Annotated in this window: 47 protein-coding genes and 3 other annotated features; of the genes, 8 read left to right on the forward strand and 39 right to left on the reverse strand. The window is 36.5% G+C overall.

The annotated features are described in order from the left end of the window. Nucleotides 1–961: 961 nt before the first annotated feature. From ACFSCX_RS24910 to ACFSCX_RS24995, 18 genes are all read right to left on the reverse strand, one after another. Nucleotides 962–1,243, reverse strand: coding sequence for a hypothetical protein (locus tag ACFSCX_RS24910; protein ID WP_377930964.1), 282 nt, complete (start codon nucleotides 1,241–1,243; stop codon nucleotides 962–964). A 232-nt stretch (nucleotides 1,244–1,475) separates the two neighbouring features. Beyond that, the gene (locus ACFSCX_RS24915; protein WP_377930965.1) at nucleotides 1,476–1,811 is read right to left on the reverse strand and encodes a CPCC family cysteine-rich protein; all 336 of its coding nucleotides are present in this window, start codon (nucleotides 1,809–1,811) and stop codon (nucleotides 1,476–1,478) included. 104 nt (nucleotides 1,812–1,915) lie between these two features. Then, a complete protein-coding gene (locus ACFSCX_RS24920; RefSeq protein WP_377930966.1) occupies nucleotides 1,916–2,263 on the reverse strand; it encodes a hypothetical protein in 348 nt (115 codons plus the stop codon). Between the two features lie 388 nt (nucleotides 2,264–2,651). After that, a complete protein-coding gene (locus ACFSCX_RS24925) occupies nucleotides 2,652–3,386 on the reverse strand; it encodes an ABC transporter permease (RefSeq protein WP_377930967.1) in 735 nt (244 codons plus the stop codon). Then, the gene (locus ACFSCX_RS24930) at nucleotides 3,367–4,110 is read right to left on the reverse strand and encodes an ABC transporter ATP-binding protein (RefSeq protein ID WP_377930968.1); all 744 of its coding nucleotides are present in this window, start codon (nucleotides 4,108–4,110) and stop codon (nucleotides 3,367–3,369) included. The genes ACFSCX_RS24925 and ACFSCX_RS24930 overlap by 20 nt, the downstream gene beginning before the upstream one ends. A 50-nt stretch (nucleotides 4,111–4,160) precedes the next feature. Further along, nucleotides 4,161–4,556, reverse strand: a complete 396-nt coding sequence (locus ACFSCX_RS24935; protein ID WP_377930969.1) for a hypothetical protein — start codon at nucleotides 4,554–4,556, stop codon at nucleotides 4,161–4,163. Between the two features lie 259 nt (nucleotides 4,557–4,815). Next, nucleotides 4,816–5,916, reverse strand: coding sequence for an ABC transporter permease (locus tag ACFSCX_RS24940; RefSeq protein ID WP_377930971.1), 1,101 nt, complete (start codon nucleotides 5,914–5,916; stop codon nucleotides 4,816–4,818). Continuing rightward, nucleotides 5,916–7,181 (reverse strand): ABC transporter permease, encoded by a 1,266-nt coding sequence (locus tag ACFSCX_RS24945; RefSeq protein WP_377930972.1) that lies wholly within the window; start codon nucleotides 7,179–7,181, stop codon nucleotides 5,916–5,918. Before ACFSCX_RS24945 ends, ACFSCX_RS24940 begins: the two co-directional genes overlap by 1 nt. 13 nt (nucleotides 7,182–7,194) lie before the next feature. After that, nucleotides 7,195–8,127 (reverse strand): ABC transporter ATP-binding protein, encoded by a 933-nt coding sequence (locus ACFSCX_RS24950; RefSeq protein WP_377930973.1) that lies wholly within the window; start codon nucleotides 8,125–8,127, stop codon nucleotides 7,195–7,197. Nucleotides 8,128–8,251: 124 nt separating this feature from the next. After that, nucleotides 8,252–8,884 carry a response regulator gene (locus tag ACFSCX_RS24955; protein WP_377930974.1) on the reverse strand — a complete coding sequence of 211 codons (633 nt, stop codon included), beginning with the start codon at nucleotides 8,882–8,884 and terminating at the stop codon, nucleotides 8,252–8,254. Between the two features lies 1 nt (nucleotide 8,885). Continuing rightward, complete coding sequence (locus tag ACFSCX_RS24960) at nucleotides 8,886–10,016, reverse strand: sensor histidine kinase (RefSeq protein WP_377930975.1); 1,131 nt, start codon at nucleotides 10,014–10,016, stop codon at nucleotides 8,886–8,888. A gap of 301 nt (nucleotides 10,017–10,317) precedes the next feature. Then, the gene (gene xylF / locus ACFSCX_RS24965) at nucleotides 10,318–11,397 is read right to left on the reverse strand and encodes a D-xylose ABC transporter substrate-binding protein (RefSeq protein WP_377930976.1); all 1,080 of its coding nucleotides are present in this window, start codon (nucleotides 11,395–11,397) and stop codon (nucleotides 10,318–10,320) included. 30 nt (nucleotides 11,398–11,427) lie between these two features. Then, nucleotides 11,428–12,954, reverse strand: coding sequence for a response regulator (locus ACFSCX_RS24970; protein ID WP_377930977.1), 1,527 nt, complete (start codon nucleotides 12,952–12,954; stop codon nucleotides 11,428–11,430). Then, nucleotides 12,951–14,393 (reverse strand): sensor histidine kinase, encoded by a 1,443-nt coding sequence (locus tag ACFSCX_RS24975; protein ID WP_377930978.1) that lies wholly within the window; start codon nucleotides 14,391–14,393, stop codon nucleotides 12,951–12,953. The genes ACFSCX_RS24970 and ACFSCX_RS24975 overlap by 4 nt, the downstream gene beginning before the upstream one ends. Further along, nucleotides 14,390–15,367 (reverse strand): substrate-binding domain-containing protein, encoded by a 978-nt coding sequence (locus tag ACFSCX_RS24980; protein WP_377930979.1) that lies wholly within the window; start codon nucleotides 15,365–15,367, stop codon nucleotides 14,390–14,392. The genes ACFSCX_RS24975 and ACFSCX_RS24980 overlap by 4 nt, the downstream gene beginning before the upstream one ends. A 190-nt stretch (nucleotides 15,368–15,557) precedes the next feature. After that, on the reverse strand, nucleotides 15,558–16,730 hold the full coding sequence (locus ACFSCX_RS24985) for a sugar ABC transporter permease (RefSeq protein ID WP_377930980.1): 1,173 nt from the start codon (nucleotides 16,728–16,730) through the stop codon (nucleotides 15,558–15,560). 12 nt (nucleotides 16,731–16,742) lie between these two features. Continuing rightward, the gene (locus ACFSCX_RS24990; RefSeq protein ID WP_377930981.1) at nucleotides 16,743–18,263 is read right to left on the reverse strand and encodes an ATP-binding cassette domain-containing protein; all 1,521 of its coding nucleotides are present in this window, start codon (nucleotides 18,261–18,263) and stop codon (nucleotides 16,743–16,745) included. A 176-nt stretch (nucleotides 18,264–18,439) separates the two neighbouring features. Then, on the reverse strand, nucleotides 18,440–19,540 hold the full coding sequence (locus ACFSCX_RS24995; protein ID WP_377930982.1) for a sugar ABC transporter substrate-binding protein: 1,101 nt from the start codon (nucleotides 19,538–19,540) through the stop codon (nucleotides 18,440–18,442). A 313-nt stretch (nucleotides 19,541–19,853) separates the two neighbouring features. On the opposite strand from ACFSCX_RS24995, the gene ACFSCX_RS25000 reads away from it, so the two are divergent. From ACFSCX_RS25000 to ACFSCX_RS25010, 3 genes are read left to right on the forward strand one after another with little or no spacing between them, the layout of a single operon-like run. Beyond that, on the forward strand, nucleotides 19,854–21,254 hold the full coding sequence (locus ACFSCX_RS25000; RefSeq protein WP_377930983.1) for an alpha/beta hydrolase: 1,401 nt from the start codon (nucleotides 19,854–19,856) through the stop codon (nucleotides 21,252–21,254). Nucleotides 21,255–21,274: 20 nt separating this feature from the next. After that, the gene (locus ACFSCX_RS25005; RefSeq protein ID WP_377930984.1) at nucleotides 21,275–21,949 is read left to right on the forward strand and encodes a response regulator transcription factor; all 675 of its coding nucleotides are present in this window, start codon (nucleotides 21,275–21,277) and stop codon (nucleotides 21,947–21,949) included. Continuing rightward, nucleotides 21,942–23,231 (forward strand): sensor histidine kinase, encoded by a 1,290-nt coding sequence (locus ACFSCX_RS25010; protein ID WP_377930985.1) that lies wholly within the window; start codon nucleotides 21,942–21,944, stop codon nucleotides 23,229–23,231. Before ACFSCX_RS25005 ends, ACFSCX_RS25010 begins: the two co-directional genes overlap by 8 nt. A 104-nt stretch (nucleotides 23,232–23,335) precedes the next feature. On the opposite strand, the gene ACFSCX_RS25015 is transcribed toward ACFSCX_RS25010, so the two are convergent. The 5 genes from ACFSCX_RS25015 to ACFSCX_RS25035 all read right to left on the reverse strand — a co-directional run bounded on the left by ACFSCX_RS25015 (nucleotide 23,336) and on the right by ACFSCX_RS25035 (nucleotide 26,722). Further along, entirely contained in the window at nucleotides 23,336–24,265 is a 930-nt protein-coding gene (locus ACFSCX_RS25015; protein WP_377930986.1) for a serine hydrolase, read from the reverse strand. Next, complete coding sequence (locus ACFSCX_RS25020) at nucleotides 24,226–24,447, reverse strand: hypothetical protein (protein WP_377930987.1); 222 nt, start codon at nucleotides 24,445–24,447, stop codon at nucleotides 24,226–24,228. The genes ACFSCX_RS25015 and ACFSCX_RS25020 overlap by 40 nt, the downstream gene beginning before the upstream one ends. A 113-nt stretch (nucleotides 24,448–24,560) precedes the next feature. Beyond that, nucleotides 24,561–25,079 (reverse strand): AAA family ATPase, encoded by a 519-nt coding sequence (locus tag ACFSCX_RS25025; RefSeq protein WP_377930988.1) that lies wholly within the window; start codon nucleotides 25,077–25,079, stop codon nucleotides 24,561–24,563. Between the two features lie 72 nt (nucleotides 25,080–25,151). Next, nucleotides 25,152–26,081 (reverse strand): MBL fold metallo-hydrolase, encoded by a 930-nt coding sequence (locus ACFSCX_RS25030; protein ID WP_377930989.1) that lies wholly within the window; start codon nucleotides 26,079–26,081, stop codon nucleotides 25,152–25,154. A gap of 71 nt (nucleotides 26,082–26,152) precedes the next feature. Beyond that, nucleotides 26,153–26,722, reverse strand: coding sequence for a non-canonical purine NTP pyrophosphatase (locus tag ACFSCX_RS25035; protein ID WP_377930990.1), 570 nt, complete (start codon nucleotides 26,720–26,722; stop codon nucleotides 26,153–26,155). 168 nt (nucleotides 26,723–26,890) lie between these two features. On the opposite strand from ACFSCX_RS25035, the gene mraY reads away from it, so the two are divergent. Beyond that, the gene (gene mraY / locus ACFSCX_RS25040; protein ID WP_377930991.1) at nucleotides 26,891–27,844 is read left to right on the forward strand and encodes a phospho-N-acetylmuramoyl-pentapeptide-transferase; all 954 of its coding nucleotides are present in this window, start codon (nucleotides 26,891–26,893) and stop codon (nucleotides 27,842–27,844) included. Nucleotides 27,845–27,917: 73 nt separating this feature from the next. Here mraY and ACFSCX_RS25045 read toward each other — a convergent pair whose 3' ends face one another. The 3 genes from ACFSCX_RS25045 to ACFSCX_RS25055 form a co-directional block, all read right to left on the reverse strand. Beyond that, nucleotides 27,918–29,825 carry an S-layer homology domain-containing protein gene (locus tag ACFSCX_RS25045; protein ID WP_377930992.1) on the reverse strand — a complete coding sequence of 636 codons (1,908 nt, stop codon included), beginning with the start codon at nucleotides 29,823–29,825 and terminating at the stop codon, nucleotides 27,918–27,920. Nucleotides 29,826–30,021: 196 nt separating this feature from the next. Continuing rightward, nucleotides 30,022–30,546, reverse strand: coding sequence for a GNAT family N-acetyltransferase (locus tag ACFSCX_RS25050; RefSeq protein ID WP_377930993.1), 525 nt, complete (start codon nucleotides 30,544–30,546; stop codon nucleotides 30,022–30,024). 398 nt (nucleotides 30,547–30,944) lie between these two features. After that, entirely contained in the window at nucleotides 30,945–31,349 is a 405-nt protein-coding gene (locus tag ACFSCX_RS25055; protein WP_377930994.1) for a VOC family protein, read from the reverse strand. A gap of 279 nt (nucleotides 31,350–31,628) precedes the next feature. On the opposite strand from ACFSCX_RS25055, the gene ACFSCX_RS25060 reads away from it, so the two are divergent. The 3 genes from ACFSCX_RS25060 to thrS all read left to right on the forward strand — a co-directional run bounded on the left by ACFSCX_RS25060 (nucleotide 31,629) and on the right by thrS (nucleotide 35,178). Beyond that, nucleotides 31,629–32,120, forward strand: coding sequence for an RNA polymerase sigma factor (locus ACFSCX_RS25060; RefSeq protein WP_377930995.1), 492 nt, complete (start codon nucleotides 31,629–31,631; stop codon nucleotides 32,118–32,120). Continuing rightward, nucleotides 32,113–33,126, forward strand: a complete 1,014-nt coding sequence (locus ACFSCX_RS25065; protein WP_377930996.1) for an anti sigma factor C-terminal domain-containing protein — start codon at nucleotides 32,113–32,115, stop codon at nucleotides 33,124–33,126. Before ACFSCX_RS25060 ends, ACFSCX_RS25065 begins: the two co-directional genes overlap by 8 nt. Before the next feature lie 78 nt (nucleotides 33,127–33,204). Further along, nucleotides 33,205–33,423, forward strand: a binding site (T-box leader). A 36-nt stretch (nucleotides 33,424–33,459) separates the two neighbouring features. Continuing rightward, nucleotides 33,460–33,676, forward strand: a binding site (T-box leader). A gap of 37 nt (nucleotides 33,677–33,713) precedes the next feature. Continuing rightward, nucleotides 33,714–33,932 (forward strand) — a binding site (T-box leader). A gap of 49 nt (nucleotides 33,933–33,981) precedes the next feature. Then, entirely contained in the window at nucleotides 33,982–35,178 is a 1,197-nt protein-coding gene (gene thrS, locus ACFSCX_RS25070) for a threonine--tRNA ligase (protein WP_377930997.1), read from the forward strand. A 108-nt stretch (nucleotides 35,179–35,286) separates the two neighbouring features. Here the strand turns inward: thrS and ACFSCX_RS25075 are convergent, their stop codons facing one another. From ACFSCX_RS25075 to ACFSCX_RS25130, 12 genes are all read right to left on the reverse strand, one after another. After that, the gene (locus ACFSCX_RS25075; protein ID WP_377930998.1) at nucleotides 35,287–35,604 is read right to left on the reverse strand and encodes an AzlD domain-containing protein; all 318 of its coding nucleotides are present in this window, start codon (nucleotides 35,602–35,604) and stop codon (nucleotides 35,287–35,289) included. A 5-nt stretch (nucleotides 35,605–35,609) separates the two neighbouring features. Further along, nucleotides 35,610–36,335 carry an AzlC family ABC transporter permease gene (locus tag ACFSCX_RS25080; RefSeq protein ID WP_377930999.1) on the reverse strand — a complete coding sequence of 242 codons (726 nt, stop codon included), beginning with the start codon at nucleotides 36,333–36,335 and terminating at the stop codon, nucleotides 35,610–35,612. A 359-nt stretch (nucleotides 36,336–36,694) separates the two neighbouring features. Then, nucleotides 36,695–37,510 carry a TrmB family transcriptional regulator gene (locus tag ACFSCX_RS25085; protein WP_377931000.1) on the reverse strand — a complete coding sequence of 272 codons (816 nt, stop codon included), beginning with the start codon at nucleotides 37,508–37,510 and terminating at the stop codon, nucleotides 36,695–36,697. Between the two features lie 125 nt (nucleotides 37,511–37,635). Continuing rightward, complete coding sequence (locus ACFSCX_RS25090; RefSeq protein ID WP_377931002.1) at nucleotides 37,636–38,409, reverse strand: GNAT family N-acetyltransferase; 774 nt, start codon at nucleotides 38,407–38,409, stop codon at nucleotides 37,636–37,638. Nucleotides 38,410–38,421: 12 nt separating this feature from the next. Further along, a complete protein-coding gene (locus ACFSCX_RS25095) occupies nucleotides 38,422–39,033 on the reverse strand; it encodes a LysE/ArgO family amino acid transporter (protein WP_377931003.1) in 612 nt (203 codons plus the stop codon). A 198-nt stretch (nucleotides 39,034–39,231) separates the two neighbouring features. Continuing rightward, a complete protein-coding gene (locus ACFSCX_RS25100) occupies nucleotides 39,232–39,822 on the reverse strand; it encodes a nucleotide triphosphate diphosphatase NUDT15 (protein ID WP_377931004.1) in 591 nt (196 codons plus the stop codon). 41 nt (nucleotides 39,823–39,863) lie between these two features. Next, nucleotides 39,864–40,073: a hypothetical protein gene (locus ACFSCX_RS25105; RefSeq protein WP_377931005.1), complete on the reverse strand. Its 210-nt coding sequence runs from the start codon at nucleotides 40,071–40,073 to the stop codon at nucleotides 39,864–39,866. Nucleotides 40,074–40,511: 438 nt separating this feature from the next. Beyond that, nucleotides 40,512–41,600: a Ger(x)C family spore germination protein gene (locus ACFSCX_RS25110; protein WP_377931006.1), complete on the reverse strand. Its 1,089-nt coding sequence runs from the start codon at nucleotides 41,598–41,600 to the stop codon at nucleotides 40,512–40,514. Then, on the reverse strand, nucleotides 41,582–42,694 hold the full coding sequence (locus tag ACFSCX_RS25115) for a GerAB/ArcD/ProY family transporter (protein ID WP_377931007.1): 1,113 nt from the start codon (nucleotides 42,692–42,694) through the stop codon (nucleotides 41,582–41,584). Before ACFSCX_RS25115 ends, ACFSCX_RS25110 begins: the two co-directional genes overlap by 19 nt. Beyond that, the gene (locus ACFSCX_RS25120) at nucleotides 42,684–44,006 is read right to left on the reverse strand and encodes a spore germination protein (protein WP_377931008.1); all 1,323 of its coding nucleotides are present in this window, start codon (nucleotides 44,004–44,006) and stop codon (nucleotides 42,684–42,686) included. The genes ACFSCX_RS25115 and ACFSCX_RS25120 overlap by 11 nt, the downstream gene beginning before the upstream one ends. Before the next feature lie 517 nt (nucleotides 44,007–44,523). Beyond that, on the reverse strand, nucleotides 44,524–44,814 hold the full coding sequence (locus ACFSCX_RS25125; RefSeq protein WP_377931009.1) for a DUF5316 domain-containing protein: 291 nt from the start codon (nucleotides 44,812–44,814) through the stop codon (nucleotides 44,524–44,526). A gap of 578 nt (nucleotides 44,815–45,392) precedes the next feature. Then, a complete protein-coding gene (locus tag ACFSCX_RS25130) occupies nucleotides 45,393–45,896 on the reverse strand; it encodes a phosphoribosylanthranilate isomerase (RefSeq protein ID WP_377931010.1) in 504 nt (167 codons plus the stop codon). Nucleotides 45,897–45,985: 89 nt separating this feature from the next. On the opposite strand from ACFSCX_RS25130, the gene ACFSCX_RS25135 reads away from it, so the two are divergent. Continuing rightward, nucleotides 45,986–46,090, forward strand: coding sequence for a hypothetical protein (locus ACFSCX_RS25135; RefSeq protein ID WP_377931011.1), 105 nt, complete (start codon nucleotides 45,986–45,988; stop codon nucleotides 46,088–46,090). A 244-nt stretch (nucleotides 46,091–46,334) separates the two neighbouring features. Here ACFSCX_RS25135 and ACFSCX_RS25140 read toward each other — a convergent pair whose 3' ends face one another. Then, a complete protein-coding gene (locus tag ACFSCX_RS25140) occupies nucleotides 46,335–46,724 on the reverse strand; it encodes a RidA family protein (protein ID WP_377931012.1) in 390 nt (129 codons plus the stop codon). Between the last annotated feature and the right edge of the window lie 171 nt (nucleotides 46,725–46,895).

Consider the following 46,895-nt stretch of genomic DNA (forward strand, 5'->3'; position numbering starts at 1 on the left):
TAGAAATTTTGACCATCAACACTTTGTCCGTATAGATTATCAAAGCAATGTTGCATATCATAATACTCACTGTGTCTCAGTTTCTTCCGTTTCAACAAGTCGGTTACTCCCTTAGGAGTTAAACCTCTTTTAGTCTCACAAGAACCTTATTAATCGATAAAGAACTGTCTTACATGGTTGAATGATTCTTAATTAGTCTAGTGGCTATCCCTTCGGGTTAATTAGACCTTTCATCGGTACTGTGCCACCACTTTCACTGATACAAAGGTAAGTTATACAAAAATTATTCTCATTCTCGTTTTCCTTACCAACGCTTCAAAGAGGGTAAGCCCTCCACGTTACCAGCTTACAACGTTGAATTATATCTATTATAGAAAGAACTTAGGTGCTTCCTGTAAGCCTGTTAGCATTCATACGCCTGTAACGTAACATGGATTTTCATATTAGTTAGTTTTACTCACCCACATCTAACCTCACAATTTGGTGATATACACATTTCTATGTATTGTCGGTTTAGACCCGTACATTCGGAAGTTTGTCAGCTTAGCCTCTTTTTATAGGCTTTATCGCATACTCACCATATTCAATCAACTCAAGCATCATGAATTACACCTCTCCTTCGAGTAGGCTTTCGTCAGCCGAACTGGTACGGTAATTTCTTACGCCTTTTCACCGAGCTTATAACATTATCATTCTTACCAACTTTAATGCTATTCGACTAAGAGAGAACCCTTCAAGGCGTTACCCTATCATTTGATTCTTCGATATAACCCTTCAGTTCCGAAAGGAACTGCCTAGTCTTTACTAAAGAAATGTTACCATCCTCCATTTAAACTAGGAACATTTCGCACAACTAAACGACCCAATAACAAAAAGGAATCAGACACAACTGATTCCTTTTTGTTATTCAACATTCGCACCCTTTAGCTCAATAACATCTTAAACAAAATCAGAACATTTTTTAGTTAAAAATCCCCCGAACAGGTACCCAAGGATATATACTTGCAACAAACTTTTTTTGAATAACAGCTGGATCGTTTTCAATGATTTCTTCAATGTCTTCTATCTTTTCTGTCTCAATGATTACTAAACCACCAGAATTATCTTGGAACGGCCCCCCTGCAACTAACTTCTCCCCCAAATATTCTACTAAATATTCTCTATGCGGTACTAGACCCTGCTCCCAAAATGGTTTCCCTTTAATCCAACCTTCACCACAAGTATAATGAACAACGAATTTCAAGTTATCGCTCCCTTTATTAAACTGATTTCATATCTTGTTTCTTCCTCAAAGTTATTTAACTCTTAAATATGTTCAACAAAAAAGCCTTACTTCCTTCTGAAAGTAATACTTGTCTAATTAAACTAACCTCCCCTTACTTTAAGTAAAGAAGCCAATCTCCTTCTTGAAGATTAGCACCCGTTTGTAATATAAGCTGTTGTACATTCGGCACCTGTTAGCACAATGACCAAAATCACTGTTTCCAGTAATATTCAAACTGTTCTTCTCCAATAAGATTGAAATAATCCAGTCCAGTTTTATGCTGTTTCGGTGGATTGATACATTCATTATATAGTAACGGTCTCCATTCACTATCCCTTTGAAAACCTTTAAAAACTTTAATCTCTTCTGGTATATTTTTCAATAACTTCCATTGTTCTTCACATAAACTTCCATTGTTTGGACCTAATTCTAATGCTGGATAGTCAAGTTGTGTAGGGTCGTCCTCCCAATCACAAATTTCGCATATATCGTATTCGAAAGGGTTATCCAACGTTTTAAATCCACAACAAGGACACGTATGCTTCATTTAATCACCCCTACATCTATTTTAGAAAAATTTTAGCATATTCTCCGTTAGTACGAGAAGAGACAGCTCTAGTTGAGCAATCGTACACGTTAGTTAAGTTCACTCTAATCTGTTGGATCTTCTATCTCAAAATGGGAATGCCAATTTTCATAGTAATCATTTTTAGCTTCTTTCCAGAATACAACGATTGGAAATCCAGTAAAATAATCTTCTTGAACTGCTTCCTCAATCATTTCTCTTGCAGATGTTTCTCCAAAATCTCTAACAAAAACCCTTTCGTCCAACGGAAATTCTCTGACTTTTAACTTTGCCATTTCCTCATTGATATAACCTACATTATCTCTTGTCCAATAAATAGCAATATCTTTACTATGTATTATCACGACTTGAGTAATCATACATTTAAAGTAATCACTTATTTCATAAGCTTTTACTTCCTGATACTTTTTCATCGTAATTCCACCACCAAAAGAAAACAGTTACCCTATTAGTACCCCAGCCTTGTTGAACTAAACGACCCTTTGTTTAAGAACAATCTTTCACAAGTTCTATAATTTTTTACATATATTCACATACCCTTTTATCTATATTAATTTCAACATATCCAATAGCACTGAAATAAACCTAGCTATTAGGTGTTGTCAATAGCCGTTGTCGGTATGAGAATTGAGGTGCAATTTTGTAAACTAATGCACATGTTAAAATCCAGTCATTGCTGTTTTTTAAGGGATAAGAAGAGACCAAATCATATGTGAATTGGTCTGCTAATTAAAATGCTATTTTGTATGTTTCTCCACAAAAACTGAACTACTTTTTCTAAAAAGTACGTCTTTATATTTTTTATGCCTCTTTCCTTCTATTTTTCAGCATGATTAAACAAAGACAAAGGAAAACAATGAAGATTAGATAATAGATACTCATCATTTCAATGGAAATCGCTTTCCATACAGATTGAAGAAGCTCATTCATATGATAAAAAGGATTAATGTACACTAAAAATTTTAAATATTCAGGGATGGCTTCTACAGAAAACATAAGCCCTGAACAGAACAACACATATTGAAACATAATAATGGTAAATGGTAATACCTGCTTAGAATTTTTAAATAAATTGTGAGTAGACAAGCTGAATAGTAATGTAACTCCGATTACTAGCAAAAATGTAAGAATAAACAGTGGTAAATTGTTTGTGATCGTTGCATCGAAAACGACAGATCCAATGATAAGAATTTCGAAAAAACCAATCATGGATAATATAACACCTCTAAAAACATATGCACCAACAATATGATAGGTAGTAATCGAAGACATAGTCAACCGTTTATGTATGCCCCGCTCCTTTTCGGTCACATACTGTAAGCCAATATTGAAAAATAACACTAAAAACGAAATCAATAAGGCATAAATCGGAATGTATTCTCCGAAGCCCTCCGAGCTGCCAATCTGACTTTCAAAGATACTCATAAAAACGAAAAAGAATACCCCAGGTAAAATTAAGATCGGAAACGCGAAAAAAGGCTCTCTAAAAAAAACAATGAAGTCATATTTAATTAATCTAGCCATGGACTTTATCATGTTTCACTCTCTCTCCTTTAACAATTTGAAAATATACTTCCTTGAAATATTGACTACCATACTTACTTTTCAAATTTGTCGGAGAATCAAATTCTTGAATACGCTGATCGCTAAGGATCATGACACGGTCACAATACATATCTATTTCTTCCAAGGAATGTGTGGATAATAGGATACTCGTACCTTGTTGTTTTGATAGTTTAATAACTTCCCATAAGTCATGTGTAGCTTGAGGATCCAGACCGGTTGTTGGTTCGTCTAAAAAAATTAAAGAAGGTTTATTTAAGAAAGAAATGGCTAACAGGGTTCTTTGCTTCCATCCCCCAGAAAGCTTTTCATATTTCTCGTTTAAGTGTGAATCTAGTGAAAATAACGAAACGATTTTTTGAACGTCTTCTTTACTAGCACCATAAAAGCCAGCAAATAAATCAAGCACTTCTCTTATCTTTAAATATGCGTACATTCCACCTTCTTGAAATACGACTCCAATTTTAGAACGCACTTTTTGGACCTCTAACTCATTCTTTAAGTTATGTCCTAAAACTTGTACGACTCCTTGATCATAGTTTCGTAAAGTCATTAATACTTCTAGCAGTGTCGTTTTCCCTGCTCCATTCGGTCCCACCATTGCCACAATCTCGTTCTCTTCAATTCTAAAACTTAGATTATCAAGTACCTTCTTTCCATTATAAGATTTACTTAATCCCTGAGTAATTGCTTTCATGTTCCACCTCATTTATTTTTGTTTGCATTCCACCATTTAATGAGTATTTATCAATCACCATGATAGAATTGATAGGAATTTGTGAATCTTCCCATAGATATTTCAATGTGTTTGCAAACACATGATGCAATATTTTTAGTACAATTCCAAAGCCTATGTGTATGATGACATACCTTCCCATTAAGTAGTCCAGCGTGATTATAATGAAATGTGTAATTAGCAACGACTAAAGGACCAATGACTAAAAATTTTAGTCTATTAAAACTATACATAATCGCTTTTAACTCATTTAGAGAAAAACCTCGTAAGGGCTCAATATTAATTTTCATAAAAACTTTCTCTTCTATGCTATCATAAAATAGTAACTTTTTTCCAATAGCACTATTCGATTTACAAATAAATAGTTTGTTCGTTTGATATATTTTGAAGTCATGAATGTTGGTCATATAAGAAGAATCCTATAAACCTAATGTGAATATGAGAAGCAAGATACTCAGAATTTGTATACCTAAGGCCATATATAATAAGCTAATTTTTAATAAGGACACACAGGCAACTATTATTGATTTCCTTCTTTCAATAAACCATATAATCATAATATTACCTCCTCAACCCATATTGAAAAAGCTCTCGACTTCTCATGCAAGAGTCGAAAGCTTTGCTTGTTTTCTAAGTCCGTAAAGTACTCTATTGAGATACTCTATTTTAGTTACTTCTACGCTCGATAAGGTTGATCCCTACTCCCATAGCCACTACTCCAATCAATAACATCATCAATAGCGACATCATGACATCTTGTAAACTAGCATTATAGGAGATAACAGACATAATCGCTTCCATGGCATGTGCCATTGGAAATAAATCTGCGATAAACAACAGCACAGGATTGGATATTGTCCCCGGCATCATATAGGCTCCGCTAATAAGCGGAATCAGTGGAATTACGGATGGGTATATGGCATAAAATTGCTCTGGTGTCCTCACGACACCGGTAATTAACATAGCTATGCTAATCATGCTAAAAATAAAGAAGGCAGCAATCATAATAATTATTCCTAGATTATCTCCTACCTCATAATTCATTACATACTTAAACACGATTAATACGACAACGACCTGAAACATTGTGATCAGAAAGCTATATAAAATGTATCCGCAATACATACTCGTTTTGCTCAAAGGTGATAAAATCATCCGATTCCTGACACCGGAAACCTTGTCATGTGTCACATTGTTTACTTTTAGACCGAGAATAAACATCGAAATCAAAAAAGTAAAAGCAAACAATAATTGAGTACTCATGTTATAGTTAGGATTCTCTTCACTATCAAGTCCTTGAACCTCAATCTGAAAAGGTGGATCGGCTAGATAGCTCTCTATTTGAGTCCGAACATTTCCATTTCCTTCTGACTGAGTAATCGCACTAATTTGTGCCTCTCGTTTAAATACTTTTTCAACATACTGCTGAACAAAATAGACCGTCGGAAGTTCACTGGCTGTGATTAATCTATAATCCATCTCCATTAACTTAACTGCTACATCAATCTTCCCACCCTTTACATGTTCACGGGCTTCATCGGGATCAACTACTTCAAATTGAAAGGAATCATCCTCATTCAACAACTCTTTCCACTTTTCCTCAATTTCAGATGCATTCTCTTCCTCACTAAATATCGCAATTGTTGTAGGTGAATGAACACCTCCCGCAAATAAGAGGGTAGCGAGAATACTTCCAGCAATAAATAATAGAATCATTAACGGATTTCGTCTATCTTTGGCAAATTGTGCCCATACTACTGAATACATTACGCTTCCCCCCTTTTTGGATACAAGGCTAACCCAATTACAGTACATAGTAAAAAGAACCCTATCAGAACTACGCTTGGAATGACGATGGAGGATAACTCCTCAAATTGGATCCAATTCGTTAACATCACTAAAGATAGACCGTTTGGAGTCCATTCCCCCATTTGTTGTAACCAATCAGGTAATATATAAATAGGAACAAAATTCCCACCGATTATACCAAACATTAAAATAACGAACATAAAAATTCCATTTGCAGCATCGATATTATTCATTCTAAGTAATATAGAAGTGAAAACTGCTGCTAAGCTGGAAATTGCCAACGAAAGAATAGTAACAATTCCAACGGTTCCAAGCCAAAAAATCATAGAACGGTCAGGAAATACATCTAGTAGAAAATGAGACAGAATAAATACAAACATAATTTGTAACCAAGCTAAGCAAAATGTTGAGACCATTTTACCTATTAGAAATAGGATTGGCTTACTATTCGTCAATAAGATTCGATTAAACACCTGTTGCCTTATTTCCACTCCAGTTTTAGATGCTACTGTCGCTGATAGGAATAAAGCAAAAAGTGCGCCCATTGCAATCGTAAAATATTGGGTTAATGTAAAACTTGCCCCTGTTCCGACTTTCTCAAATCCTCCCTCTGGCAAAGTCACTTCAGCCATCGTTGCACCTTCAATTTCCTGCATAGCAAAATGATAATTCATGTGATCAGTAAATCCATAAACGATGTTGTATAAAGCACTACTGTTATTTGTATCTTTTTCCCTTTTAAATTTTAATGATGTTGTTGGGGATGTTCCTACAAAAGCAGCATATAAACTATCAGTTGTAAATCCTTCAGGTATGACAAGGATGCCGTCAAGGTCACCCTTTTCAACTTTGATTATGGTCTCTGATTCCTCAAGTTTATGAACCGTCACCCAATTTTGTAATTCCTCACTGTCAAGATAATCAAATAATATTTGAACGGGATTTACATAACTTACTTGCGCCACTATCTCTAATGCTTCATCTTCTGGTAATAAGGCTTCCTTGACCAACTTTTCCTTCAATTGTGCCAATGCTTCTGCTTCGTTATCCTGATTCACGACCGCTAATTGTAAATCCATGGACAACTCGTCATCGTTATCAAATATTCCTGCAAAGGCAAAATTTAACACGAATACTAAAACGATTGGGAGCACAAGTACCGTAATAAGCTCCTTCCGATCGCGCCAAAATAGTAACAAATCCTTTGTAATAAAACTTCGCATAGCCTAGACCTCCTTAATCCCGTAATGTACGTCCAGTTAAATGTAGGAATACATCCTCCAAACTAGGAGTTTCTGTATGAAAGTTAATTAATTGAATTTGATGTTGGTCAGCAAGGTAGACTAGCTCACTAATCAAATTACTTTCTTTTTTTGCAATAATCTTTAATTCCAACTGAGAGGTCTCCACCTTACGAATACCGTTAATTGTTTTTACATGCTCGACAAATGCTTCCTCCAGCTTATTTACCTTCACTCTTATCGTATCTTCTGTTGACAAAATACTTAGCAACTCAGCTTTTGTACCTGATGCAATGATTTCTCCATGATCCATAATGTATAATCGATCACAGAGCTGTTCAACTTCTTCCATATAATGACTGGTGTAAAGAATGGTTGTTCCATCTTTTTCGTTTAACTTGCGTACCGTTTCCAAGATATGATTTCTCGATTGTGGGTCAATGCCAACTGTAGGCTCATCTAAGATTAGAATTTGTGGCCTGTGTAATAATGCTGCGGCAATGTTGACCCTCCGCTTCATACCACCGGAAAAAGTTTTCACTAAATCTTTTTGTCGATCTGCTAGGCCTACAATTTCCAAGACTTGTTGGATGCTTACTTCCAATTCTTTCCCCTTCATTTTATAAATAGATCCAAAAAATTTAAGATTTTCATAGGCTGAAAGCTCCTGATAAAGCGCTAATTCCTGTGGAACTACACCTAAAATTTTCCTGATTTCCTCTGGTTTATCGATAGTGTCTACACCATTTAACTTTATCTCACCATCTGATGGCTTTATCAAAGTTGAAATCATCGAAATAGTCGTCGATTTTCCGGCCCCATTTGGTCCTAACAAACCAACTGACTCTCCTTTGTTCAGATATAAACTAACATCTTGCACTGCCTTTTTTCCTTTGAAAGATTTACTCAAATGTACCGTTTCAAGCATAGTTTTTCCTCCTTTTCCTCAGCTAGTTTCTTAATTGCATCATAAAATAAAAAAAACAAAGTCACTACTGACTTTGGTCACTTACCAATTAGGCGCTTATTACTTTAGTCATTTTTTCTCAAGCTCAAACCAGTCCATGACGAATTGCATAGATTGCTAGTTGGGTTCGGTCCCTTAATTCCAATTTATCTAATATGTGACTTGTTTGATTCTTGACCGTGCCTACTGACAAGCCTAGTCGGTCCGCTATTTCCTTATTGTTCAGTCCCTCTCCAATACATCTTAATATCGCTCTTTCCCTTGGCGTTAACGAAGGATCAACGGATTCCTCCCCTTGATTTTGAAGTAAAACAGGCATGACCTTTGCCGCAACCTGGTCCTCCAATGAGAGTCCTCCACTTAGTGCACTTTTAATTGATCGTATCAATGACTCCGTATCCCCATTTTTCAGCATATAACCACTAACACCTAATTTTAGGGCGTCCATCACATATTCATTATGATCAAATGTTGTTAACATCAGAATTTTCATGTTAGGAAAACGAGAGCGTATTACCTTCGCCGCTTCTATTCCATCCATTTCAGGCATCCGTATATCTAAAACAGCCACATCAAACAGTTGTTTTTCACATAATCCGACCGCTTCCTTACCATTACCAGCTTCTCCAGTTACTTCAATTTCTCGATCAGTTTCAATCATTGCCTTTAACCCTTGGCGCACCATAACTTGATCTTCCGCTAATAACACCTTAATCACACTACCCGCTCCGTTCTATTAATCGTATCATGCCTCTTACTACAAATTGGCGCTCATTATAATTGACCTCTAATGAACCGCCCACTTTTTCTAATCGCTCTCGCATTGCCATCAGTCCATATCCCTCTTGAAAAAAGGTAGTAGGTTTCGTTAGATTAATGACTTCAAAACGAAAAATACTCCCTCCAGGCGATTCAAATATAACTTGAGCCTCTCTTGTTGAGCTATGCTTCATTATATTAGTCAATGCCTCTTGAACAGCGCGATAAATCGCAAAGGACTGCTCCCCTGTTAATGGTGTAGCAAACGCTCCGTGCTGAACAGAAAAACTAACTTTCATAAAGCTTTCCATTTCTAATTTGCGAATTAATCGTATGACACCTTGTAGTCCGCCTACTTCTCTTTGCTTAAAAGACCTTACCGCTCTTCTTGTTTCCTCTAGGCTTTGTTCAGCTAAGTCTTTAAGATTTTTGATCTTTTCTTTGTCCTGTTCAGCTGCAGTTAAGCGGAAAGCTTCGAATTGCATAATTAAAGCTGTAAGTTTATGACCTACAGAGTCATGTATTTCATGACCAATTAGACTCCGCTCATCCTGTCTAGCCTGCTCTTCCTCTAGTATAAGAAGCCGTTTCATCCTCCTGTATTCTAGAAGTAAGGCATCATTCTTCTTTTTCATCTCTGCTTCTCGCATATGTAATGATTGATAATGAAACAATGCGAGCACAACTAAAAGGTATAAAAGTCCACACCAAGCTAATTCTAAACCAGTGAGAGACGACTCCATCCCGATCCACATAGCACTCCCTAGTTGAATGACAAGCACAACCAGACTTTTCAATCGGGAAAGGTAAAAAAAGGCTTCAGCAACTATTAATAGTTGCACGAGTATTACATAGGGATTCAATACACTGTCTATTGGATAAAAAATGATTATAGTGGTCAGCGCTTGCACACAAAAAAAGGCGGTTTGCAATAACGGTTTTTTTGTAAAAAGTGGAAGAATAAACAGCACGATAAAAAATAGGCATATACTCACTAATCGTATTTCGTTTAAACCAGGTTGTATATCTATTAAAGCTAATAGCCAGACAATACAATGAATAGCAAGCCAAATTAAATACGTTTTCTTCATAATGACAAGCTCCTCCAACCAAATCTCGAAAAGTATCATTTTCCCAAATTATACTATGATTCATTAAGCATCGCATCTTGTTCATCAATTAGTAATCAAGGACGTTGGTATTCTACAAAACTTATGGAAGATTGAGAGGGGTTCTCTAGGACATTTCGATGCGCTTTGACTAGTGAAATGACGATTAGCAGGATCCTAATAAGCTTTAATTGTGAACTCCCTTTTGTACATTGAGGGTTTTTCTACAAGCTAAAAACCCTTGCTTTGCAAGGGCTATGTCGATATCCATCCAATTGAAAACCTATTCCTTTAGTTGACCCTGATAAACATCCTCCCATGAATGAAATCCATCCTTTATAATGGTTTCATCTAGATTGGTTTGATCAACGGCAATAGGGGAGAGTAGGACTGAAGGCACTTGAATTTTACCGTTGTTAACAAAGCGATCCGCCCCTACGTCTTCTCCTTTGGCCATTTTCACTGCAAGTTTGGCTGCTGTTTCAGCTAATAGATTAATAGGCTTATAGACGGTCATTGTTTGTGTACCTTTTACTATTCTTTGAACAGCTGCAAGCTCTGCGTCCTGCCCCGCTACTGGAAGAATACCCGATAGACCACTTTCTGAAAGTGCTATGATGGCACTCTCAGCTGTGGCATCATTGGCTGCAATGACTGCATCAATTTTGTAATGATTTGCCTGCAACGAATTTTTCATATTCTCATAAGCATTCATCGGAAGCCAATTTTTTGTCCATTGGTCATACACAACGGTAATGTCCCCTTTTGCAATTAGTGGTTGAAGAACATTATAGACTCCTTTTCTAAATAGATGAGCATTGTTATCCGTATCAGCACCCCCAATATAAACATATCTTCCTTTCGGAACGAATTGAGTAATCGCCTTTGCTTGAAGCTCACCAACCTGTTCATTATCAAACGATACATACAGATCAAGGTCGGCATTTTTTATAAGTCGGTCATAGGAAATTACTTTAATACCCTCTAAATGTGCTTTATGAACAATAGCAGCTGTAGCCTCTGCATTATGAGGGACTACTACTAATACATCTACACCTTCGTTAATTAAAGTTTCAGCCTGTATGATTTGCATGGCATCGTTTCCATTAGCGGCCATCACTCTCACCTCTGCCCCCAATCTCTCTACTGCAGCCTTGAACAAATCACGATCCCTAATCCACCGCTCCTCTTCCAAAGTGTCCATGGAAAAACCAATGACTATTTTTGAATCTGATGTTGAGTTACTTTGTAAGGGTGTATTTTTATGAACAACTGCCTGATTAGGTTGTTCACATGCAGTTACGTATACCATTAATAAAATGAGAAAGAAAGATAGATTTAAATCAGTCATATATTTAGACACTCCCCTCCTCCTTTCTTGTTCATTCTTGTTCTACTTTCCAATAAGAGATTTCCGATATTCCTTCGGTGAAAATGAGTTAACCTTTTTGAATACTTTGCTAAAGTAGTTAGGGTCGTGGTAGCCTACTTCAAAGGTAATTTCCTTTATACTTTTTCTAGGATCAGAAAGCAGCTTCTTCGCCTTTTCCATCCTACATTCTGTAAGGAAATCAATATAATTGATTCCTAATTTTTCTTTGAACATTTTACTAATATAAATCGGACTTAATCCAACACGTTTCGCTAGCGTATCTAATGAAATATCGTGCTGCGAATGCTCGATAATGTATTGTTTAAGCTGATGAATGGTATCGGCTTCTAGTTTACTAAAATGTTCTTCGTATGATTTGATCATTCTATCTAGAAGCTGATCAGTTGCAGGTTGAAGCTGACGGTAATCGGAGATTTGGTACGTGTACATGGGAGTCTGTGTTTCAATCCCCATTTCCATGAATACACGGGAAATCAGCCATAGCACTTCTAATAACCGCTGCTGGGTATATAAAATATTCCCGTTTTCATTTTCAAAAAATTGGGTGATATTCATGAGGTGAACTCGTATTTGTTCCCATTCTCCCCGCCTAATCAAGTCAGAGAATTCCTTTTCTCTATGCTTCTTAAGTGGATCTTGATTTCTAGTATGTGGGGTAACGTCATCTGAATAAAAGTGGAATTTTGCTGGTATGCCCGTATCCATGCTGGACATCAAGGCATGATGATACGATTGACGAATTCCTTCCCATGAAGTGCATTCACTTCCTATTCCAATAAACCACTCTTCTCCAAAGTCTACTTTTGCTAGAGAAAGGATTTCTCGTGCTAGCCTCATTGCTTGAGAACGAAAGGACTGTGTTGTATCTCTGAACACAACTATAGGAAGTTGACAGTTATATAAAGGACCTACCCAGCCCGATTTTGAGGCTCGAACCTTTTCTTTAATCGAGGAATGATATACCTTTTCCGACCCAGGTAGTACAACGAGCATGATAAACATTTCATTGCTATAAGGAATCTCTAGCATCTCAATTAACATATCAACATGCACTTCATGAACATGATCATACAATAATTGGGTGACCACATCTGTTTCTATCACAGCAAGAGTTTTTTGTAACCGTAGCTTCTCTTTTTCAAAAAACTGCTTCTCTTCTTCAATCTTGTTAAGAATTCTCCCAACTGTCACTACGATATCACTTGGTTTACTTGGCTTTAATATGTAATCTTTCACCCCGAGCTTAATTGCATGGCGCATATACTCAAAAGAGTCAAACGCTGTAACCATAATAAAATGAGTTGAAGGATGCCGAGCACTTATCCGTTCTACCGCTTCAAGGCCATTCATACCTGGCATTTTTATATCCATTAACACTAATTCAGGTTGGAACTCGTTTGCGATTTCTACTGCCATTTGCCCATTTGAAGCTTGTTGAATGATTACAGTGGAAAAACTTCGCTCTAGTATCGCCTGCATACCTTCTCTTTCAATCTGTTCATCATCAACTAGCAGGAGCTTGATCATCCTTGTTCACCCCTTTTTTTGATAAGATTAAGAACAACCTTCGTACCAAGTCCCTCTTCACTTTCAATCTGAATAACATCCGCATTTCCATAAAACATCCGCAAGCGTTTCACCACATTTGAAAAACCGATCCCTGTTGAATGACTCTCTGATTGAATAGTATGTTCATTTAAAATATGCGTGATCTTCTCCTCCGGCATCCCCAATCCATCGTCCTCTAGTTCAACAACGACTTTCTCTCCTGCATCCTTTACACGTACCCAGATGGTACCTCCTTCTATTTTTGGCTCTACTGCATGAATCACGGCATTCTCAATAATGGGCTGCAGGGTAAATGACGGAATCTGAACGGACAGACCCGAATCATCGATTTCCATCTGAAATTGCAAGCGGTCTGTAAACCTAGCCTTCTGTATATCCATGTATTGCTGTAAGACGGTGACTTCCTCGAGAAGGGTTACCGACCTGTTTACCTGCTTTAAGTTATATCTAAAAATACCTGCTACACTAACAAGAAGGTTGCTTGTCTCCTCTGCTCCTTCTAAGTAAGCCTTCTTTGATAAAGTATTGAGTGTATTAAACAAAAAGTGCGGATTGATTTGACTTTGTAAGCTGCGAAACTGACTTTCTTGTAGGAGAAGTTTACTTCTTTGCAGTTCTCTTTCTAATTGTGCCTTCTGCTTAATTTTTATAATAAGATCATTAATATCAATACGCATTCGGTCGAAAGTTCTTGCTAAAAAAGCGATTTCGTCATTTGTTTCAACCTTTATTGGTAAATCGAACCTCCCTTTTGATAGCTCACTCGCAGCTTTTGTTAATTTTCCAACTGGTCTAGTAATAGATAGTGAGAACCAATAGGTAACCACTAGTAAGATGAGACCAATAAGAAGAATGACCCATATCCCTAGTTTTATAACCTCCGTAGATTGCTTAATAATATTTCGATAAAAACGGTTATATGTTTTTAACTCTTTGTCTAGTAAAGTTAAAGTCATTTCAGATATATAGGTTGATATGCTTGTAGCATGTGAAAACTCTCTTTTAGATGACTCCGCATCATTCTCAATTTGGAAAAGAACAATACGATCTGTTGTTTCAATGAAGCTATCAATCAAGTGAATATAATTGGTTAACGTAAATTGATTTTCGATATTTTGTAAAGAAGCTACTTCTTTTTTGGCAGTCTGAATTCTATCTATACTATTATTTAATAGGGTTAATTTCACATTTGAAGGATCAAGTAAATAATTATTTAAATCAGTAATAGTTTGTTGACTTGCACTTGTGACCTCATTCATCATTAAGTAACGTTTTAGAATATCGTTATATTGCTTTTGGGTTTTATAGTTATAGAAGGTTAAGGCAATCCAAATGACGGTCAAGCACACTAATACAACAGTGGTTAAAGTTAAGATCTTTCGCTGAATGCTATTCATGGTAGATCCTTCGCTTTCAAGACGTTGATTTCTGTAAAATAACCATCTATATTAAGTGGCACGGTTTCACCTTTCAACCATTCTAGTAGCTTTTCTACACTAATTTCACCCATTTTTTCTGGCTCTTGTTCGATGATGGCATCAATTTTACCTTGAGTTAATAGAGAGAGTGTTTCAGGTCCATCATCAAAAGAATAGATAAATAGTGGGTCAACTTGAAAACGCCTACTTATTTCTTGAACCATTGGACCTGCCACTTTAGCATTTACAGCAATAAACGCCTGTGCATTTGGTACACGATTTAATACATCTTGTGTCGTGGTAATAATATGCTCCCTCGTATTAGGGGTTTCTGCATGTACGATTGTAACATCCGGATAATTCTTAAGAGTTTCTTGTATTCCTCTCAGTCTCTCAACCTGATAGTATTCTTGCAGATTGTCATATAAAAGTACGAGTTCCCCAGAGGGTCCCATGTCCCTGATTAGCTGTTTTGCTATGAGTTTACCAGCTATGTACTGGTCTGAACCAACATATGTCTTACGGAGACTTTCTGTCATAGGGACGTCATTAGCCACTGTAATAATCGGAACACCATAGAAACCTGCTTTTATTTTTGTCATGTCGATGAACTCTTCTGTATCTAGCCCTTGCACAATTATACCGTCCACCTTTGAATGAATTGCGATATCGATCTTCTTTAAGAAGTCCTCTTCATTATTTCCGTAGCTTCCCCACACTTCTAGACTCACACCGTTTTCCTTTGCTTGTAATTTAGCCCCGTTTGCCACCTTGTCCCAAAAAGGCGTTTCTAAATCTTGAGTAATAAGGACAATTCTCATTTTTGATTCTCCTATATTAACTTCTTGCGGCATCTCCCAATCGGAGTTAATGACGTTCTTGGCTGTTATAAACGTAAGGTAACATAGGGTAATTAATACACTACAAAGTGAGAATATTACAATCTTTCGCAATCGTGATGTCTCCTTTTTCTATACAATCTATGCTTATCTTATCATGAAATAAGTAACATTTATTAAATATTCAAAAAACAAAAGATCATGCGTAGTAGAAAAAGGGCGAGTGGATTTGAGGATATGGCCATAGGGAAATGGGAGAGAATACTTTCCCCCACTTACCATGAATGGGGTTTATTTTTATTAGTTATCTCTTTTTTCTAGTCATAACATCAAATATTACCGCACCCGCTAGTACGCCACCTCGTATCATATATTGATAGGAGATTCCTACTCCTAAAAGATTCATTCCACTTGTAAGAGAAGCCATAACGATGGCCCCAATGATGGCTCCGGTTACTTTTCCAACTCCTCCAGCAGAAGAAACTCCACCTACATAAGCTGCTGCAATGGCATCAAGCTCAAATAATGTACCTGCTGTAGTCGTAGCAGATTGTAAGCGTGCCGTAAATAATATACCTGATAGGGCGGCTAGCATTCCCATTGATCCAAAGACAATATACGTAATCCTTTTTACATTAATCCCCGTAAGATGTGCTGCCTCTGGATTACTTCCTACTGCATATATGTGTCTACCAAGTACGGTCTTTGTTGATAGGAAATGATAAATGAGAACAACTGCTAACATGATAATGACAGTCCATGAAAATCCATTGTATCCTGCAAGAATCCATGTAATATAAGCAATGATGGCAGATACAATCACTAATTTTATCGTAAAAATCCCTTTTGAAACGACATCAAAGTTGTACTTCTTTTTATTTTTACGAGTAGAAAGTTCACTCATAATATAGAACACAATACTTACAGCACCAACAATTAATGACAATACATGAAGCCCACCTACTTCATATAATGAAGGAATATACCCGTTCCCGAGGGCATTAAAGTTGTCATTTTGAATAATAATGGTCCCCGTCTTTTCTGTTACCTGCAATAGAGCACCACGGAAAATCAACATACCCGCTAATGTTGCAACGAATGATGGTATCCCAATTTGAGCAACTAATACACCATTCAGAAGTCCAACAAATATACCAAATAGTAGAATTATTGGTATTGTGACAATAATCGGCATCCCTGCTTGCGTAAGAAGAATCGCGGCAATGGCTCCAAGAAAACCTGCCGCATAACCAACCGATAAATCGATATGCCTAATCACTATGACTAGCGTCATACCTACTGCCAAAACCGCAATATATCCAGCTGAATCTAGTAAATTACTAATATTTCGAGATGACATGAATAGTCCGTCTGTCATGATGGAGAAAGATAGAATAATGACGATTAAAGCGATATACATCCCATAGTCGCGTATATTTTCATTAATTAATGTTTTAGCTTCACCAAGTAAATTCATGGGTTTAACCTCCTATTGGGTAGCAAGCTGCATAATTTTTTCTTGATTGGCTTCCTCAATTGACAACTCACCTTTTATTTCTCCCTCTGCCATAACATAGACTCTGTCACTCATTCCTAATACCTCCCCTAACTCGGAGGAAATCATAATTATACTCAGCCCTTCATTAATTAGTTCATTCATGACTGAATAAATCTCAAACTTAGCCCCAACATCTATACCACGAGTTGGTTCATCTAATATGAGGAGCTTTGGTCCAACAAACAGCCATTTTGCTAGTGATACCTTTTGTTGGTTACCACCACTTAGATTGCCTACTTCCTGTTCTATGGAGGATGCTTTTATATAGAGTGAATCCTTATATTCATCTGCAATTTTGATCTCCTCGTTGTCGTTAATGATTCCTTTCGAAGCGATGCCCGTAAGATTGGCAGACGTAATATTGTTCTTAATGTCTTGTAGCAAGAACAATCCATCACCTTTTCGATCCTCCGTAACATATGCAATACCTGCTTTGATTGCATCACTAGTATGTCTAAAAGAAGTGGACATCCCGTTAACCGCTAAATCACCTTGTAATCTATAATGTTTCGCGTTTCCAAAAATACTTAAAGCAAGCTCAGTACGTCCTGATCCCATTAGTCCGGCAATTCCAATAATTTCTCCTTTTTTCACATCAAGACTTACATCCTTGACCACTTCTCTTCCTAATTGAGAGTCGTAAGCTGACCAGTTTCTTAACTCTAGTACCTTTTCACCGAATTCTTTTTTGGGTCTCTTCGGATAAATATCATTAATTTCCCGTCCTACCATGTTCTTAATAATAATACTTTCGGAAATTTCCCCTTTTGACGCATCCAATGTACAAATCGTTTGTCCATCACGAATGACGGTTGCCTTGTCAGCAATAGAAATAACTTCCTTTAACTTGTGAGATATCATAATGCATGTGATTCCTTGTTTTTTTAACGACCGTAATAGTTCAAGTAGGTTTTCGCTATCGTCTTCATTTAAGGCTGCGGTTGGTTCATCTAGGATTAATAGCTTTACATCCTTACTTAATGCCTTAGCAATCTCAACAAGCTGACGCTTTCCAACACCAAGCTCTTTAACAAGAGTTTCTGGATTCACATTAAGCTTTACCTTTTCTAGCATTTTTTTCGCTTCAATAATTGTTTTACTCCAATCAATTAATGATCCTCGCTTTACCTCATTACCAGCAAATATATTCTCGTAAACAGTTAAATCAGGAAATAACGCAAGCTCTTGGTATATAATCGCTATTCCTGCTTTGACACTATCGTTAATTTTATTGAATTGTTGAACTTTACCTTCGAATACTATGTCCCCTTCATAGGAACCATATGGATATACACCACTTAGTACCTTCATTAAGGTAGATTTCCCCGCTCCGTTTTCACCAATTAAACAATGAATCTCACCTTTTTCCACTTTAAAATTCACATTACTTAACGCTTTAACACCTGTAAATTCCTTTGAGATTTCATTCATTTCTAACATGTAGTGGCTCATCTTTCACACCCCTTGTATGGCGAGATAATAATTAGAAAAACTTTGCTAGCGCCAAGTCTTTAGACGGAGGCGCTAGTTTAGTTTTTCTTATGCGTTAAGAAAGTAGTTATACTTTCTAATTAGCCCAAATAGTGATAGATATCTCTATCACTATTCCGGATTCACCAAATTATTGTTTATAGTCCTGTGAATTCGCCAGCTTCATAATAACCAGAGTCGATAAGCTCAGCCTTCACGTTCTCCTGATTGACAACAATCACATCAGTTTGCTTCGCATTTACATCAACAACACCGTTGTTATAAGAACCAGTTGTTTCAGGTGTACCACCATCAAGAATCGTCACAGCCATTCCCATTGCATCTGTTACAAGCGTACGGACATCTTTAAATACAGTCATAGATTGTTTACCATCAATCACATATTGAATAGAAGCCTTTTCCGCGTCTTGACCTGTAACTGTATAGCTAGTGATATCTCCGTCTGTTGCAAATACATCGGCAATCGCCCGTGCTGTCCCATCGTTAGGAGCAAGTATTACAACTTCTCCTTTTAAATCATTACTTGCAGCAGTCAAATGAGTTTGAGCTTTATTTTTTGCTTCATTTGGATCCCAGTTAGTTGTTACTTGCCCTAAAATCTTACTCATCTGATCACGAGTAAGGTCAGCAGTATCTTTTAAAGCCTCAGCTTCGCTTGAGTTTGCAATCTTAAATGTTCCATCTGCAATCTTTGGTTGAAGAACTTTCCAGGCTCCTTCAAAGAATAAGAAAGCGTTATTATCAGATGCTGCTCCTGCGTATAAGTAAAGTGGTACGTTTGAACCATTGGCGTTATCAATTAAGTATTGACCTTGAGCTGCCCCCACTGCCACGCTATCAAACGTTACATAATAATCCACTGCATCTGTGTTTGTAATTAAACGATCGTAAGAAATAACAGTAATTCCTTCTTTCTTTGCTGCTTCAACAGCTGCAGCTGCTGCATCTCCATCATGAGGACAAATAATGAGAACGTCGATACCTTTGTTAATCAAAGTTTCTACGTTTTCCTTCTCTTTTGCTGAAGATCCCTGGCTAAATAAAATTTCAGTTGTATACTTCGAATCTGCTAGAGCATCCTTAAAGCGCTGTTCATCTTGAACCCATCTTGGCTCATCTTTCGTTGGTAAAACGATTCCAACGTTTACTTCTCCCGCACCACTGGTACAAGCTGCAAGCATAGATGCAAACAACACCATAACAAGCATCAACGAAATTATTCTCCACCCTTTTTTCATTTTGGAACCCCTTTCAAAATGGTTTCTATTAATTCTACAACTTCATTATATTTCTAGTAATCTCACATATGTAAGCGTTATCAATAGCACTCTTTTAGTATTACCTGCAATTTTTTAGCTTATTGTACTATTCCCCTTGGATGCTATTACCCTCAAAGTAGGGGGAATTGAAAAAACAACAAGACGTTTGATTAACGTTGTTCTAACCTATCCTTGAAATTCGTAAACGATAGTAATGTAAATTGTTCATTGCTGTTCATCTAATGTTCATAATTGAGTGCTATTCTTTCCTATAATGAAAGGAGTGGTCAAAGTGAGTTGGCTTGAATTAGGAATGGCCTTGAATGGAATAGGGGTAATGTTAGGGTATGTAATAGGTGTGTATATGTATCATAGAAGGATGATCATCTGGGTTAGTGGAGGAGTGGTAATCCTTGGCTTGCATCTGATTTTTGAAGGTTACCGGGTACAGATGATGTTAATTTATCTACTCACTGCGTTCATTTGGTTGTCGTTTATCATGAAAGCTTTCCTAAGTAAGAGACGTAACGCTAAGCCTAACCGAAGACAATGGAAGCGAATGACCGTAGGAATCGTTACTTTGGTCATGATGGGAATTGCTCTTTCAATTCCACTATATGTAATGCCGCAACATAATCTTCCTCAACCGACTGGTGTCTTTACTATAGGTACGACAAACTATCACTGGGTTGATGAGAACAGACTGGATCCATCAACAGAGGAAAAAGACGATAACAGGGAAGTATCTGTTCGGTTATGGTATCCAGCTGATCCAATAGAAAATATGGTGTCTGCACCATATGCCTACTCCAAAAAAGAGATGAAACGCTTATCTCAAGGTACGTCTTTTTATATCAACATCCTACTAGATTCAATGAAACACTTTGTATCCCATTCATATGTAGAGCTACCGGTCTCCGCAGCAGAAACTCAATTTCCTATCTTGGTACTATCCCCTGGGTTCGGTGCATCCAACTTCATGTATACGAGCATAACAGAAGAACTTGCCAGTAACGGATATATTGTAGCAGCTATTGAACATCCGTATTATACGGAAATCCCAACCTTGTTTCCAGATGGCCGTAAAACCGATGGATTTGTTAGTGTGAAGGGCGATATGTCTAATTGGGACAATATGAATCCACATATTCAACTTTGGACAGAGGATGTTCAGTTTGTTCTAGACCAATTGGATAAATTAAATAAAAATGATTCGAAGGGGATATTTGATGAAAGAATAGATTTACAACGTATAGGAATGCTTGGTCACTCTTTTGGTGGTGCAACAGCTGTACAAGTGATGAGTCAAGATTCTCGGGTATTAGCTGGTGTTAATATGGATGGCTTCCCTTATGGGCCAGAGATTGAAGAGGGACTTCCGAATCCATTTTTATATATTTTCACAAAAGAAAGTAATAACTTTAGCCGGTTCCATTTTTCTGAGAAAGAATGGAAGCAATACCCCGGCCTTGACACAAAAGAGAAATACGTGAAGATGGCCACTGAGTTTAATCAAAGGAAAACCGGAATTCTCAAAAATGGAGGTGAAGAGTGGGTTGTTTCTGGAACGGATCATATGAGTTTTTCAGACGTTGGTTTATATTCTCCTTTACTAAGTCATTATCATCCAGCCATACAAAAGAAAATTAATGAGAAATTACTGCATTTTTTTGATAAGCATGTTAAAAAGTAGAGAGTGAGGTGAATTATTGTATGATAAAAATATTAATTGCAGACGATGATCCTTATATTCGTGAGTTAGTAAGACATGCCTTAAGATCGGAAAATTACAAAATAATAGATTCAGAGAATGGCAACGATGCGATAGAAAAGATTCATTCCGAAAGAGTGGATCTAGCCATACTAGATATCATGATGCCCGGTCTGAATGGCCTAGAGGTTTGTCAGGAGTTAAAAAAGTACTATGATGTTCCCGTCCTTCTCCTTACCGCTAGAGGAACGAGCTTTGACAAGATTTCTGGTTTTCAAGCTGGGACTGATGATTATTTAGTCAAACCGTTTGACTTTGAAGAATTAGCCTATCGTATTAAGGCCCTCCTTCGAAGATACTCTTATAATGTTGGATTTTCCGTACAAGTAGGTCCATTATATATAAACGCGGAGAGACAGGTTTATATGGATCAGAAGATGATCGAGCTACCACCAAAGGAGTTTGAACTCTTGTATTTACTTGCTTCTCATCCTAATCGAACCTATACTCGTGACCAGATTATCGAGCGTATATGGGGAGACAGTTTCGATGGTGATGAAAGAACGGTAGACGTCCATGTAAAGCGAATACGAGACCGTTTTTCAGCGCTCACTGATAGTATTAAAATTGTGACAGTGAGGGGACTTGGCTACAGGCTGGAGGTAAAACATGTTTAACACTCTCTATGTACGAATGATTTCATATTATATAGCTGCAGTCCTTATTGGCGTCGTGGTTGCCTGGGCGTTAGCCCTATACATATTTCAAGAATCTGATAAGAAGTTTACGACCGAGGAGCTTATCCAAAAAGGAGATTCTATTAAGCAATTATATATTCAATCGAATCCTAACGATTTGGATATGTTCCTACAGACTGTCGCTCGAATGACTTCAGTTGGAATAAAGGCTAAAGTAGCTGGTCAACAAGAATTAGAGTACATCAATTGGCCCAATGAGGAAAATTTCTGTAATTGTAGTGTATCGGTACAAGAAACATGGCAACTAGACGAAGGTGTTACCATAATCGAACTCATTGAATCAGAGCCAGTACAATCAAATGGGTTGCATGAAATTGCTATTCTACTGACAATTGTCCTCTTAATCGGAAGTCTGATTTTTTTATTATTTGCTAAACTACTGGTTAAGCCCATCCATCAAGTCACGAGAGCAGCCAAACAATTAGCAACTGGTGATTTTAATGTCCAACTTCCAGAAACAAGACAAGATGAGGTAGGATTGCTATCCAAAACAATGAATAGCATGGCATTGAAGTTGGGACAATTAGATCGCGAACGAATTGAGTTTGTTGCAAATGTATCACATGAATTTCAATCTCCACTGACCGTCATAAAAGGGTTCGCATCGATGCTTCAAGAGGAAGCAAATGATGAAAATATGCGAAGGCGTATTTCAAAAATTCTCATTAAAGAAAGTGAACGCTTGTCTAATTTGAGTGATAATTTACTCCGGTTAGCTTCACTTGATTCGGACAGGTATAAAATATCCCCTTCTCACTTTGATGTTGCAGAACAAGTAAGACGTACAATTTTATCTTTTGAACCCATTTGGTCAGAAAAGAAGTTAGTTGTCGAGATGTGTGCAGAAGAAACGATGATTGAAGCTGATGAGGAACTACTCAACCAAGTTTGGTACAACCTTATGTCAAACTCCATAAAATTCACCTCGCCTGGTGGAAGAATCAAAATAACGATAGAGGAGGAGATGAATTTTCTTAAAGTGAAAATTTTTGATAACGGACTTCCCATTTCAATAGAGGAACGAAAAAAAATATTTGGGCGTTTTTATAAAGTAGATCGAGCAAGAAATCGAAAAATGGAGGGCAATGGTTTAGGTCTATCCATTGTTAAAAAAATTATATCTATTCACAATGGATCCATTCAGGTCGTAGACGAAGAGGATGGAAAAGCGTTTGTTGTCCATATTCCTAAGAGCATATAATCTATTAACGTGCTAGGGCATGGTACTCTCACATAAAGAATTGAGAGTGCCCAGTCCTAAATATAAAAAGGATATTCTTACCTTATTTATCTACTGGATATCTATTATTCTAATTCTCTTTTAACTTGCGCTCGAAAATCTTCGTCTGTTAGAAATTTAAGCTGAAAACCATGTAAATTTTTTGAAAGCTTCGCCTGTTCGAACGATGTTAAATCATTTGAAAAAAATGCGAGTTCTGTTTCATTTCCTTCTTTATCCGTTGCATACATTGAATTGGTGAGGACAAAAGCTGTTGATCCACCCTTTTGCCCTGCATGTACTAGCCACTGGCGGTTACTTGGGTTTTCCATTAATTGTTCCATAACCGGATCAAGATAGTCATAAACCCTTTGTTCAAAATATGACTTATTATTAAGTTTTCTCATAATCGATACATAATCTTGAGCTGTGGCACCAGGTAAACGATCAGACCATATTCGCTGTATGTCCATATTTAAGTCTTTTAGTAATAGCTTTTTCTCTTGTTCTGTTAAAGGCTGTTTTAGCCAACTGTTATGAATATCAATGGCCAGACGGCGATATTCCTCCATCTCCATCCTATTCAAGACAGCAACCAGTTCTTTCTTAGACAAGTTTCTCTCTTTTTTCAAATGCTCTGGGATGAATAACGCACTTACAATTGGGTAAAGGCTGTCATGATTGGCTACATGTAAGCTCTGTAGAAGATGCTCTATATGATCTAATCCTAGTAAACTCATTAAATATTCAGTATTAGCATTAGAACTATAACTAATCATCCCTTTCGCTACTTCACTTAAGGGGATATGTTGAAGGTCTATTCCACTATTGGTAAGATGCTTTATCCACCCTTCGTGGGCCCCACCGTCGGTTTTTGGAATGAAAAATGTGTTTAGTTCCTTCGTACTTACCGTTTCGTTTGGATTAATGATGCCTTCCGATGCCTGCCTTGCATCTTCAATCGCTACAATAATTTTCACTGTACTCGCATCACATTTTGGTTTACCTCTACCCATTTCTCCTTATTAAAATGAATGGATAGCGATACTTGCTCTAATTCTTTCTTATCTTTTATAAACTGTAAAATATATTCAGGATCTTCTTTAGCTACATCCTTCTGAAATAACCATATTCCAACTCCAAATATCAATAAAACGAAGAGAATTATTCCGACTATACTCCAAACCACAATATTCAAAATGTCTCCTCCGATATTTATTATTACGATTTAATGATAAATTAGAAAATAACATTTTTTTAAATTTACTACTTTCCTACAATGTTTCTACTCCTTCAAATACTAGTGCCATATTAATCATTAAAGTAATTCTTTAAATTAGCCATTTCAGTAACGACGATGATTTTGTCATGATACATAGAAAAGTTTCGATAAAAAGCCGGTTTACCAACCTCTTCAAAGTAACGGTTCCATTTAAACATTTTAAAAAATATGTTTAATGTCGGTTTGTAATTGGCTTTTTCCAATCGAAGCGTTTGTTTAATAAATCTCTTAATGATTCTGTAAGTCCTAATTGAATACTTTGTGTCTAAAAAAATGATCAAATCAGCATTATGAAAACTATCAGCCACCCAATCCTCATTGTGAACACCCTCTATAATCCAGCTTTCCCTTTGGAGAATATCATGGAAGTAGTCCTCTCTTTCTTTTTCTTTCCTTCGAATATCTCCATTTGGATGTCTGATCCAAACAACATTATCTAATTCATAAAATGGAATTTGTAGCTGTTTAGATAATTTTTTTGCTAACGTGGTTTTTCCACTTCCAACTGAACCAATGATATGAATTTTTTTAGGAGTTTCCTTTTTCATGCATCGCCTTTCCCCTATCTCTATACTTGACTACTATAACCAGCATACCTCCCACTATTTGTAATTACGGCCTTATTCCATGGTTATCTTTTTCCATTCTACGATTCTAGTAACATTTTGTATGTAATTTTCCGGTGAGCTCCAATGTTTATAACGATCAGGAACTTTTATATTTTTATTCGTTAAACCTTCACTCGTAATCAGGCATAACTCGTTGATGTAACGGGTAAGTAGTGTGATGTCTTCCTTTGTTCCGACTAAACCATGACCTGGGATTGCAGCATCTATTTCTAATGTATGGATCTTCTTTAAAATCTCCATCCATTTTAAAGGATTGGTTTCCTCAAAAAATGTTGGATGACAATGAACAAATAATAAATCTCCCATGAACATTACTTTTTCATCAGGAATATAGAGCATGGAATCACAAAACGAATGACCACCACCTAATGTGAAAAGCTTTGCGGATCTTTCAGACCCATAGAAGCTTATCTCATCATGAAAGGTTTGAGAAGGGAGTACTAATTCTAATGTAGGAAGTGATAGTTTAAGCTCCATAAGGAATCCAATTTGGTTATGCAGCTCCATCTCACCGTTTTGGGTTAACTGCTCTTTTAGTGTTTGGATATAGTTCGTTAAACCTTCTATATCGTCTTTCTGCTTTTTAATCCTTGTTGGGTGAGTATCCTTCATTTTAGAATAGGTAAGATTGCTTGAAATGATCTGACTGTCCTTGAATACTTGATTACCACGGATGTGGTCTCCATGCCAATGACTATTAATAACCCACTTAACTGGTTGCCCTGTAATGTTTTCAGCTAAAATTTTTAAGTCTTCCGCTGCTTGCTGTGTATTAAACGTGTCAAAGACAATTGTTTTATCCCCTAAATTTACAAAACCAGCATTCGCTCCAGAACCACCATCTTCTTTAGCGATGGCAGAATATACATGCTCACTAACTTTCTCTAGTGTGAAATGTTTACTCGTGAATGATCCGTTCATACAGTTCGCCCCTTTACCTTTTATATCTCCGAGCCACAACTATTTCTTGCTACGCATATAGAAATACTAGATTAATTGCAATCATCATACCATTTACCAAATTGTGTCATACATGAATCTTGTTTCACCCTATTATATGTACTGAAATCCTCTTCCCTAAATTCTGCGAGTGTTTTATCAAAATGTTCAGGGATAAAAATGTACCATAAATCTGACCATTTCTTTTCATTTTCATGCCCTCTTATCTCAATTGAAATGGAACCGGGAGATTTACTTTTAAAAAACCTCATTTCCTCTCCATCAAAATAGGCCAAGCAAGATCTAAACTCACAATACCGATTTTGCTCATTCATCATTAGTTTAAGAACACCCTTTATTCCAATTGTGTCTAACATATGATTGACATAGGCTCTTGGAAAACCATTCAATTCAGAAATAAAAAAGCCAGAATCTAAAGCAATACACGGACGCTTTACAATAGAATACGCTTGTAACACTTTTTGTTTTGCAATTTCTTTAATATCGTCACTTCTTGGTTCACTCAATTCAGCCTCAATAGGTAACACTTTTATATTTTTTAGTTCTTTTTGGGCGGATGCAATTTTCCCTTTATTGGTCGTTACAAACACTATTTCTTTCATTTCATTCTTCCTCCCTACAGAAAATGGAAATACCTCTATTATTCTATCATTTATTCCAAAATTTTATTAACTGCATTATATTCTAGAAATTCGCTTCTTTTATAGGCAGGGTACAACTAAATTTTGTCGAAAATAATAGATAAGCTTTTCGAGAGGAGATCAAAACTGTTGTTATATCAACTTATTCCAGCAATCCTAACCTTTATTCTAGTAAGTACTCTATCCCCCTTCTTCATTTCATTTCTTAGAAAGTGGAACTTTACACAGCCTATTAGAAAAGAGCTACCACAAGAGCATCATGATAAAAAAGGCACTCCTTTAATGCTAGGTAGTATTTTTATGGTAGGTGTGGTCGTTGCTTTATCGTATCATTCAAGTCCACTTATGTTTTTTCTAGTCAGTACATTTGTTTTATTTAGTTTAGTTGGCTTTCTTGATGATTTTTGGAAAGCCCAAAAGCAAGATCCTGGAGGTATATCAGCTAAAACAAAGCTTGTTTTTCAATTTATTATTACGATTTTACTTCTCTTTATTTTAATCAATGTATTTAATATTGAACCGATGGTTCACTTGTCTAAATCGATAAGTTTATTTCTTCCGCTAAGCTTATATATCGCGATAATGACTTTATTTATTGTGGGGTCAGCTAATGCGATTAATTTTACAGACGGAATGGATGGCTTACTTGGAATGGTATCGATTCCTACGTACTTTTTCTTTTTTATCATATCGGATTACACAGAAGTGAAGATATTTAGTTTAGTCATGATTGCAGGTATCGCTGGATTTTTAATCTATAACCTTTATCCTGCTAAGGCATTCATGGGTGATACTGGGTCTATGGCAATCGGGGGTTCATTATCCTTTCTAGCTATTATAGAAAAAGTAGAACTATTAATTCCAATTCTGTTTTTCATCTATTTACTAGAACAGTTTTCGGTAATGATCCAAGTTTTCTATTATAAAAAAACAAAAAAAAGATTGTTTTTAATGTCACCCATTCATTTCCATTATGGTCTTAAGTATGGCTGGTCAGAGAACAAAATAGTAACGGTTTTTGCCATTGTATCTTGGATTTGCACCCTACTTTGTCTTCTTTATTTTTACTTTTTTATGACTTAGCAATTAACTATATTTAGAAAAAGGAGAAATAAATCACAATCATGATTTAATTTCCCCTTTTTTCATTGGTTCTTTATTTATTTTGATTCATATACTCTGTAACAATCCGATATAAAAATGCAAGAGACTGTGCTCTAGTTAGGGAATCGTCAGGTCTAAATGATTGGACAGTCTTCTCATAATCCCCATCTTTATTTGGATATCCTGTTGAAATCCCTTGATCATATAACCACTGAATAGCTTGTCCTTCTGTCACTTCCACTAAAGTAATAGCACGTACTAAGGTAGTTGCAACGTCTCCTCTTCTAATAAGAGCATCTTCATTCCCTTTTACTTGAATATTTAGTTCCTTCGCGACTTCATAAACATCAGAAGTCAGTTTTTCAGGGAACAGTACGCTAAACACATACGTTAGCAATTCTTTTTCAGATACGACTTCATTTGGATTGATTTTATCACCAGTTAAATAATTTTGAAGAACTCCCAGTTTTACTGCCCATTCCACTGGTTTAGACCAATATTGGTTATCTTGATAATCTGAATAGAGTGCAGATAAATTAAGTAAAGTTCCAGTTTTTACCCATAACGCAATGTCATCGATAAAATTAGCAGGTACATTGGCTGGTAAGGAATATTCTGCTCCAGTTGGGACACCATTGAAATTCACTAATGGGTGTGTTAAATCCGGATACATCTTATATTCCACATCAGATCGATGCATTAGCGCTTTTTTCCACCCTAGCAACTCCGTGGCAGGTACTTGTATATCCTTTACCCCTTGTAAAAATAGGGATGGATTTGACTGCTTCTTCGCTGTATTTGTAGCAGAGTACTTGACAAGATCAAACCACCAATAGGAGTTACCAAGCGCAAAGTTTTGAGGAATATTTTCTTTTGAGTATGCTGGATTTTTTAGTAAAGCAATTTGCTCCTCATACATAGCTACAATTTGTTTCTGCTGAGCAACCACTTCTTCTGGTAGTCCTGCTTCTATCGCACGCTCTAATGCTTGTTTTTGTTGAAATAATAGTAGATCTTCTAATTTACTACTTGGCGCAGCTGCATAAATAGATCCTGCTATTTTACCTTCCTTGTCTTCGTCAATAATCATCGGAAGCTCCATTCCGCCTTGACTATGTCCTAAAACGAATATTTTATCTTGATCAATTTCATCTAAATTTGATAGCAAATCGACAGCCTTTAACGCATCATATACTGACTCTTCTTTAATCGTCAAAGTAGGGTTCATTGCACTTTTCAAATTATGAGCATACGTTCTTTTATCATAACGAATAACAGCAATTCCTTGACTAGCAAGACCAACAGCTAGATCACGGAAGGGCTTTAGTGACATCGTTGTGACATCTTGATCTTGCGGTCCTGAACCAGCTACAAGAACAACGGCTGGAAATGGCCCCTCACCTGTTGGCATAGTAAGTGTTCCTGCTAACGGAAACGAGGAGCCTTCTCCTACCACTACTTCTTTTTCTACATAGTTTCCTGTATCATATGTAGGTTTTTGATAATTGCTTGGACCGTAATAAAAAGGAATATATAAATCTTCAATAGTCCCTTCTTCATTAACAAATAGGGTCACTGAAAATGGAGAAACTTCTCCTTCGACTGAAACCTCTGTTTTCGTAAACGGAATTCTATTATGAACATCGACACTCGTTACACTCGTTACGTTACCAAATTGTGTAGTTACCTGCGAAAATAACGTGCTTAGAAATTCTTCAGGTACATACTTTTTAAGCTCTGGACTAAAAGAGAGGTATGCCTCCGACCAATTCCCTTCCATTACATGATTCATAAAATCCTTACTTACCTTTTCATAGTTAACAACCTTTATAGGTACTGTTGACGTCTCTGTTGCATGCACGATGCCTCCTAAGTAACCAGTTGTTCCAATAGGAACAATCCCACCAACGGCAATCGTGGCAGCTAGTATGACCTTACTACCTTTTACAATCTTCTTCATCATCCACTTTCCTTTCTATTAGTTTTTTTTCTATAAATTTCTTAATCTACTATTTATTGTAAATATATTGGAGCATTTTGAACAGCGATAACCACCGAAACTTTCTATATACAAAATAAATTAGACTTGCACTACGACAAGTCATAGAACTTATGCAGTCATTTTTAACGTAGCTCCTAATTCAATTGCAAAACTGTCAAACTATGATTAAGGAAGAATTTGAAATCGCATAAACATGAACCTTTTTACTCCCTCTCATTATTTCCTTCTCAACGTTCATTCCTAATTTTTTGGCAACCATAATCGACGCTACATTACCAGGTTGAATCAATGCAATAAACCTTTCTATACCAAGTATATTAGACCCATAGTCCCTTAACGTAATGGCTGCCTCTGTTGCCAGCTTCTTCCCCCAATGTTCCTTGACTATCCAATACCCTATTTCATATTCAGTAGTGCCGTCAACCACTTGAGGAACGATCCCTGCATGACCGACTCTCATATTGTTCTCTTTATCAACTAGAATCATTAATCCTAAATCTTCCCGGGTTTTATACGTATTTAATATCCAATTCAAGAAGGTGTTTGTACCTTCTATGTCTCTTACCGTTCCTTCCCCAATATATTGAACCATCTCTGGGTCCGATACTAGAGAATATAAGAAATCAACATCATTTTCTGTATACTTCTGAAATGACAGTCTATTTGATTCAATTCTCATTGGAACCTCCATATTATTGTACTTAGTTCAAACTTTAATTAGCAAAAGCTTATGTTTAGTAGAATGAAGTAATACTCACTGTTATCTAAATAATTTTACTAGCGTCACGTCGTTTGACAAAGATGATAAGTTAGTTTTTCTTATGAACTGATAATATAAGAACTATCTTGGTTCTCAGCTTGTTGCCCCCCCAATGTTGGATCTAACCGCATCAAAATGTCCATAGAAACCCACTCACGGAAATGTTGTCGGATGTTCCCCCTTTTTCTTGAATCAATGATGGATCAGCTATCTCACTATACAACCACCTTATAGTCTGTTAGAAAGAAAAAATGGCTGTTGAGACTTTCTCGACAGCCTAAGAGCCATTTCGGTTCTTATTTTATTCGTATACTTGTTTAGTGACCCCATCCACCCCATATATCAATTTTATTACCATCTGGGTCTTTCACATAAAAGGATAATCCGCATTCACCATTATCTTGAATATCCTCTACATCTACTAAATTTCGTTTTAACCCCTCGTGGAATTCTTTAATATTTGTTACCTCAAGCGTTAAAATACATTGTTCATGTCCATCCACTTCTACAAAAGTAAGATTTCTTTTCTCGGCGGTTTTAATTAAGAAGATAGTTTGGCCTAGACAAATTTTAAGTTGTGCTTGAGTTGATTCTGCATTGACTTTATTAAGTAATTCTAAATGAAGGTTATTCACGTACCAGTCAGTAGATTTTACAATGTCCGAAACTGGTAGATAAATAGTGTTAATTGCTTTTACATAAGAAACCATTGGCTGAGTCATTTGTTATTTACCTCCTTATCATCTTTGAATACCACTTTCACCCTTGTCCTCCTTCCATATAGAATTATTAGAGGAAACATTTTCCAATTAATATTATAAGTGACCAACAAAGATATTGAAAGTAATTTTCTGAATAATTAAAATTCAAAATTGTCCCCCCCGCCCGAAGAACAACAAATACCTCTGTTGTTAGAAAATTTTTTAAAAATTTGTTTACATTTTAACTACTTGTTCGTTTAATAGTTGAAAGCTTTCGAAAGGAGAGAATATCGATACATTGTGAATACAGCATTTAATCAGCAAATAAAAGAGATTTCGAATAAAGTCTATCTTTACCTAGTAAAGCAAGGTTGTAACAAAGAAGATGCAAAAGACATTGTCCAAAATTCTCTCTATAAAGCGTTACTCTATATTGATTCAATCAGTCCGGATAAATTATCGGCTTGGATTTTTAAAGTCTCGATCAATCAATATTATGATTTGTGTAAAAAGAAGAAAATTGATATGAGGATCATAATGATTGAGATGACAAGCAATGAAAAGCTGCTGGATGACTTATTACTAGAAAATGAAGAAAAGGAAAATGTCCGGAAAACGCTAGAGAGATTAAGTCCGGTGTATAAGCAAATCCTTATTTTTAAATATGATACAGAGCTTTCGTACAAGGAGATTGGTAATGTTCTAGATATGAACGAAAACAAGGTAAAGACATATCTAGCAAGAGCACGAGCACAATTTAGAGATTATTATAGGAGGTATACAGATGAATAACCAGGATCACAACGAATCAGTCAACCAAGATGAATTAGAAATAGACTTCGCTTTTCAAGATAAAGATGTGAAATCAATGATAAAGAAGGCTAAACGAACGACAATAATACGCAACACAATCATATCAGTTGTCGTAACACCCATACTATTATTCGCCGGTATTGTATTGAATTCAACATTAGTCAATCATCAACACTACAAAGCATTTGGGGATCTTGAATATCATGAAAGGATCTCTGGACCCAACGTGTTTTTAGGCAGTAGCAGTTTTGATTATGGATTTTTAGGAGGAACCTTTAGTAGCGAAAAATTTAAAGTTATTGAAGATCGTGTTATCCCGTGGGGAAATGAAACAGTGGAATTTAACATATTCGGAAAGGCTAATCCGACAGCTTCTGACCGTGGAAGTGCACAAATCAATGAAAAGATTGGACCGCCACAAGTAGACCGTTTCTTTCACTATGAAAGCGGGGAAAGGGTGATGCTCTTTTATCATCCTTACCTGAACTATGACCATTACCTAGTTGATTTTGATTTACTTAATCAAGTCAGTGAAGATAAATACATCGAAATGGCCCTATCATTAGACCAAGGCTATACAATAGATGAGATAAATACCATGATACCTGATAGTGTGGATGTAACCTGGTACCGAGTAAATAGCTATTCACAATCACAATTAGATTTGTTTAAAGATGGTGAGAACAGGCCTGATCTTGCTCAAACGGTATATGGGTTTGATGCTTATTTTGATAGCACATTCAAAGAATCCAAAAGAACAGAAGAAGACTTTGTTGAGGATGTGAAAAGACTGAAGGATAGTAAATATAATAATTTTTTCACTTTTTATGTAAAAGATGTTTTATATGATGCGATCCAAGAAAATAAAGAAGATGGATTGATCATTGGCATAGTTGTAACTGGAACTAAGGATGAATTACAGGTATTAAACGGTTTACCTTTCATTAAAGGGGCTGTTCTTGGAGCGACGGTAGATAAATATTAGGGGAGTTTTAAGTAATTTCCCTATTGACATGAAGTATCGATTGACATATAATCCAAATTAATAATTTTTATAAACGTTTTATAAGCGTCGATAAGGACATGATTCAAGCTGTTATTTCTTTACCAGAGACAGGGCCTATGGCTGAAAGCCCTGAAGAAATAAGTTTGAATTACCACCTTTGAGCTATTATGGGGAATATTTTAGTATCCATAATCGGGTAATCCGTTATCTTTTTGAGCGTAGAGCATTTTAGCTTTACGGAATTAGGGTGGAAACACGACCGCACTCGTCCCTTGCTTGGGATGGGTGCGTTTTTTATTTTCACATTTATACTTTTGGGCAATGATAAGGACATGAATCTTACTTCACTTTCTTGACAGAGAACGGGGCCCCGGCTGAAAGCCCTGAAGAAAAAGTCAAGATTTACCACCTTTGAGCTATTATGGGGAACATTTTAGTATCCATAATCGGGTAATCCGTTATCTTTTTGAGCGTAAAGCACGTTGCTTTACGGAATTAGGGTGGCACCACGACCGCACTCGTCCCTTTCCTAGGGATGAGTGCGTTTTTTATTTTCACATTTATATTTTTTTGCAATGATAAGGACATGAATCTTACTTCACTTTCTTGACAGAGAACAGGGCCTATGGCTGAAAGCCCTGAAGAAAAGGTTAAGATTTACCACCTTTGAGCTATTATGGGGAATTTCTTAGTATCCATAATCGGGTAATCCGTTATCTTTTTGAGCGTAAAGCAGTTTTACTTTACGGAATTAGGGTGGCACCACGACCGCACTCGTCCCTTACTTGGGATGAGTGCGTTTTTTTTTACAAAAAAACTTAGGAGGAATGTAACATGTCAATTGAATTAGAAGCAGCAAAGAGAAATCACAGGAAATTAGGTCAAGAGCTAGAATTGTTTGTATCGATGGAGGAAGCACCAGGAATGCCATTTTTCTTACCAAAAGGGATGATAGTAAGGAATGAGCTTGAGAATTTTTGGAGAAGTGAACATCAAAAAGCTGGTTATCAAGAAATAAAAACTCCAATCATGATGAAACAAGAGCTTTGGGAAAAATCCGGACATTCGGATCATTACCACGAAAATATGTACTTTTCGGATGTAGATGACCAACGCTATGCGATTAAACCAATGAATTGCCCAGGTGCCGTTCTTATATTCAATAGTAAACGCAGAAGTTATCGTGAGCTTCCAATCCGCTATGGTGAGTTAGGGCTAGTTCATAGACATGAACTTTCTGGATCATTAAGTGGACTATTACGTGTACGCTCATTCACTCAAGATGATGCTCATTTATTTGTAAGTGAAGATCAAATCGAAGAAGAGTTAAGTAAAGTGTTGGACTTAATCAATAAATTCTATTCGAAATTTGGCTTTAGCTACAAAATTGAACTTTCAACAAGACCTGACGATTTTATGGGTGCAGCTGAATTGTGGGATGTAGCAGAGAATGCCTTAGAGTCAGTTTTAAATAAAAAGGGACTTGATTATCAAGTAAATCCGGGTGACGGTGCCTTTTACGGACCAAAAATTGATTTCCATATTCTCGATTCATTAAATCGCAGTTGGCAATGCGGAACAGTTCAACTTGATTTTCAAATGCCAGAAAAATTTGACTGTAGTTATATTGGCGAAGATAACAAACCTAAACGTCCAATTATGATCCACCGTGCCATTTATGGGTCAATCGAGCGATTTATGGCAATATTAATTGAGCATTATGCTGGGGAATTCCCACTTTGGCTCTCACCCGTTCAAGTGAAAATTTTGCCTATTTCTGATGCACACTTACAATACGCCCACCAAGTCAAGTCACAGTTGGAACAAATGGGATACAGATCAGAGATTGATGATAGAGTAGAAAAGATAGGACTTAAGATTAGAGAAGCCGAAATGCAGAAGATCCCATTTATGATGGTAGTTGGTGATAAAGAAATGGAAAACAATCAAGTTGCATTACGAAAACGGAAGGATGGAAACCTGGGAGCAGTGAGTGTAGCGGCTGCAGGTGAAATCCTTAAGGAAAACTAACAAATTCTGAATCCTAATGGAATAGTCCCACTAGGATTCCCTTTTTTGTGATGTGACTTTTCGATATATTCAATGCATGTACAAAACAACTATTCTCTTAATGCCCTCTTAGTTAACCAATAGATTAATCAGGACAACACCAGCTACACTGACTCCAAAGCTTAAAAATACATTTTTGCTTAGTTTCATTAATAGTAGGCATAGAATACTTGCCACTAGGTAGATTGGATTGATGACAAATTCTTTGTTTTGTAAGAATAATGAAGGAAAGATAAGCCCTGCTAAAATACCAATAGGAATAAAGGACAAACCATTTTTCATTCGACTGGAAAAAAAATCGCTAGGAACGCGAAGTAAAGTTCTACGAGTTATATACGTAACGACGGACATTAAAAAAAACAATAATAAGGTTTCTGTAACACCCAATTTATTTACGCTCCTTTTTCTTCAGTTATTGCTAACGCTTCTCTCGGTTGTTCTTTATCTTCTTTTGAAACGAATCCTATTAAGAAGGCAACAATACCAGTAATTAATAAGTTTAAACCATTAGGTAAGAGTAATGTAAGAAGAATAGCTAATCCCCCGCAGACAATGAAAACGATGACCTTTTTCAGTGAAGTGAGCTGAAAATATACTAATGCAAGAAACATAGCGGTAAAGCTGAATCCTAACCCCAGTTTCTCTGGATCTGGTATCCAGCTTCCTGCCACTGTTCCAATCGAAGTCCCAATAAACCATGTTAAATATAGGGTTAAGCTCACAGCAATAATATAATATTTATTCGGTAAGTGGTTTCTAAAATGATTGAGTTTTATGGCATATTGTTCGTCAATTAAAAAGAACGCCATCACATTCGTGTAGGTCGTGGAAAACCCTTTATAATATGGTGACATAGATAACCCCATTAAGAAGTGCCTTGAGTTTATAAGAAATGTCGTTAATACAATCATCCAAAAATTAACTCCATCAGTTAACATGGATAATGTCGCAAATTGTGCAGATCCAGCAAATACTATTAAAGACATGGCCATACTTTGCCAAGCAGATAGGTCAGCTTGAATCGACATTAAACCAAAGATTGCACCAAATACGAGTAAACTTAAACCAATCGGTAATGCATCCAAAAAGCCCTTCTTCCAATGTTGTTTCTTCTGCATATTACATCCTCCTCAATAGTAGTTAAATAAATAACTACTATCAAATAAAGTGAAACTTTCAATCAGTGGGGGTTTTCCTCATCCCCCACTGATTGTTAGCCCCGGCCCGCATGATGTGGGTCACACAGACGTTGCCACAGGATGTGGGGATCTTAGTCTGTGTTCATATTATCGGGTTCTTACTGGCGCTTATCCCCCACTTAAACTTCTCGATTCATCTAATGTTTTGAAGTGGGGGTCTTAGCGCCAGTTGGAGCGGGATAAATGATAGAAAAAATACTCAATTGTCCCACTCTATTTCTATAGATAGGTAGAATTGAATATTTACAAAGCAAAGCATATAAGCAAGTTCGAATCGCTTACACTTTAGTGAAATTCCTACCAGTCACAATTTGAAATAAATCTGATCGGCTTCTCCATAATGCATTTACTTTTTCTGGGCCATATTCTCTCGTGATCTCCTCAATCATAATATCATGACGTATATATTCGATAGCTACTAGAACGAGGGCTGGATCTTTCGTCTTAACAGCACTTGGCTCATTCTTATCATGGAAATTCGCAATGACCACTTCCTCACCATCACGAGCAACTATTGTCAAACAGCCTCCAATTCTTTCTTGCACAACTTGAGGAGGCATATAGTTATGGTGAAACGAATGCCCGATTTTTTGTTCCTCTGCTCCAAAGATGATCGAAAAGATACTTAAATCAGGATTTCTAATATTGTCTACAGCTGTTTTCACCTGCTCAACTTGAGGCTCCCATACAGAAATCCATAACTCCTTCTCAGCTCTTCCAATAACATCCAACATCTCTTTCATAACTGCATCCTCACCACTTATATGCAGGATGACGTTTAATTCAGGAGCTTGCTCAATCGTATTTAACCGGTCTTCTAAATAACTAAAGGTATGCTCCATACTTTCTCTAATTCGGCACACCATTTCCTTAGCCGGTACTGGGGAGTATTTAACAGGATCTGATGGAACAATGTAGACAGCCCCCCTGTCAATCAATTTCCCTAACACTTCATAAATCATAGACCGGGGAACACCGGACCTTTTACTCACTTCATAACCAGTAACAGGTGAATGCTTGAGAAGTGCAATATATGCCTTACTTTCATATTGTGAAAATCCAATCTTTTGGAGTTCGACTACTAAATTTTCCACTCAATCTCTCCTTAGTAGTTATAATAATAACTACTTTATACAATGGATGATGTTGAAATGTCAATATATTCAGACAAAAAAATAAACAAACTAAAAGAAGCTTGTTTATTCTTATTTATTTTCGATTATCTTTTTGGGGACATACACGGGTATGAATAAGCGACTAATTCAAACCCTCTTTTTTGAAGGATTGGGGAGCTCATCGGACTAGCATCTACGGTTAATAGCTTATAACCTTTACTCCATGCTTGCCCTGCTCGAATGGCAAGCAATGACGTATAATAACCCTTTTTACGATAATTTGGAAGCGTCGTTCCTCCCCAAAGACTGCCAAACGAGGTTCCTTTATGTAAATACATCCAAGCGGCACTAACTAGCTTTCCGTCCTCATAAGCTCCGTATATGTGTAAATGTTCAGGATCCTCAATTAAATCCCGTTTCAATCTTTCACCAAGACTATCGTGAGAAGTATTCCACACATCGTTTTCAAGTTGGATTAGTTCGTCTACTCCCTTATTATCTGTAATTGGCTTTATTGTATTTGGAATACTATCGTTTAATAGTGACTCTTGAGATTCAATATCTAAAATAAGCAATGCTTCTGGTTCTTCAACCGAAAATCCCTTTTGTTCGAGAATCTGCTTTAACCGTGCTGGTTGATCGTAATCATACAGTTTCCATTCAAACGGTTGCCCAATATTATTAAAATAACGAAGTTCTTCCTCTATTACTCTCTCTGCGTTGTCTTCCATTAATTGAGAGAACGAAATAAATCCATGATCCTCAAACAAAGCGACATGACGTACGACAAATTCAGATTCCTCACGTCTCCAACCGGAATGAACTGGCTCTATCCTTTGTTCCTTCGTAAAAATTTCTATCATTTGTTGTTTATTCAAGCATAATCCTCCCTACAAAAATAACGTTGCCAGTAAGTAAATGGCGGTTCCCCACATAATAATAGCAGATACTTTATTCAACATGAAAATGATATTTCCAGTTTTATCAAGCTTGCCTATTTTATTGCCGATAAATGCTAAGGAAAAAAACCATAACCACGACACAAGAATACACGCTAATGTGAACGCTAGTTTTTCTTCGGCAGTATAAGATAGTGAACTTGTCCCTATTACACCAACCGTATCCAAGATAGCATGAGGGTTTAACAAACTTACAGAGGCAGCAAAGCCGATTTGTTTTTTAGGAGTCATTGCTACTCCGTCTATTGATTGCTGGCTAGGCTTACTTCTCCACGTTACATACCCCATATAAATCATAAATAAAATTCCAATACTTAATAGAGCTACTTTTATCCCAGCATTCCCTAGGACTAAAACAGAGACCCCCAATACAGCTAAAGTGATAAGCAAGGTATCACAAAGAGATGCTGTAATGACAACAGGCAAGGCTCTTTTGAAGCGTGGCTGGGTGGCACCTTGATTAAAAACAAATACGTTTTGGACACCTAATGGAAGGATGAGTCCAAAGGCAAGAATAATACCATGAATAATCCCATTTACCATTCTTGATAATCCTCTCTATTCTCTTTAATCGATTACAGAATATTTCCATTGTATATGAAAATGACCTGTTTGTGACCATCCAAGCATAAGCGTGTCCGCCATCCAATATTGTTTTATTGAGCGGATTTGTATGCAGGGATAGATTTATATCGTAACCATAACATGATAAAAATGTTTGACAAACAAATAATATATTCTCTATTTGGAAATAAATATTCCATTGGATTTGGAAGACGCGTAATATTCAATAAGGTTTTTTTCAGCTAGCAAAAACAATTCAGGTAATGTTTCTTTTAATGAGTACCATTGTAGTTCATCTAAATCATCATTTGGGGAAGGGTTCCCTGAGATAAATTTTGCTCGTAATACGACTGATAACACATGTCGTTCGGGTGAAATAAAATTAGAAACAACATTTAATATAGACACAATTTCAATATTATCTTTATCGAGCCCAGTCTCTTCCTTTATCTCTCTGTAACCAGCAGTTATGAAATCTTCATTATATTCAAGATAACCACCTGGTATACACCATTTTCCTTTTCCATATTGACCGTTTCTCTTTCCGAGTAAGACTTTATCTTCATATTCAATAAGAACAACTACTGTTGGTAAAGGATTACTATAAACTTTATTATTACAATGCAAACATTGAACAAAGTTAAGCTTACTGGAAACACTTTGCACTAATTTATTTCCGCACTGATGACAGAATCGATACATCTTTGAAGCTGTGAGATTATTATCTTCCATGTCGTAATATTTAAAAACTTGTTCTAATTGAACCATTTCCTCATTCAACTCCAATGTCGTTATTTGAAATTATTAACTTACAACAGAACATAAAGGTTATTGAAACTCTTATGCTTCGTTACAAAATAAAAAGCTACCCACAATGGCAGCTGAACCTTAAGTATTAAATTACCATTAATTTGTGATTTGTGCTTGTGCATATTCTTTTGAACAGTCAATAAGCTTGTGTATTCATGTAACTCTAATAGATTCATTCTTTTTCTATCTAAGTGAATCCTCTTATTCAAACGTTCTGCACCTTCAACATTTTCGATTCTATCATCAATAAATATACTGTCATCTTACTTAGCTTGTTCATTCTTTAGAGCAATTCTAAGTACCATCAGCTTGTTTCGAACCATTCCCCGTGCCTTACCCCATTCTCAAATCTCTTCATATAATTATAACACTTAGGATTCTACTATCAGGTAGATAATTCCATTACAGAGAAAAATTTCCCATTCATTATCCTGCTCTTTACTTCAACAAAAGGTGGCATATTTCTTCATGAATCAGCACCACTATTATTGCACTCTCGTATCCAATAGTTAAATACTTTAACTTACATATGAACATACTATCCAAAGATAACTACTTCATAAATACGACATTTCAGCAGAAGTTAACTTAACATGATATTCGAATGTACGAATATATTTTCCCTTATCACTTCTTTCAAGAAAGGCTCACTTTAACGTTCCTATGCTCCTAATATTAACGTTTGTTTTTACTTCAAATTGAACACGAGGATATATATCCTCCCATCTTTTGGCACTGTTTGAATCATTCCATTGCATGGATCGGTAACGTATCCCAAAACCGAATGGATCAACCTTCTCCTCTTGAACTTTTTTCAGCAGGTCTTCAACTTGTTCTTTCAGTTTCTCTTCAAGCATTTCTTCTGCTATTTTCCGCTCATCTTCACTTATCTTTTCGAAGCTTTCTTCCACAACGCCGCCTATATCCATTTCCATTTTAATGACAAGGGGCTCCTTATCCGTTTGTAAGGTGATCTTAATATTATTTTTGTCAGTTCTAACCGACAAAAAGTTCTCTTTTGATTTAACCTTAATGTACATTTGATTTTTCGGACTATTAATTACATTTACTAATTGTGTTTCTTCTCTAGAAAGCTTTAACAAATTCCCTTCATTATCAACAATTGCAGCTGTTTCGACCAAATATTGCTTCTCTTTAACTTTCACTACTGGAAGTACAGGGTCAACTCCATCATCATAGTATTCTCTTCTGTATTCAAATAAATATTTCGTGATAATATGTGGATCCTCAGTCCCCGTTCTCTCAAATGCAATGACAAGCTCATACGATGGCTGTGTTTCTGTTTTAGGCTTAGTTTGGAAGACGTCTTTTGCCTTACCATCTGCAACTGCAACAAATGTAATCTGTTGTATATCATGCTGCCTTGAAAACCAACTAGAAATATATCCTGCACGCCCTGGTACAATGTCGCTTCCAAGTAAGATGATTTTCGTATGTCCATAATCTAGTTCTTTATCTACTTGATTTTTGATTTTTTGAATGGCATCTGATATAGATTCACCCGTTTCCTGCAAGACAACATACTTTTCTTCAGCCCTTCCGGCCCCCTTTGAACTCGGCATTGACACCCGTAATGAAATTAAATAAGGCTCCTTATCATTCTCACTTTTATCAATACCAAACCCGAGAACAAACAACCGTTTATCAATGTCTTTAAATGCACACCCGCTTAAAAGTATGACGAATACAAGGCTAATTAGGATAGACTTCCACATTTCTTGGCCCTCCGATACATGAAATACAAAACAATGGCATGGCAAATCACTAAAGGTTGAACAATGACAAACCACCATTTTTCTAAAATAAATAGAAAGATTTCATCAATTCGTTGAACGCCCAAGAGAGTAATAGCAAGAAAGGCAGTTAAAATCAAATAGGGAACAACCTCCTTGCCCTTATATGTGAAATTCGGAAATTGCAGGGCATAATTAAGGAATTTATAGCTAACATGCCAGTGATGCAAAATAACAAGAATCGCAACTGCCATAAAAAGAAGTAAAAATGGAAAAAAAATTCGTTCAAAGAATCCCAATTCAATTCGGAATGAATCTGACGTTAGAATCCACGGATAATTGATACTGGCCACTCCATCGATACCATTAATACCAATTGGAATAAATGAGGCTGTCACTAAGTTTAAGATCCCTATTATGCCCATGGTGATATATATCCCACGTTTAATCTTTATTTTTTTCGTGAAGACCTTATTGAACTGAGCTAAATTCATTACACCATCATACGTATAGCCAGCAGCTGCAATTGTAAAGTATGCCGGTATATGCCCCGCATTTACAATAGGAATTTTCATTGTAGTCCAATGGAGGTTGCCACTTGTATATGCCTTTATAAAAATAATAATTAGGATAGGGAAAATTAAAACCAGCATCATTTCAGTAGCATATAACAATCGTTTAGAATCCATGACACACCCATACAATAGTGGTAAAAGAAATAGTAATACAATTGAGGTTAAAGATGCTTCAGGATTAATAAATCGTTTAGCGATAAACGTAAACCCCATTAAGAAAATAAAGCCTGAAGTAAACCAAGCAGAAGCTGTGAAAAGGGTGAAAAAAACAGCAAACCATCTTGGAGTATATTCATAAAGAATATCCGCATAGCTTTTTCCGGGAAATTTGCTCATCAGCGTTGTATAGCTATAAATCAACCCCATCCCGATGAAAGAGCCGATTAGAATCGCTACAACCATCCCTTCCATTCGACTATTAATTAGGATCCGTGGAACAAATGCAACAATATTGGCAGTCATCGTTCCGGCAATTATATAATAATAATATCTATTCCCCATTCTGAAAAGTGACCCCCTTTAGTTCATTAGGCTTTCTCTGAATAGGAATTTTAAAATAGGGCTCCCCGTAACTGGATATGCTTGTCAAATAGAACGTGAGTGTAACTAATCCAACAGCAAGCCCAATTAATCCATAAAGAGTTCCAAAAATCAGTAGTACATACTTGATAATACGTATCGCATAGCTCATTTGGTTGAGAGGAATAGAGAAGTTTGAAATGGCCACTGCTGCCACGATAATAATCATGATGTTACTAACAAGTGAAGCCTCCGTTGCGGCTTGGCCTAAGATTAATCCACCAACAGTTGTTGCAGTCGAACTTATCGCTTTGGGTAGCCTAATACTCGCTTCAACAAGAAGTTCCATCATGATTAGCATAAACAACACTTCAATGAAACTAGGGTATGGTACGCCCTGCCTACTAGCCGTGATTGATATTGCCAGTTGGGAACGCAGTAGTTCAGGATTATACGACACAATCCCGACGTATAATGCCGGTAAAACAAGGCCTATAAGTAAACCCAAGAAACGAAGTGAACGGAAGAATTGTGAAACCCAGTAAGTCTGGTATAAATCATCCATACTTGTTAGGAAGTCCCAAAAGACTGCAGGTGCAATAAGAGCAAAGGGAGAGCCATTAATAAAAATAACTACTTTACCTTGGGCAATGTTATAAACCACTCGATCAGGACGCTCTGTCGTAATTGAAACTGGAAACAACGTTCTTCTCCCATCAGTAAAGATATTTTGGAGTTTTTCTGTCGTTTCCACTATGGGCTCATCTATTTCTTCAAGCTTCTTCATCACAATGTCCAAAACTGCTGAATTTACAACAGTCTTATCATAGATAACTGCTGCATCCATGTTGCTCATTTCACCTAGAGTTTGAACCTCAACTGTTAAATGGGGGTTTTGGTACCGACTACGTAAAATATTTAAATTTGCAATTAGATTTTCTGTAAATGCAAACCGAGGACCTTGGATTGTTGTCTCTACAGTTGCTTCATTGACGGAATCCACCCGAGTCTGCTGTACAGGTAGCAAATAGATTTCCCCACATAATTGAATAGCTACATCGCCTTTTGCTAACTGGAGATCCTTTTCTTCCTCAGAAGAAACTGTTTTGATTCCCATCAGAGATTTAAGATAGCTTCGATAATCACTAATGTCCTTTAGCTCAAAAAATGGCTTTACCAGTAGGGTTTGAATCTTATCTGAATTAATAATGGTCTTTATGTATGTTAACGTCACCTTGATATCTTTTAGTTTCAATTCCTGTATTGTAACACTCTTACTTTCTTCTTTTCTCATTGGAGAAAACACTCCATTCACATACGAATATTGTATAGTATTTTCCAATTCGTACCAATATATGTGAGTGTTGTGAGGAAACCTTCAGAAAAAAACCTTCTATTATGAAGGTTCTGCTAAAGTTTTAATGTTGACAATAGTTGGAAAACTTTAAACATATTTGAGGCTGGTTGGGACTCTGATCCGGTTTAACAAACGAAGCGATGATACTACAAGAAGGTATTAGGCGTTACCGGCAAGATTAATCAGGAGGAGCCTAAGGCAGAGCTTTGTATGCTTGCTTCCACTCCTTATCACTCCTTTTTCCGAATTTAATAGATGGATAGGCAAATTATTATTTCTATAAATCCCAAACAACTCCCTCCTTTGCTTTTGAGCAATCGCTCGACAATCATTAGCAATGGAAGCAGGTCCTCCTCCCTCTAAAAAAATATGAGACCAGCAGCTGCTGATCCCTTATTTCGCTTATTAAAAAAAGTACATCCGTTCATGATATAGGAGTTTTTTCTAAGATTTACTAATGAATAAAAAAATATAGTAAGACTGCTACCAAAAGGTTAGGTAACCCAAGCATTGCTAAACGAGAGGTTATTTTATTCCGTGTTTTTCTATCAACTTCAGTCTCAGTTGCAAAGTTTGCTCTCATTCGATCTCCACTAACCATCGTTCCTGAAAATACCACTGAAAATCCGATTAATAGGAACCCTACAGCACCAGGCATTATATATGCTCTATCTACTCCCCAAAGAATAAATGAAACTAATGAACTTAATACAGATACTATTATTCCTATCATTAAATACTTCATAAAGACCTCCATGATAATTCACTCTAGATGTAAATAATGCAATTATTTAGGATATTATTATACTCACTTGATGGTAACATAAGTCTTCTTCATAATTTAACAACAATAGAACAAAAGGCTCAGAGCGCACCGTTTAGCCTAAAGCAAGCAAATGTTCTGTCATGAAATAAAGGGTTTTTCCCTTTTATTCATGATAGAACATTTGACCTCGAGTAGGATGAAATGGCAAAAAACATCGCCATTTCATCTTGGCTGGGCGCTGGAGCTAGATTTAGCAGTAACATGTTTAAACTAAACACCAGAAACTTATGCTTTCTTACCTTAAAAACAAAGGGATCAGCAATGGCAGTTCCCTTTTGTTCAACATTTGTCCAATATCGTCATCAATATAATCAAAGGAGAAGATGCCATTTACTTTAACTTGTGTAGGAACAGGATATATTTCACTATCATCATTTCGCCTCCCACAAGAAAGTCTTTACCTATCCCTTCTTCACTATTCTTCTTCAAATTGGAAAAGTGCGTATCTGCTTCTTCCAGACACGCACCCGTTAACTCAATTAGATTTAGTAAGATTTTCATTTACCAAATATCATACTTTTTAAGAAATCTATTTTTTTCATATCTTTATTATTATTGTTATCTGCTCGATAACTATCCTTATATGAATATTCGTAAACACTTAAATATTGTTCAGGATTTAATAAATAATACTTTATCTCTCCCAGTTTATGTATTTCTAAATCCTCTAATTGTACTCCTGCGAAACTTGGTAAAGTGTCGATAATACCAAACTCAACTGATAATCCCTCTTTAGAAAACTCATGTTCATGCAAATCAATCAAGCTATATTCCAGAGAATTCATTATGTTCACTATATCATTCCAGTTATGTATATTTAATTCTGGCGGTACTTCCCACCCTCTTTTATCACCAGGTACATGAATATCTAAGTCTTGTGGATCCCAACCCTTGCCTGTAACGACTTCTAAACCAACCGAACCCATTAACAATGGAATAATTTCAATATCATTTAGTTTTTTTGCAATTTTAATAAATTCATTAAACTTGTGATTATCCATTTGTTCCTCCATTCTACTCTTAATTTTACCATAATTAATATTCAACTAACGTACCATTATATATAGTCTCACCAACAATAACTAGTAACTTGGAATTTTCTAATTGGACCCAAGTTTTTGGTGATGAACAAATGACGGCTGCATTAGTAGACCGCCTTACCCCACCGATCCCATATTCTTGTAATGAATGGTGATAGCTTTAGGTTCAAAGGATCAATCAAGTCAAAAACACAATAGAACACCACCCCCAACTTCGCTCATTAAAACTTTACCACTTAAAGTTGGGGGATTTTTATAATTTAGGGTGGTCAACTTTTTGGTTGACGAATACAACTGCTCATTGCTTATCCTTATTGTAAATAAGCATCCTAAATTTAAAAAGATTGAAAATACTTTACCAAGCTCCGTCCCAGTTGTCATTCGTTTAAACACAGTTACTTACTCACTTATAATAGCCTCAGCTTCTATTTCAATAATAAGTCTTGGGTCAATAAGGGCTCTAACTTCAACCATTGTTGCTACGGGACGGATATCTTTAAAAAATTCTCCGTGTGCCTTCCCAATTTCCTCCCATCTTGAAATATCTGTTACAAACATGCGTGTTCGAACTACATCTGAAAGCTGAGCACCAACTTTTTCTAATGATGTTTTAATTATAGATAAGGCGTGGATGGTTTGTTGGTAAGGATCATCTCCTCCCAGCACTCTTTCACCATCAATTGCTGTTGTTCCAGCAACTTCAACCCGATTTCCAATACGGATTGCTCTGCTATAACCAACAATTGGTTCCCACGAAGATCCGGTTGATACCCTAATTCTCTTTTCCAAAGAATACTCCACTCCTTGATTTTACATACTTTATTTTAATTAACCTGTTTATTAATTCAATAGGAACGAGGCTGGGACAAAACCCACCTCAATAGAAAAAGCCGGTGAAATTTTACGAGAGTAAAATTTCACCGGCTTTGATTATTTTTGGATAAAAATAAGGACCACTTC

Source organism: Bacillus salitolerans, from assembly GCF_042680805.1.
In the GTDB taxonomy this organism is placed as follows: Bacteria; Bacillota; Bacilli; order Bacillales; family SA4; genus Bacillus_CJ; species Bacillus_CJ salitolerans.

What these genes read in the sequence shown, in the direction of transcription:
- ACFSCX_RS25065 (WP_377930996.1), top strand. Translation starts at nt 32,113, where the DNA reads ATGAATAACCAGGATCACAACGAATCAGTCAACCAAGATGAATTAGAA.
- ACFSCX_RS24985 (WP_377930980.1), bottom strand. Translation starts at nt 16,730, where the DNA reads ATGAATTTACTTGGTGAAGCTAAAACATTAATTAATGAAAATATACGC.
- ACFSCX_RS25005 (WP_377930984.1), top strand. Translation starts at nt 21,275, where the DNA reads ATGATAAAAATATTAATTGCAGACGATGATCCTTATATTCGTGAGTTA.
- ACFSCX_RS25095 (WP_377931003.1), bottom strand. Translation starts at nt 39,033, where the DNA reads ATGGTAAATGGGATTATTCATGGTATTATTCTTGCCTTTGGACTCATC.
- ACFSCX_RS25110 (WP_377931006.1), bottom strand. Translation starts at nt 41,600, where the DNA reads ATGTGGAAGTCTATCCTAATTAGCCTTGTATTCGTCATACTTTTAAGC.
- ACFSCX_RS25050 (WP_377930993.1), bottom strand. Translation starts at nt 30,546, where the DNA reads ATGAGAATTGAATCAAATAGACTGTCATTTCAGAAGTATACAGAAAAT.
- ACFSCX_RS25080 (WP_377930999.1), bottom strand. Translation starts at nt 36,335, where the DNA reads ATGCAGAAGAAACAACATTGGAAGAAGGGCTTTTTGGATGCATTACCG.
- ACFSCX_RS25125 (WP_377931009.1), bottom strand. Translation starts at nt 44,814, where the DNA reads ATGAAGTATTTAATGATAGGAATAATAGTATCTGTATTAAGTTCATTA.
- ACFSCX_RS24945 (WP_377930972.1), bottom strand. Translation starts at nt 7,181, where the DNA reads ATGCGAAGTTTTATTACAAAGGATTTGTTACTATTTTGGCGCGATCGG.
- ACFSCX_RS25025 (WP_377930988.1), bottom strand. Translation starts at nt 25,079, where the DNA reads ATGAAAAAGGAAACTCCTAAAAAAATTCATATCATTGGTTCAGTTGGA.
- ACFSCX_RS25045 (WP_377930992.1), bottom strand. Translation starts at nt 29,825, where the DNA reads ATGAAGAAGATTGTAAAAGGTAGTAAGGTCATACTAGCTGCCACGATT.
- thrS (WP_377930997.1), top strand. Translation starts at nt 33,982, where the DNA reads ATGTCAATTGAATTAGAAGCAGCAAAGAGAAATCACAGGAAATTAGGT.
- ACFSCX_RS24925 (WP_377930967.1), bottom strand. Translation starts at nt 3,386, where the DNA reads ATGATAAAGTCCATGGCTAGATTAATTAAATATGACTTCATTGTTTTT.
- ACFSCX_RS25015 (WP_377930986.1), bottom strand. Translation starts at nt 24,265, where the DNA reads ATGGGTAGAGGTAAACCAAAATGTGATGCGAGTACAGTGAAAATTATT.
- ACFSCX_RS24935 (WP_377930969.1), bottom strand. Translation starts at nt 4,556, where the DNA reads ATGACCAACATTCATGACTTCAAAATATATCAAACGAACAAACTATTT.
- ACFSCX_RS24970 (WP_377930977.1), bottom strand. Translation starts at nt 12,954, where the DNA reads ATGATCAAGCTCCTGCTAGTTGATGATGAACAGATTGAAAGAGAAGGT.
- ACFSCX_RS24975 (WP_377930978.1), bottom strand. Translation starts at nt 14,393, where the DNA reads ATGAATAGCATTCAGCGAAAGATCTTAACTTTAACCACTGTTGTATTA.
- ACFSCX_RS24940 (WP_377930971.1), bottom strand. Translation starts at nt 5,916, where the DNA reads ATGTATTCAGTAGTATGGGCACAATTTGCCAAAGATAGACGAAATCCG.
- ACFSCX_RS24950 (WP_377930973.1), bottom strand. Translation starts at nt 8,127, where the DNA reads ATGCTTGAAACGGTACATTTGAGTAAATCTTTCAAAGGAAAAAAGGCA.
- ACFSCX_RS24930 (WP_377930968.1), bottom strand. Translation starts at nt 4,110, where the DNA reads ATGAAAGCAATTACTCAGGGATTAAGTAAATCTTATAATGGAAAGAAG.
- ACFSCX_RS25010 (WP_377930985.1), top strand. Translation starts at nt 21,942, where the DNA reads ATGTTTAACACTCTCTATGTACGAATGATTTCATATTATATAGCTGCA.
- ACFSCX_RS25055 (WP_377930994.1), bottom strand. Translation starts at nt 31,349, where the DNA reads ATGACTCAGCCAATGGTTTCTTATGTAAAAGCAATTAACACTATTTAT.
- ACFSCX_RS24920 (WP_377930966.1), bottom strand. Translation starts at nt 2,263, where the DNA reads ATGAAAAAGTATCAGGAAGTAAAAGCTTATGAAATAAGTGATTACTTT.
- ACFSCX_RS24960 (WP_377930975.1), bottom strand. Translation starts at nt 10,016, where the DNA reads ATGAAGAAAACGTATTTAATTTGGCTTGCTATTCATTGTATTGTCTGG.
- ACFSCX_RS25100 (WP_377931004.1), bottom strand. Translation starts at nt 39,822, where the DNA reads ATGGTTCAATTAGAACAAGTTTTTAAATATTACGACATGGAAGATAAT.
- ACFSCX_RS24915 (WP_377930965.1), bottom strand. Translation starts at nt 1,811, where the DNA reads ATGAAGCATACGTGTCCTTGTTGTGGATTTAAAACGTTGGATAACCCT.
- ACFSCX_RS24990 (WP_377930981.1), bottom strand. Translation starts at nt 18,263, where the DNA reads ATGAGCCACTACATGTTAGAAATGAATGAAATCTCAAAGGAATTTACA.
- ACFSCX_RS25130 (WP_377931010.1), bottom strand. Translation starts at nt 45,896, where the DNA reads ATGGATAATCACAAGTTTAATGAATTTATTAAAATTGCAAAAAAACTA.
- ACFSCX_RS25035 (WP_377930990.1), bottom strand. Translation starts at nt 26,722, where the DNA reads ATGAAAGAAATAGTGTTTGTAACGACCAATAAAGGGAAAATTGCATCC.
- ACFSCX_RS25120 (WP_377931008.1), bottom strand. Translation starts at nt 44,006, where the DNA reads ATGAGAAAAGAAGAAAGTAAGAGTGTTACAATACAGGAATTGAAACTA.
- ACFSCX_RS24995 (WP_377930982.1), bottom strand. Translation starts at nt 19,540, where the DNA reads ATGAAAAAAGGGTGGAGAATAATTTCGTTGATGCTTGTTATGGTGTTG.
- ACFSCX_RS25030 (WP_377930989.1), bottom strand. Translation starts at nt 26,081, where the DNA reads ATGAACGGATCATTCACGAGTAAACATTTCACACTAGAGAAAGTTAGT.
- ACFSCX_RS25115 (WP_377931007.1), bottom strand. Translation starts at nt 42,694, where the DNA reads ATGGGGAATAGATATTATTATTATATAATTGCCGGAACGATGACTGCC.